Source organism: Phytohabitans sp. LZ39 (assembly GCF_059359075.1).
On the sequence record NZ_JCADBM010000026.1, the window covers coordinates 1 to 56,220 of the forward strand.

A 56,220-nucleotide genomic window follows, 5' to 3' on the forward strand; every position below is an offset into this window, starting at 1 on the left:
AACGGCCCGGACCACGACGGACATCGCGGTAGCCCAATCTCCGTCCTAACAGGAATTCAAAGCCAGTCCACCCCGACTCCGAAAGGTCTCTAGTGGGGTGGCCACAAACCTTCACCCGGGCGGCGAAGCCGGCCACCGTTTGTGGCCACCGCACTGGGAGCGTCGTCAGAAGAGCGCGCGCGAGCAGAGCAGGCAGACGACCACCACGAGCACGGCCGCGGCGATCATGCCGATCCCGTACGTCAGCGTGCGCGCGCTTCGCTCCTCCTCGTCGATCCCGACGCTGTCCTGCCGGGGGAGCTCGCGGGGCGCGGCCGGCTGCATGACGATCGGCGGACGCCACCCCCTCGGCGGCGGTGCGCTGGGCGGTGGGCCCGGGTATGCCGGTGGAGCCGGCTCGGTGGGAGGCGGCGCGGGCGGGGGCGGGGTGCTGCCGTCCGCTGGCCGCCGCCAGAACTCGTCGTCGGCCGGGCCGCCGTTGCGGGTCGTCACGCTGACCGACGCTATCAACGCCAACCGGTCCCCCGCGGTTAACCATGCCTCGGTACGCTGCTTGGCGTGAACGGGGCGGAAGACCTGCGCGAAGATCCGGACCGCCTGGTCGACCTCGATGAGGACGATCTCCCGGTGCTGCCGGACCAGACTCGCGACGACACCGATCGTGGCTGGGGCGAGTGGTCGCATTCCAACGACGACCGCCTGCTGGAGGATCGACCCCCGCACTGGGAGTAGTCACTTCGGCCGCACGATCACGCCGAAGCGGGTGCCGTCGGGTAGGCCGACGATCGCGCGTGCCCGCTCCGGGCTGAGGGCCAGCAGCACCGCGCCGTCGGCGCCCACCACGCCCAGCACGAGCGCGTCCCGTGCCTGAAGCGCGGGCTGTCGGGGCGACGCCGTGGCCGCACCGGCGCCGCTCGCGGCGAGGAGGTCGACCCGGTCGCCTGGGTGGACGAGCGCCAGCACAGCGGGCTCGGCCAGCCGCACCGGCACGCCCACCGCACCCGGTGGCACGGCCAGGCGACCGCTCGGGTCGACGGAAGGCGCCGAGGCGACGGCCGCCGGCGGTGGTGGAGGGCAGGCGGCGGGGTCGCGGGCGTAGAGCGCGGCGACCGCGGTCAGCAGCAGCGCGGCGATCAGCCCGGCGCGCAGCATGGTGCGGCCGCGCGGCATCCGGGGTCGGCGTACGGGGTCGAGGGTGGGCTCCCGCATGCCGAGGACGGTAGGTGGCCGCCGGTGAGGTCTGCTCGGTGCGCCCGGGCGCCTGTGGATAACCGGCCCGGGTGTGGATAACGCCCCGACGGCCGGTAGATCTGCTAGGAGGTCGTCGCCGCGGCCGGCTTGGTCGAGCTGGACGTGGACGACGACGATGACGTCGTCGACGAGGACGAGGACGTCGTGGAGGAGGACGTGGTCGACTTCTCCGGCGACGAGGTCGAGGACGACGACTTCTCCGAGGAGGACGACGAGTCGGTGGAGGACTTGTCGGCCGATGAGCGGGAGTCGGTGCGGTAGAAGCCCGAGCCCTTGAACACGATGCCGACGGAGTTGAACAGCTTGCGCAGGCGGCCCTCGCACGCCGGGCACTCGGTCAACGGCTGGTCGGTGAAGGACTGCACCGCCTCGAGCTGGTGGCCGCACGCGGTGCAGGCGTACTGGTAGGTGGGCAACGGATCCTCCGCAGACTGGCACTCCACTAATCCGAGTGCTAATCATGCGCCAAGAACGTCCACGCGTCCACTTCAAGCGGGCAACATCACCAGGCCGTGACCTGGCGTGATCACCGCGCCCACCCGCCGGTCGTGCGGCTCGTCGGGCACCTCCTCGACCACCTCGCCGTCGTGCAGCAGGGCCACGACCAGGGTCTCCGGTGGCACCCGGGCGAGCGCGCGGTCGTACGAGCCGCCGCCCCGGCCCAGCCTCGCGCCCCGCACGTCGACCGCCACGGCCGGCACCACCACCATCTCGGCGGTGGCGATCGAGTCCGGCCCCAGCCGGCGGCCGCTGGGCTCGCGCAGCCCGTGCGGGCCGGGCGTGAGCGAGTACGGACCGTGGTAGACGGCCCAGTCGAGGTCGAGGTCGGGCAGCACGACCGGGAGCAGCACGCGCCCCTCCGGGCTCAGCATGCCGGCGAGCGCGTCCGGCAGCCCGGGGCCGCCCGGCTCCGCCCCGACGGGGACGTAGCCGGCGACGCAGGCGGGCCCCTGGCGGCGTACCAGAGTGGCAAGCTCGGCCACGACGCGGGCCGACGCGTCCTCCAGCGACGGTGCCGGCAACGACCGGCGGCGGTTGAGCAGCGCGGCCCGTAGGGTCGCTTTTCGCGGAAGATCCGATAAATCCGGCACGCAACACTCCTGCCATAACCCGGCCGCGTTATTCCCCTTGTGTCAGCATCGCACCGAGAGGGAGGAAACCGAGAGGGGGATCGGTGACGCTGCGTGGGCGGCTTACCACCGCTTTCCTCGCCGTCGTGCTCGGTCCTGTGCTGCTCGGAGCCTTCTTCGTGGGCGCCACCGTGGCGGCGGTGAGCCGCGACCGGTCGGTCGATCGGCTGGACGTCGCCGCGACCACCGTCCGGTCCTCGGTCGGCGCCCTCTGCCAGCAGCTGCACGCGGTGGCCGACGCCGTCGCCCTCCCGTCCACGCCAGAGCTGCGCCTCGCGGTGGCCGACCAGGTGATCGCCCGCGGGCTCGCCGCGGTGGTGCAGGTCGACGGCGTCACCACGCCCGGCGGCCCGGCGCGGCCGTGGGCCGACTGCTCCGGGGCGGCACCGGAGGGGTTCCAGGCGCTCGCCGTGCGGGTCGAGATGCGCGACGCCGCCGGCGCCGTCCTCGGCTGGGTCGAGGCCGCGCAGGCCGTCGACGCGGCCTTCGTGCGCCGGCTCGCCGACGCGGCGGGCGCGGCGGTCACGACGCGGGCCGGTCCGACCTACACCACCGAGTCGCCCCGCCACCGCGACGCGGTGGTCCAGGCAGCCCTGGGGGTACGTGGAGAGTCCGTCGCCGAGTCGGCACCCGGCCGCTACGTGCGGCGCCTCGACCCCTCGCCCGGCCAGCCGCTGCCGCTCGCGCTCTCGGTGCCGCGCAGCGAGCCGGACGGGATCTACGCCGTGCTCGTGGCCGCCGTGGTGCTGGCCGGGCTGCTCGCGGTGCTCGCCGCCTGGTGGCTGGCCCGCTCGACCACCCGTCCGCTGGCCGAGCTCGGGCGTGCCGCCGACCGGGTGGCCGGCGGCGACCTGGCCGCCCGCGTTCCGGTGCGGGCCCGCGACGAGGTGGGGCGGCTGGCCGCGGCGTTCAACCGGATGACCCGCGAGACCCAGTCGTACGTGCGGGCGCTCACCGCCAGCCGTGACCAGCTCCGCAACCACCTCGCCGTGCTGGGTGACACGCTCTCCAGCACCCACGACCTGCACCGCATCCTCCAGGTGATCCTCCAGACCGCACTCGCCGCGACCGGCGCGCGGGCCGGCGTGGTGCTGCTGCTCGACCCGGCGACTGGGGTACTCGTCGCGCAGTGCGCGGAAGGGCTGGAGGATCCCGATCCCCGGGTGCCGGTGGGTCGAGGTCTCCTCGGGACGGTGGCCGCCACTGGCGAACCGCTGCGCGGGCGGGTCGACCGGGACGGGCCGCCGATGCTGGACGACGAGCCCCGCTGCCGTACGTACGTGGCCGTGCCCTTCGCCAGCCCCACCCACGGCGCGGACCTCGAGCCGCCCGCGCTCGGCGTGCTCGCCCTGTACGACCGGCTGGGCATGGACGAGTTCGACGACGCGGACCTCGTCACGCTCCGCACGTTCGCGGGGCAGGCGGCGGTGGCCGTGGACAACGTGCGGGTACACGAGGAGGCGCAGCGGCTCTCGCTCACCGACCCGCTCACCGGGCTCTGGAACTACCGCTATCTGAAGGAATCGGTGCGCCGTGAGGTCGAGCGGGCCAGCCGCTTCGGCCGCATGCTCGCGGTGCTCGCGCTCGATCTCGACCGGTTCAAGGAGGTCAACGACACCCACGGGCACGCGGCGGGTGACGCGGTGCTCGCCGAGTTCGCCCGGCGGGTGCGAGCCGAGGTGCGCGAGGTCGACCTCGCGTTCCGGCAGGGGGGTGAGGAGTTCGTGGTGCTGCTGCCGGAAACCGACGCGCGGGGTGGCGCGACCGTGGCCCAGCGCCTGGGCGCGGCGGTCCGCGACACGCCGATCACCTGCGGTGACGAGGTCATCGAGGTGTCGGTCTCGATCGGCATCGCCGTCTATCCGGACCACGGCGTGACCGGAGCGCAGGTGCTGGATGCGGCCGACGACGCCCTGTACGCGGCGAAAGCGGCCGGACGCGACACGTACCGGATCGCGGCGGATGGTAAGCGCCCGGAGTCCCGAGAGCTACCCGTGCTGGCCGGCGCGGCCCCGCCCGACGACGATCTACCCCGGGCCGGCGGCGCGTCACCTGGGACTCACCCGCCGCGACAGAGCCGTGGCCGATAGTCTCGCGGCATGTCGGAGCACGCAGCCACCACCCTCCCCTCTGGTCGGCGAGCCGTTAAGGCGGTCATCCCGGCCGCCGGCCTGGCCACCCGTTTCCTGCCCGCCACGAAGGCGGTGCCCAAGGAGCTGTTGCCGGTCGTCGACCGCCCGGTCCTCCAGTACATCGTGGAGGAGGCCGCGGCCGCCGGGATCAGCGACGTCCTGCTCATCACCGGGCGCGGAAAGACATCGATGATCGACCACTTCGACCGCCAGCCGTACCTGGAGGCGCGCCTGGAGGAGAAGGGCGACCAGGAGCGGCTCGCGGCGGTGCGCCGGCCCAGCCAGATCGCCGATATCTACGCCTGCCGCCAGCACGAGCCGCTCGGGCTCGGCCACGCGGTCGGGGTCGGTGAGGCGCACGTCGGCGACGAGGCGTTCGCGGTGCTGCTCGGCGACGAGTTCGTCGACCTGGCCGAGCCGCTGCTGCCGGCGATGCTGGAGCTTCAGGCGCGCACCGGCGGCATCGTGCTGTCCTTCATGGAGGTGGCGCCCGAAGAGACCAAGCGCTACGGCATCGCCTCCGTCGCCGACCCCGAGCCGGAGGTCGCCGACATCGGCGAGGTGGTGCGGGTGACCGGCCTGGTGGAGAAGCCCGCGATGGAAGACGCTCCGAGCAACCTGGCGGTGCTGGGGCGATACATCCTGCCGGGCACCATCTTCGACGCGATCAAGCGCACCAAGCCGGGCAGCGGCGGCGAGATCCAGCTGACCGACGCGATGGCGCTACTGCTCTCCGAAGGGACACCGGTGCACGGCATCGTCTACCGCGGCACCCGCTACGACACCGGCATGCCGCTTGGCTACCTTCAGGCGGTCGTGCAGATCGCGAGCCAGCGCGAGGATCTGGGCCCGGCGTTCACTTCGTGGCTGCGTGATTTTGTGGGGACACGGACATGACAGCCACGGCCGATGCCGAGGCGGCCGCCAACGAGCTGACGCCGCTCGCCGACTACCTGGGCAGCGTGCTGCGCAGGCTGCGGCCGCTGCCACCGCTCGACCTCGACCTCACCCAGGCGTACGGCAACGTGCTCGCCCAGGACGTGGTGGCGGCGCACGCCTACCCGGCCTTCGACCAGGCCGCGGTCGACGGGTACGCGGCCCGGTGGGAGGACGTCGCCGCCGCGTCCGCCTCGCTCGACGGGGCGCCGCGGGCGAGCGGTGTGCGGCTCAACGTCGTGGGTGACCTCGGCGCGGCCAGCTGGCGGCCGGTGCGGCTCACCGCGGGGACCTGCTTCTCGGTCGCCGCGGGCGCGCCGCTGCCGGCCGCCGCCGACGTCGTGGTGCCGGTGGAGTGGACCGACCAGGGCATGGCCGCCGTCGAGATCTTCCAGGCCCCCAAGCGGGGGTACGGGCTGCGCCGCGCCGGCGAGGAGCTTCCCGCCGGCACGGTGCTGGCCCGGGCCGGCACCGAGATCAACCCGGCGCTCGTGGCGGTGTTCGCGGCCACCGGCATCGGCCACGTGGTGGTCCGCTCCAGCCCGCGGGTGGTCGTCGTGGCCACCGGCGACGAGCTCGTCGACGTCGGTCGGGCCAGCCAGCCCGGCCAGGTGGTCGACGCCAACTCGCACGCGCTCACCGCCGCGGCGGTGGAGGCCGGGGCGATGGCCTACCGGGTGGGCATCTGCGACGACGACCCCGAGGGGCTGCGGGGGCTTCTCGAGGACCAGACGCTGCGCGCCGACCTCATCGTGACCACCGGAGGCACCGGCACCGGACCGGGCGACATGATGCGCCGCATCCTCTCCCGCCGCGATGGCGCGGTGACGTTCGAGGAGGTCGCACTGTATCCCGGAACCACCCTGGGATTCGGTACGGTCGGTGGTGAGGAGGTGCCGATCGTGTGTCTACCGGGTGAACCCGCGGCCGCACTGATCGGCTTCGAGGTCCTGGCCCGCCCCGCCATCCAGCTGCTCGCCGGGGCCGAGCCGGTCTTCCGGCCGAGCGTGCGCGCCCACCTGCTGGAGACCGTGCCGTCGCCGGCGGGGCTGCGCGAGTTCCGGCCGGCCCACGTCGCCGAGCGGCGTGGCGGGGGATACACGGTGCAGCCGCTGCCCGGCGGGCCGTACACGATGTCCGGGCTGGCCGACGCCAACGGGCTGCTGGTCCTGGGCGAGAAGGTCACCACCGCGACCGCCGGCTCCACCGTGGATGTGCTGCTGCTGGACCGGCGCAGATGATCTTCGGGGTGTCGCCGGGATGGCCGGTCGTCTTAGTCGACGGGCACGTCTCGCTGCGCCCCTACCGCCGCTCCGACGCCAACACCTGGTCAGAGGTGCGCCGGGCCAACCAGGAGTGGCTCGCACCGTGGGAGTCGTCCCCACCCGGCCCGTGGGCCGAGCTCAACTCGCCGAGCGCCTTCCGGTACGTGCACCGCGACCAGCGCCGCTCGGCCCGGCGCGGCGAGAGCATGCCGTTCGCGGTGTGCCTGCGCGGCCACCTTGTCGGCCACCTCAACCTGGGCAACATCGTGCGCCGCGCGTTCTGCTCGGCGTACGTGGGCTACTGGATCGACTCGCGCGTCGCGGGTCAGGGCGTGATCCCGACCGCGCTGGCGCTGGCGGTCGACCACGCGTTCGGCCCGGGCGGGCTGCACCGTGTCGAGGTCAACATCCGGCCGGAAAACAAACCGTCCCGCCGGGTGGTCGAAAAGCTCGGCTTCCGCGAGGAGGCCTACCACCCGCGGTACATGCACATCGATGGCGCCTGGCGCGACCACATCGGGTACGCGCTGACCAGCGAGGAGGTCGCCGCGGACGGTGGCCTGCTGGCGAGATGGCACCGCCTGCGCGCGACCGCTAATTGATCTTTCAACATCGGGTGCCGGCGCGGCGCGCGTCTATCCTGGTCAGCCCCCTTTAACCTCAGTTAACCGGGACACGGTATGGGGTGATGGGAGGGGTGAGGGTGCCGACCTCGGTGCTCCTCGCCGTCCTCGCCGCCGCCGGGCTACTCGCCCTCGCGCCGGCGCTGGTACGCCGGTACGACGCGACAGAACGCCTGGTGGCGGAGCGGGCGCAGTCGACGGCACGGGTGCTCCAGCGCCAGCGCCGCCGCCGCACCGTGCCTGGGCCCCGCCCGATCCGCGCTTCAAGGGTGGTTTTGTCCCTGCGCCCCGCGGCGCCGGTCTCCGGCATCCCGGTCTCCGCTGCCCCGGTCTCGCCCGCACCCACCGGCCGCCGCGGCCGCCTGCGGTCGGTGCCCGCCCGCCCCCGCCGCCGCCCACCGGTGCGCCGCCACACGCCGGCGATCTACCGCCGCCGCCGGGTGCTCGCGGCGCTGTTTCTGCTCAACCTCGTCGAACTGGTCGGCGTCATCGTCGTCGGACCCGGCTTCTGGATCAGCGTTTCCGTGACCGGGACGCTGCTCGTGGTGTACATGGTGCACCTGCGCAACCGGGCCCTGGAGGAACGCCGCCGTCGCCGCCATGAGGCACGGGAGGCCGCCTGGCTGGCCGCACGGCAGGCGGAGGTACGCCGCGAGCAGGCCCGCCGGGCAGCGCTGCGGCGCGAGCAGCAGCGCCGCCTGGCCGCCCAGCGCGAGGCCGTCCGCCGGGCCGCGATGGGCCTGGACACCGGCGGCCAGGCACCGTCGGTCTCCTACCGCCGGGCGGGTGGCCTGCGCGGCCGCGCGTACGAGGCCGGGCGGCCGGGCGCGGCCCACTCGGCCTGACCGCGCCGCGCCGGGATCTGATTCGCGGTCCGCCTGGGCGACCTGTTAGCCTTGGCGCCGGTCCGCTGCCAGGTTTTGCCGGGGTGCGGGCTGGCTTGCTGGGCTCCGGCTCAGCGGCGGGGCTGTGGCGCAGACCGGTAGCGCACCTCGTTCGCATCGAGGGGGTCAGGGGTTCAAATCCCCTCAGCTCCACCACCTTTCATCAGACGCCCTTACGCGCGCCCTGGGATATGGGGCATGACGGATCCCGATGAGGTGAGCCGGTCGGGCGGCGAAGACATCGAGTCCGTCAACCGGTATCCGTCGCCGGTTACGGTCGAGAAGGTCGCGGGTCGGTGGCGGGTCGAGTTTCGGCGTCCAGCCGCTTGACCAGGGTCGCGGGCGCGATCGTGCGGTAGGCGTCTTCGCAGAGTTCGGCGATCTCGGCCCAGTCGACCTCGCCGTCGAGGCGGGCGCCGAGCCAGCCGCGGTGGCCCACGTACGGCGGGCGGAAGAAGCGCTCGGGGCGTTCGGCGATCAGCTCACCCTGGGCGCCGGGTGGCGCGGCGCACCACAGATGCGGGAAGTCGGCGTCGTGGTGGCCGTGCTCCCACAGCGTGACGAAAGTCTTCTTGTCTCGCACGAACCAGGTCGGCGCGCCGTGGCTAGGTCTTTCGGTCACCTCCGGAAACGCCGTGCAGATCGCTCGCAGCCGCTCTACCACGTCCATACCCGGAGCTTAGGCGGGAGATGTCCTCGAGCCGGCCCAGCAGTGTCACCGGCACCAGCAGCAGCACCAGCGCCACCGCCAGGTAGCCCGCCTGGCCAAGCCGCCACGCGCCGACCGCGTCGCCCACCACGAAGCAGGCCGCGATCGCCGGGTTGTGCCAGAGGTAGATGGTGACGGCGCGGCGGTTGAGCACGGACACCACGCGGTCGAGTGGGCGCCAGTCCAGGCGGGGTGACAGCCGCAGCAGCACGAGCACGAAACCGAGCGAGTAGAGGGCCTGGGCGGGCGGGATGTCGTTGAGGTCGAACTCGCCGGGCGTGAAGATCAAAACCCACGAGACACCAGCCCCGACGCAGGCAAGAGCCACGGCGGCCAGCAGCGGCTTGGCCATGCGGCGCAGCACGCCGTCGCGGTGGGCGAAGCCGGCGACCCAGCACGCGCCGAACGTGGCCAGGTCGCTCATCACGGTCGCCTCACCCGCCACGAACACCAGGCCGAGTGGCAGCAGCGCGGTCCGCAGCGGCCACCGGCGGTACGACCACAGCAGGATCGGCGACAGGATGACGAACCAGAGGTAGGTGACGATGTACCACAGCACCTCGGTCGCGGGCAGCGCCCAGGTGCTGCCCGGCGGCGGGGCGAGCGGCACCAGCCAGAGCAGCAGCTTCGGCCAATGTGGACGATCTGCCCAGCCGGACCACAGCATGGCGGGCACCAGCACCGCCCCGAGCGCCCAGAAGGCGGGCAGCAGCCGGCGCAGCCGGCTCGCCAGCACGCGGTCGGGGGCACCGCCGGAGCGGTCCAGCGAGAGCGCCATCAGCGAGCCCCCGATGCCGAACATCACGCCCATCGCGGGGAACGCGTAGCCGAGCCAGGCGACCGGAAACGCGTGGTAGACGACGACCCGGACGATCGCGGCGGCGCGGAGCGTGTCGAGGTAACGGTCACGCACGGCCGGTGACCCCTGTGCGGTGCATCTTCTGCCAGCGCAGCCGCGCACCGGTCAGCGCGGTCACCACGGACTGGAGCAGCACGAGGTACATCAGCTGGCGGTAGGCGAACTGTTGAAGCGGGAGTACCCACAGCGGACGGTGGCTCTCCCGGTCGAGCCGGAACGCCACCGCCGCGGTGACCACTTGCAGCGCCAGCATGCCTGCCCACGCGAGGGCGGTTTCGGTCCAGCCGAGGAAGAGCAGCCCGTAGACGGCGAGCAGGTCGATGACCGGCGCGAGCAGCGGCAGCGCCACCCCGAAGAGGGCCAGGAAGGGCAGGCCGAAACGCCCGAACGGCCCCTTCTCCAGCAGGGCCCGCCGGTGCTTCCACATCGCCTGCATGGTGCCGTAGCTCCAGCGGTACCGCTGCTTCCACAGCTCGGCCAGCGTCACCGGCGCCTCGGTCCAGGCCCGCGCGCCCTCCTCGTACACCACCTGCCAGCCGGCGCGGAGCAGGGCCATCGTGACGTCGGTGTCCTCGGCGAGGGTGTCGTCGCTCATGCCGCCGACGCTGATCAGCGCGCGGCGCCGGAAGGCGCCGATCGCGCCGGGAACGGTCGGCATGCACCGCAGCGTCTCGTAGAGGCGGCGGTCCAGGTTGAAGCCGATCACGTACTCGATGTGCTGCCACCGGGCGACGAGGCTGTGCCTGTTGCCCACCTTGACGTTGCCGGCGACCGCGCCCACCGACGGGTCGGCGAAGGGCTGCACGAGGCGGCGCACCGCGTCGGGCTCGAGGATGGTGTCGCCGTCGACCATCACCACGAGCTCGTGTCGTGCGGCGGCCACGCCCGCGTCGAGCGCGCTCGCCTTGCCGCCGTTGGGCTTGCGGATCACGTCCACATTGGGCAGTCCGAGCGCCTCGACGATGCCGGCGGTGCCGTCCGTCGACCCGTCGTCCACCACGATGACCTCGATGCGGGGATGGTCGCCGCCGGCCAGCGACCGCACGGCCGCGGCGATGCCCTCCTTCTCGTTGTACGCGGGCACGATGACCGACACCGGTTCGGTGACCGGCGGGCCCCAGGACCACGTGGGTGAGCGGCGCCGGCGGGCGTGGCGGCCGGCGAGGGCGAGCAGCAGCAGCGTCCGCCCGGCCGCCAGCGCGCCCACCGCGACGAAGACGATCGTGATGCCGGCCAGCACGCCGTCGGCGATTCCCACCGCCCACACGAGGGCGGTGCCGCGCCACCTGTCGGCGGTGGACGCGGCCGGGTTCTGGGCGAGGGTGGGGTGGGCGAGCGCGTGGTTGAGCCCGCCGGTGACGGTGGTGAAGCGGTAGCCGCGGGCGAGCAGCCGGGGGATGAGCCGGTCGAGCGCCGCCACGGTCTGCGCGCGGTCGCCGCCCGCGTCGTGCATCAGCACGATGGCGCCCGAGTCGCCGGGCGGCGTCGCGTCGCGCACGATGGCGTCGACGCCGGGCCGAGCCCAGTCGCGGCTGTCCCGGTCGTTGACCACGACGAGGTAGCCGAGCCGGCCGGCCTCGCGGATCAGCTCCCACTCGCCGTCGTCGATCGCGTCGGGCTGGGAGGAGTACGGGAAGCGGATCAGCGACGTGCGTACGCCGGCGGCACGGGCGATCGCGAGCTGGGTCTGCGAGTACTCGGCGCGCCGCCGCCAGCCGGCCAGTGTGGACAGCCGCGGGTGGGTGAACGTGTGCACGCCCAGCTCGTGGCCGTTCGCGACGAGGCGGCGCACCAGGTCCGGGTGGCGGGCGACCTGCGAGCCGACGACGAAGAAGGTGGCGTCGACGCCGTACCGGTCGAGCACCCGCTGGATCCGTGGCGTCCACCACGGGTCCGGCCCGTCGTCGAACGTGAGCGCGATGGTCTTGGCGGGCAGCCGGTACGAGCGGGGCGGACCGCCGCCGGCGTTGACGATCGGCCCGCCGGCGCTGATCTCCGCCGGCACGGCGTCGCGGGTGCCGCCGTCGGGGCCGCTGGCGTCCGGGGTGAACCGGGCGCTCGCGTACGCCTCCACGGAGAGCACGCTCAGGAAGACCAGCAGGAGGGCGAAGGTGACGGCGCGGCGGGGCTTCATCGCCGCGCGGACCCGCCGGACAGCAGGCCGAGGATCGGGCCGAGCAGGGGCAGCTCCGGCGTGGGCTCCGGCGCCGGCGGGTCGGTCGGCTCGGGCGCCGGCGGGTCGGTCGGTGGCGGGTCGGTCGGCGGCAGCGGTTCCGTGGGTGCGGGCGGGTCGGTGGGTGCCGGCCGCGGGGTGGTGGGTGCGGGCAGCGGGGTCGACTCGATCAGTGGCGGCTTCGGCGCGCGCGGCGGCCGCCGCGGTGGCGGCCCGGCGGGCTCACGCCGCTGCACCCGCATCGGGACGGCTTCGACGTTCGGGCGGTCGCCGGGCGGGAGTGGCACGCCGGCGGTGTGCGGCTCCGGTGGCTGGGTCTGCCGGACCGCTGGGAGCGGCCGGTCGGCGGGCGCCGGGAGCGGGGCTAGCGCGCCCGGACGCGCCGGCTGCCCGATGACACTTGCGCCGACGAGGCAGGTGTAGGTCAGGCAGGCCGCACCGACGGCGTACGCGATGCGGCGCACTCGCCGGCGGCGCCGCCCGCTAGCGTCGACGAACACCGGCGTGGAACCCTCTGGTCGAGTCACCGGGGGAGCGTAAAGAGCGGGTGTCAACTGATCCGCATTCTCGGTCCTCCGATTGGGGACGCCAGAATCGCGGAAAGAATTGTCCGAAATGTTGGCGTGCCGCTCCACTCACGTTTAGTGAAACGCTGTGACCTGCTGTAATGGGCGGCCCAGAATGTGGTTACTGTCCGGATAGCGACGATTGAACGTATAGCGACCGCCGTCTACGTGAGAAACCTCAAGATCTACTTGAGTTGTGAGACCGGCTCGCTTGGGGGCACGTCGCGAAACCTCCTCCTTATTCGTACATACCGGACATGTCGCACGCGAAGATCACGGGTACAGGGATAGTGGTCGATGTCACGGTCGTTGCGTCAGAAATCTGACCAGCCGTGACCCGTTGTGCGGTTGATCCGGGGTGACTAAGCTGACCGGTGCGCGCCCCTATCGCCCGCTTCCCCCGTGGCAGGCGATCGGGGCGCGCCTCTTTGTGTCCAGTCCAGAAAACCCCGCCCTGATCTTGCGCTTGGGTATATCGGACATAGTTGGGCACAAGATCCCTGCTCCGGGGCCCGTTGGGCCTGCTCGTCGCTGTCCCGCCGATATTCCCGGTGTCAACTAACATGAACGTTCGGATCGAGTTTCTTTCACACGAGTTGACATTGTGCCCCCTTGGTCGCGAGGCTTGTCCCGGACCGCCGGCCATAACGGGGGGCGCTCTCGTCGTCTCAAGGGCGCCGAGGGCGCGTGTCGGCGGCGGTCACCGGTGTGGGCCGGGACAGGCTCCTGGTCCACACCGGTCGGCCCGGTCCATCGGAGGTGATCCCCGGTGACGACTCCAGGTGAGCCGCGCACCCTCGCGGACAAGATCAATCAGCTCTTCCGCACGATCCACCCCCGGGATCGCGGGCCGTACAGCAACGAGGAGGTCGCCTCCGCCATCCGCGACGGTGGCGAGAGCATGTCGGCCACCTACCTGTGGATGCTTCGTCGTGGCGAGCGCACCAACCCCACGATGCGCCACCTACAGGCCCTGGCCGGGTTCTTCGGGGTCGCCCCGGCGTACTTCTTCGACGAGGCCGTTACCCGCCGCACCGACCGCGACCTCGAACTGCTTTCCAGCCTGCGCCAGCTGGGCGCCAAGCGGGTGGCGCTGCGCACCGTGCTGGAGAGCGCCGGGCTCTCCGAAGCCAGCCAGCGGCTCGTGCAGCAGGTCGTCGACCGCTGCCTCGAGCTCGAAGGGCTGAGCGACGAAGACAAGCCGGACGGATCGAGCGTCGCGTCCGGGCGGGAGGCGCGATCGTGACCCCGTGGCTGGGCTGGGACGAGGGCAGCGAAGACCGGCGGCGGATGCGCCGCCAGTGCGCCCGGCTCGTGCGCGACATCAGCGTGCCCGTGCCGTTCGACGCGGAGGCGCTGTGTCGCGAGGTGGGTGACCGGATCGGTGAGCCGATCCACCTGCTCCCGGTCGCGATGCCCGCCGACGGGCCCTCCGGGCTGGTGATCAGCGGCAGCCGGGCGCACTACCTCTGCTACGACAGCGGCACCCGCCCGCTCCACCAGCAGCACATCATCGCCCACGAGCTGGGCCACCTGATCGCCGGCCACACGACCGGCCACATCGAAGACTCCGAACCGGGCACGCCCGCCCTGCTGTCCACACTGGATCCGATCGTCGTGCGGCAGGCACTCGCGCGCGACGCCGGCTACGACCGCCGCGAGGAGGCCGAGGCGGAGATCATCGCCGAGCTGCTGCTGCGCCGAGCCCACTCCTGGGCGCCGGAACGCACCTGGCACGTGCCGATGGACGCCGTGGACGTGGTGGCGCGGATCGAGCGCTCACTAGGGTGAGCCGGTGAGCACGCCATCAGACTCAGCGGATACGTGACCGACGAGCCGTAGCATCGGGGAGACCGTATGCACCAGGTGCTTTACCCGGCGCTGGCCGCCGTGGCCTGGATCGGCCTCGCGGTCAAGATCCGCGACCTGCGCCGCGGGCGCAACCCGTCGCGGATCGCCGTGTGCGGCGCGCTGGCCCTGCTCGGCTCCACCTTCACCGTGTCCACGCCGGCGGTGTGGAGCTGGCTCGACCGCGTCACCGGCGTACCCAACCTCGCCGCCCTCTGGGCACACCTGTGCGTGGTGGCGTTTTCCGGCACGGTGCAGCTGCTCGTGCTGTGGTGGGTCAACCCGCCCGAGGTGGCCCGGCGGCGGGCCCGCGCGCGGCTCACCCTCCTCGCGGTGGCGGCGGTGGCGCTCGTGGTGCTGTTCCTCGCCGCCGGGCCGACCGAGCCGCACACCACCGACTTCGTGACCACGTACGCCGAGCGCCCGATCTTCGCCGCGTACCTGCTCGTCTACCTCTCCGCGTTCGCACTCGGCATGGTCGACGTGGTCCGGCTCTGCTGGCCGTACGCGCACGTCGCCGGCCGTTCGTGGCTGCGGCGCGGCCTGCGCACCACCGCGGTCGGCGCCGCGAGCGGGCTGGTCTACGCCGGCGTCCGGGTCGCCGACGTGATCGGCGCGCAGGCGGGCGCGGACATCCGCCGGTGGGAGCCGCTCGCACCGCCCGCGGCGAGCCTCGGCGCGCTCCTGGTCGTCCTCGGGCTCACCATGCCGGCCTGGGGTCCGCGGCTGTCCCAGTTCCGCGGCTGGGTGCGCCGCCGCCGGCAGTACCGGCAGCTCCAGCCACTGTGGTCGGACCTGCACCGGCTGATGCCCCAGATCGCGCTCGACCCGCCCGTCGCCGCCCCGCTGTCCAACCTGGACCGCCGCCTCTACCGCCGGGTGATCGAGCTGTACGACGGCTCGCTGGCTCTCCGTCCGTACCTGGACGAGGCCGCCGCCAGCCGCGCCGGGCGGATAGGCACGCGCTTGGGGCTGCGCTCAGACGACCTGGCGGCGGTGATGGAGGCGGCCCGGCTGCGCGGCGCGGTCCGGGCGTACGCACACGGATCGCCGCGAGCGGCCGAGGAAGGCGACGGCGCCGGCGAGCCGGCGCCCGGCCGCCCGGACGAGGGCACCGACCTGGCACAGGAGGTGGCCCGGCTCGTCCGCGTGTCGCGCGCCTACGCCGGCTCGCCGGTGGTGGCCGCCGCGGTGGCCGGCCGCGACGCACTTCCCGCCGAAGAGACCGAGGTGGCGATGTGAGCGCAGATGTGGGACCCGCTCGGAAGATCGCGCTGCCGGACGGGTCGCCCGTCTGGCTGGTGACCCGCTACGCCGAGGTGCGGGCGGCCCTCGCCGACCCGCGGCTCTCGCTCGACAAGCGGCACGCGACCGGCTGGGCCGGCTTCACGCTGCCGCCCGCGCTCGACGCCAACCTGCTCAACATGGACCCGCCGCAGCACACCCGCATCCGTTCGCTGGTGAGCCAGGCGTTCACGCCACGGCGGGTCGAGGAGATGCGGCCCGGCGTGCAGCGCCTCGCCGACCGGCTGATCGACGCGCTGCCCGCCAGCGGGCCGGTCGACCTGATCGCCACGTACGCCGAGCCGCTCCCGATCGGGGTGGTCGGCGAGATGTTCGACGTGCCGCTCGAAGACCTCGCGCGCCTGCGCGGCTGGACCAACGACATGGTCACCAGCTCGCGGGAGGCGGCCGGCGCGGCGATCGTGTCGATCCACCACTTCCTGTCCGAACTCGTCGCGCACCGCCGCGCCACGCCCGGCCCCGACCTGCTCTCCGCGATGATCGCCGCGCGCGACGAGGGCGACCGGCTCTCCGAGGACGAGCTGACGTCGCTGGCGTTCCTGGTGCTCTTCGCGGGCTACGAAAACACCGTCAACCTGATCGGCAACGCCGTCCTGGCACTGCTGCGCGACCGGGGCCTGGCGGCCACGCTCCGCGCCGACCCGGCACTCCTGCCGTCCGCTGTGGACGAACTCATGCGCCACGAACCCCCGGCGCCCGTGTCGATCCGCCGCTTCCCGACCGAAGACGTGACGATCGGCGAGGTGACGATCCCCAAGGGCGAGACAGTGCTGCTCGGGCTGGCGGCGGCCAACCGTGACCCCGCGCGGTGGCAGGACCCGGACACGGTCGACCTCGGGCGGGCGGAAAACCCGCATCTCTCGCTCGGCCACGGCATCCACTACTGCCTGGGTGCGCCGCTGGCCCGCCTGGAGGCGCGGATCGCCGTCGGCACGCTGCTGCGCCGGCTGCCGGATCTGGCGCTGGCCGTGCCGGTGGAGGAGCTGCGGTGGCGGCCGACGTTTCGCGCCCGAGGCCTGGTCGAGCTGCCGGTGCTTTGACATGCCCCACGTCCGCGTTTGGTCGCCCGTCGTGCCCCCGCGGGACCAGCCGTCAGCCGCCGACTGATTGTCACTGTGCGCGCGTGGCATGGCGGCCCCGGCGCTGGTGGATGACGGCATGGGCTGGGCTTCGCGCGATCGCTGCGCTTGGCTCAGTGCGGCGATCGCTCCGCTGGCCTTCGATATTCATGCCGGTCCGAAGAGTAGATCTAGACGATTTTGGGTTTGGGGACGACCACAAGTCGTCTAGAGACCCTTCGGGCTCGGGGGGATTTCGGCCGCTGAATCCCTTATTTAGACAGAGATTTGAGCTACCGCGACGTCCGTCGTGGTCCGGACCGCTGCTCCCGCGGCCTCACCCGTCCGCCGCTGGTCACGCTCACCCCGCACCAGGCGGTGGTCGACGTTTGTCCACAATGCCTGCTGCCGGATCGGCGATCCGGGAAGTAACCGGGGTTTCGTCGCCGCGAGTAACCGCCGCCGCGGTGTGCGCGATGCGAGAATCTCGAAGTCCCGGCGCTGGGCCTGGTTACGCTGCGTCAGGGTGGCGGGGGTTGGGGTCTGCCACTGCCCGCGAAAGACCCCCCCTCGGGGCTTGTCTCGCGGAGCTGGCAGTGGACGGCCGGGGCTTTCGGCTCGCTCTGCGAGCCGCCGGCCGGGAACGGTGCCCGCGGGAAAGCACCCCAAGAAAACGCTCCGCTGCGCTCCACGTTTCCCCGGGGACCCGCACATACGGCCCGCCGCTGACGCGGACGTGGGAAAATCCGCCTCGACGTAATGCCACGACGGGCGGCGACCCTGACCCCGAAACGCGTCTAGATCTACTCGCTGCCCACTGGGCCTTGGTCATGCATCATGCGGCGTTCTGTGAAAGTCGAGAGTGGAGAGCGGACCTAGATCCAGCGGCCGCCCAGCCACATGCGGGCGGACCAGTCTTCGTATGGGATGGATTGTCCGACGAAGATCGGATAGAAGTACGCGAAGCAGATGGCGACCAGCAGCACGTAGGCGCCGGCGATCACGGCGCCGACCATGCGCCGGTCGACGCCTGAGTCTGGTGGTCGGCCGTCGGTGGTGGCCAGGGATCTGGCGGGTGTCATGATCGCGCCGAGCACGTAGACGACGGCCAGGATCAGGAACGGCTCGGCTGGCAGCGCGTAGAAGGCGAACATCGTGCGGTGCTGTGCGGCGAAGTAGAACCAGGGCAGCAGCGCGGCGGCCACGCAGAGGAGGATCGCGCCGGCGCGCCAGTCGCGGCGGGCGATGCCGAACCAGGCCAGCGCGGCCAGTGCCGGGATGAACGACCACCACAGCAGCGGCGTGCCGAGCAGCAGGATGTGCGAGGCGCAGCTGGAGGCACCGCAGGCGCCGTCGGTGGTCCAGTGGAACGCGATCGGCCGGCCGAGCAGCAGCCACTGCCAGGGCCAGGACTGGTACTGGTGCTTGTCGTCGAGTCCGCTGTGGAACTTGTAGGCCTCTACGTGGTAGTGCCACAGGTTGTGCAGCGCGCCGATGATGGGTGGCTCGGAGCGGCCGTTGTCGGCGAGCCAGTGGCGGAAGTATCCGTCGTCGGTGAGGAACCATCCGGACCAGCTAGCCGTGTAGGTCAGCACCATCACCACCGCGCCGAGCAGCAGCCAGCCGGTCTCACCGATGAACGCGTCGCGCCAGGGCCTGCGCACGCCGGCCGAGCGGCGGGCGCCCACCTCCCACAGCACGATCATCAGCACGAAGACGGGCACGAACCAGATCGCGCTCCACTTGACCGCGCAGGCGCAGCCGAGCAGGGCGAACGTGGCGATGCGCCACCACGGGACGCGGATGGGCAGGCGGCCGGCGCGGCCGGGTGCGGTGGGGTCGAGGCCGCCTTCCAGGGCGCGTAGCCATCTGGCGCGCCGGGAGTCGCGGTCCATCACCAGCGTGCCGAACGCGGCCAGGATGAAGAACATCAGGAAGATGTCGAGCAGGCCGATGCGGGACAGCACGAGGTGGAAACCGTCGAGCGCCATCAGCAGGCCGGCCGCGCAGCCGAGCACCGTGGAGTGGAACATGCGGCGGGCGATGCGCACCATGAGCAGGACGGAGAGGGTGCCGATGACCGCGGCGGAGATCCGCCAGCCCCACTCGTTGTATCCGAAGGTCTGCTCGCCGATCGCGATCATCCACTTGCCGAGTGGCGGGTGGACGACGTAGGCCGGGCCGTTGTTCTTGTCGTCCCACTCCACGCCGTGTTGCAACATGTCCCAGGCGTCGGTGGGGTAGTAGACCTCGTCGAAGATCAGGCCCTTGGGCCTGTTGAGGTTGACCAGGCGGAGGATGCCCGCGATGAGCACGATGACGCCGGTGGCCAACCACGAGTACGGGTCCAGCCGCGCGTCGAACGGCAGCAGCCGCCGCCGCACGATCTCGGCGACGCCGGAACGCTCCGGCTCGCTCTCGGGCCTGTCGTCGCCATGGGCAACGACACCGGTCGTCTCGGCCGCCTCGGGTGCGGCCTCCGGTGCCGTTGGGCTGGCTGTCTGTGCTGTCGCCGCCGGGGTCACCCCGCGATCGTAGGCTGCCGGAGTGTGATCTGGCGCGCACTGCCCATCTGTTGGTGTCATGAACTTCGATGAAAGGCCGTTAGCTGTGGGTGAAACGTCCGGTAGTGGCAGGTTGGTGCTCGTTGGCGCGCCGCTCGGCAACGTCGCCGACGCTTCTGTCCGCCTGCGCGACACCCTAACCACCGCCGACGTGGTGGCGGCCGAGGACACTCGCAGACTCACCCGGCTGGCGCGTGACCTGGAGATCAACGTCGCCGGCCGGATCGTCTCCTACTTCGAGGGCAACGAGGAACGCCGCACTCCGGACCTGGTCAACGCGCTCCGCGAGGGGTCCTTCGTCGCGCTGATCACCGACGGGGGCATGCCGAGCGTGTCCGACCCCGGCTACCGGCTGGTGCGGGCCGCGCTCGACGCCGGGATACCGGTGACCGCCGTGCCCGGCCCCAGCGCGGTGACCACCGCACTGGCCGTGTCCGGGCTGCCCGCCGACCGCTTCTGCTTCGAGGGCTTCCTGCCCCGCGCCGCCGGTGCCCGCCGCGCCCGGCTGCGCGAGCTCGCCGGCGAGCCGCGCACGATGGTCTTCTTCGAGTCGCCCCACCGGGTGGCCGCCTGCCTGGGTGACCTGGCGGAGGCGTTCGGCGCGGAGCGGCCCGCGGCGGTGTGCCGGGAGCTGACCAAGACCTACGAGGAGGTGCTCCGCCGCCCGCTCGGCGAGCTCGCGGCCTGGGCCGCGGCGGGCCAGCCCCGCGGCGAGATCACCCTGGTCGTCGGCGGAGCCACGCCGGCCGACCGCGCCGCACCGCCCGCGAGCGAGGTCCGGGCCGCGGTCGCCCGCCTGGAGGCCGCGGGTACCACCCGGAGGGATGCCATCACGGCGGTGGCCGAGGAGTACGGGCTGCGCCGCCGCGAGGTCTACGAGGTGGTGCACGCCCCTCACTTGGCGTAGTACATGCCGTCGGCCTCGCGCACCTGCGCCTTCGGCGGCGCCTTGATCGGCAGCTTCGTGCCGTGGCCGCTGAACGTGGTGGTCATCGACAGCTTCGGCCCCTTGCTGGGCTCCAGCTCCACCGTGATCGACGTGACCCACCCCTTGGCGTCGGTGGTGGCCGTGAAGTCGGCGATGCGGATGCCGAGCGACACCACGCCAGGCGCGCCCAGCGGCAGAAACGGGCGGGGCCCACTCTCGGGGTTGAAGTGCCCTTGGTACTTGCCCGGCGCGGTGCGCCGCATCGAACCGATCAGCGAGCCGAACTCCGTGAGGCCGGTCGGATCGCTCATGTCGAAGTAGACGAGGCTGTCCTTCTTCACCCGGCTGAGGTCGAGGTGGACCCAGTACTTGTCACCTACGTTGCGCATGTAGTCGTGCTTGCCGACGACGATCCGGTGGGTGTGCGACGGGTACTTCCCGCCACTGGTCTTGATCTTCGCCTCGAAGAGCCGCGCCTTGGAGTCGAAGGCGCCGGACGCCTGCACACGTTCCCCATCGGGCAGGTCGCCGCCCGCGGTGTAACGATGGCTCGCCCCCTGAGTCCGTCGCAGCGCCTCGAGAAACTCGTCCCGGCCCTCGGGGAGCGCCGCGGCGGAGGTGGTGCTGCTCTCCAGCGGCCGCGGCTCGGGGTGGTCGGTGCCGATGCATCCGGCAGTGCCGAGCACGACGCCGACGAGGCCCAAACCGAGCAGGGCGGTGCCGCGTGTGGCCATGAGATCCCCCGGTGGTCGCTGGCCCTTCGGGCCGGGCGGGGGCACGCTAACGGATCGGCGGGCTTGAACGCCACCACCCTTTTCGGTCCGGAGCCGCGACCCGACAACCAGGGTGAAGTCCGCAGGGGTCGCTAGCGCGGTGGCCACAAACGTTGGCCGGCCTCGCCGGCCCGGGTGAGCGGTGGCCGAAGGCCGCCGCTCACCCGGTGAAGGTTTGTGGCCACCGCACTAGAAGGTCGCGGCCAGGAAGGCGACCGCGACGAGGAGCGGGGCGGCGAGGCCGGCGAGGGCGGCGCGGCGGCGGGAGCGGCTGTCTTCGAGCCGCAGCGCGCCGGTGGCCCACACGATGCCGAGGCCGCAGAGCACGACCAGGCCCATGCCGAGGCCCCAGCGCAGGTGCAGGACGCCGCTGGCCGCGTCGACGTAGGCGCGGCCGCTGTCCGAGCCGACCATCTTGGCGGTCACGGTGGTGCCGGCGCCGTCCTGCTCGCCGACGCCGAGCAGGCGCACGCGCTCGGCCGTGAAGGCGCCGCCCGCGGCCGTGAACTCGCCCAGGCAGCGCTGCGACACGCCGTTGCCGGTGCACTCGGTGACCGTCGCGGTGCCCTTGTCGCCGTGGCCGACGGCCAGCCAGAGCGGCTCCGCGCTGACCCACGCGAAGAACGTCGCCAGCAGCGCGAACACCAGCAGCGCGATCAAGCCGGTCGCCGGCCGGCGGGGCGGCTTGGGTGGCCGGCCGGGGCGGCCGTGCGTGGGCGGGCGGCGGGAGCCGCGGGGCATCTCCTGGACGGGCATCCAGAACGGGCGCTCGTCGGGCTCCGACACGGCCGCGATCCGGACGGTCTCCCGGGCCGCTTCGGTCTCCCGTTCGGCCCGCTCGGCCTGCACGGCGATGGGCTGCGTGATCGTGGCCTGCGCCGACGGGGCTTCGAACTCTTCGTCAGCGGGCTTTTCTTGTGCGGCGGGCTCCGGTTCGGGTGTTTCGGGCTCGGCCGGTGGCGCGACCGCTTCCGCCGGCTCGTCGAGTGGCTCCGGTGCGGGCGGCTCCTCGACGGCCTCCGCGTCTGGCGCCGCTTCGACGGCCTGTGTCTCGACGGCCTGTGTCTCGACGGCGCCCGCCTCGGTGGCCGGCGCCTCGACGGCCTGTGTCTCGGTGGCCGGCGCCTCGACGGCGTGCGCCTCGACGGCCCGCGCCTCGGCAACCTCCGCCTCGAATGTCTCCGCCTCGACGGCCTCCGCATCGGAAGTGGCCGGCGCGGGCCGCTCCTCGGCAACCGCCGGCGCCGGCTCCCCGTCCGCGGTGGGCGGCTGGGCCGCGACCGGCTCCTGGGCCGCGGTGGGCGGCTGGGCCGCGACCGGCTCCTGAGCCGCGGTGGGCGGCTGGGCCGCGACCGGCTCCTGGGCCGCGGTGGGCGGCTGGGCCGCGACCAGGGCGGGCAGCGTCTCAGGCAGCGAGTGGCCGCCGGCCGCCGGATCCGCCGGGACGGGCTCGGCCGGCAGTGGCGCCGCCAGGGTGACCGTCGGGGCGGGCGGGATCGGCTCGATCGGGCGCAACGCGGCGAACCGTGCCGCCGCGGCCGCCGGGTCGCCGCGCCACCAGGCGCCGTCGGGCCCGTCCGACGCCCACGGACTTGAACCCGCCGAAGTGTCGGGCAGGTGCGTTTCGCCTGGTTGTGGCGCTGATCCGGTCACAACCTTCATTGGACAACGCCGAGCGGCACCGAGCGCGTAGCGTTCCGCGCGTGTCGGCGAATCTCGAGTAACTAGGCTTGGGCGCTATGAGTCACGTTCTCGCGGCTGTCGCCTGGCCGTATGCCAACGGTCCGCGCCACATCGGTCATGTCTCCGGCTTCGGGGTGCCCTCCGACGTGTTCAGCCGCTACATGCGGATGGCGGGCCACGACGTGCTCATGGTCTCGGGCACCGACGAGCACGGCACGCCCATCCAGGTGCAGGCCGACAAGGAGGGCGTGACCCCGCGCGAGCTGGCCGACCGGTACAACCGGGTGATCGTGGAAGACCTGCACGGGCTCGGCCTGTCCTACGACCTCTTCACCCGTACCACCACCGGCAACCACTACGCCGTGGTGCAGGAGCTGTTCGAAGGGCTGCACCGCAACGGATACATCGTCCCCAAGGTCACGATGGGCGCGATCTCCCCGTCGACCGGGCGCACGCTGCCCGACCGGTACATCGAGGGCACCTGCCCCATCTGCGGGTACGACAGTGCGCGTGGCGACCAGTGCGACAACTGTGGCAACCAGCTCGACCCGATCGACCTCATCAACCCGCGCTCCAAGATCAATGGTGAGACGCCGCGGTTCGTGGAGACCGAGCACTTCTTCCTGGACCTGCCCGCGTTCGCCCAGGCGCTCGGCAAGTGGCTCGACTCGCGCGAGGGCTGGCGCCCCAACGTGCTGCGCTTCTCCAAAAACCTCCTGGACGACCTCCAGCCCCGCGCGATCACGCGCGACCTGGAGTGGGGTGTGCCGATCCCGCTGGAGGGCTGGCGCGACCGCACCGACAAGCGCATCTACGTGTGGTTCGACGCGGTGATCGGCTACCTGTCCGCCTCGATCGAGTGGGCCCGCCGCTCCGGCGACCCGGAGGCGTGGCGCAAGTGGTGGTCCGAAGAGCCGGTCCGCGCCTACTACTTCATGGGCAAGGACAACATCGTCTTCCACTCGGTGATCTGGCCGGCGCTCCTGCTGGGCTACTCCGGTGAGGGCGACCGCGGCGGCGAGCCCGGCCGGCTGGGCCGCCTCAACCTGCCGACCGAGGTGGTCTCCAGCGAGTTCCTGACGATGGAGGGGCGCAAGTTCTCCTCGTCCCGCCAGGTGGTCATCTACGTGCGCGACTTCCTGGAGCGGTACGACGCGGACGCCCTCCGCTACTTCATCGCCGTGGCCGGCCCGGAGAGCCAGGACACCGACTTCACCTGGGCCGAGTTCCTGCGGCGCAACAACGACGAGCTGGTGGCCGGCTGGGGCAACCTCGTCAACCGTTCGATCTCGATGGCCGCCAAGAACTTCGGCGCCATCCCACCCGCGGGCGAGTTGACGGCCGAAGACCAGGCGCTGCTGGAGACCTCCCGAAAGGCGTTCGCAGGCGTCGGGAGCCTGCTCGAAAAGCACCGCCAGAAGCAGGCGATCGGCGAGGCGATGCGGGTCGTGGGCGAGGCCAACAAGTACCTGTCCGACCAGGCGCCCTGGAAGATGAAGGACGACCCGGAGCGGATGGGCACCGTGCTACACGTGGCGCTTCAGGCGGTGAGCGACTGCAACACGCTGCTCACGCCGTTCCTGCCGCACAGCGCGCAGAAGGTGCACGAGCTGCTCGGCGGCGCCGGCGTACACGCGCCGATGCCCTCGATCGTCCAGGTCGAGGATCTCGACGGCGGCCCGTCGTACCCGATCCTGACCGGCGACTACACGGCTGGCGCGCGGTGGGAGTCGGTGCCGATCGAGGCCGGTCGCGCGCTCGCCCCGCCCAAGCCGGTCTTCCGCAAGCTCGACCCCTCGATCGTCGACGAGGAGCTCGCTCGCCTAGATCCGGGGGAGTAAGGGGCTTTTCAGGGTGTCGCGGCGTAGCGCGTACCCGGGAGACTGGCAGGCGTGAAGATGCCGGCCGCCACCCTGACCGGTGTCGTCGCGTTGGCGTTCGCCGACGCATCCATCGTCGCGCTGGCCCTCCCCGCGATCTACGCGCGCTTCGACACGACGATCGTCGGCGTCTCCTGGGTGCTGACCGGCTACGCGGTCGCGGTGACGGCCGCGGCGGTGGCGCTGGTGATCGTGCGCCGGTGGCTGCCGACCAGGCCCCTCACGATGGCCGGCCTCGCCCTCTTCGCGGCCGGCTCGGCGTGGTGCGGCCTCACCGGTTCGCTGGGTGGCCTCTTCGCTGGCCGCGTGGTGCAGGGCATCGGCGCGGCCGCGCTGCTGTCCGGGGCGCTCGAGCTGCTCAGCGCGCATGTGGGGCGGGATCGTGGCCGGCGCCTGTGGAGCGGTGCCGCCACCGCGGGCCTGGCCGTGGGCCCGGCGCTCGGCGGCGCGCTCACGGAGGCGTTCGACTGGCGGGTGATCTTCCTCGCTCAGGTGCCGGTGGCGCTGCTGGCGCTCGGCGTGCTCGCGCTGTCACCCACGCCGGCGCTGGAGCCTGAGCCCGACGTGCCGGCCACCAACCCGCTGTGGGCGACCGCCGGCTACGTCACGCTCTTCGCCGGGCTCGTCGGCGCGCTCTTCCTCGGCGTGCTGCTGCTCGTCGAGATCTGGCGGTTCAGCCCGCTCGCGGCGGCGTTCGTGATGATGGCGCTGCCGGCCGGCACGATCATCGCCAGCCGCCTGACCGCGAGCGCCGGCCCCGCGGTCCGCGTCGTGGGTGGCACTCTCGCGCTCTGCACCGGCCTGCTGGGCCTGGCGTTCCTGCCCGCGGCGGGCCTGGCCTGGGCGGCCGTGGCGCTCTTCCTGTGCGGCGCCGGTTTCGGCGTGGTCGCGCGGGTGCTCTCGGCGGCCGCGGTGCCCGCCTCGGCCCCGATCGTGCGGTCGGGCGGCTCGGTGGTGGCGGCCAAGCACGCCGGCCTGGTGCTCGGCCTCGTCGTGATCGCGCCGCTGCTGGCCGGCTCGCTCACCGACGGCGCCCAGCAGGCCGTGGTCACCGGCACCGGCGTGCTGCTCGACGCCCGCATGCCGGTGCAGGAGAAGCTGCGGCTCGCGCTCTCGGTGCGCGACACGTTCGTCGGGGCGCCGCGCGGGGCCGTGCCCGACCTGGCCGCCGCCGTCGACACCACCGACCGCGCGGAGGCGACCACCGCCGTGGTCGAGGAGGTCGACCACCGCCTCAGCGCCGTGCTCACCCGGGCGTTCCGCCCGGCTTTCCTTGCCGCCGCGGCGCTCGCCCTCCTGACCGTCCTCGCGGCCTTCGCGGTGCGCCGGCCATCCATGGCGTACCCGCGGTGGCGTGCCGGCCCGACCGCGGTGCTCGCTGTTCTCGTGCTGGCCGGGCCCGCCCTGGTCGCCGCGGAAGTGGCCGCCGGCGCCCGCGACCACGGGCGCTACCAGGAGACCGACCCGTGCGCGGCCCCGCCCGATCCCTACCCCGGCGACGGCGTCGACGCGCTGGTGCAGCGGGTGGCATACAGCGCGCTGCACGGCGCGGCGTGCGAGCTCGGCATGTCGCGCGAGCGCTTCCTGCTCGCACTGGCCGGCCAGCCCGGCTTCGCCGACGTCGACTGGGACCCGCCGACCGTCGACCGCACGGTGCGGGCCGCGGTCAACAAGGCACTCGACGACGCCGAGCAGCGCGGCGACGTGCCCGCGTGGACGGTCAGCCTGGTGCGCGCCGCGGTGCGCTCGATGCCCCTGGAAGAAATCCTGCGCATCGTCGGCCTCAGGTAGCCGCTCACCCTCAGGGCACTTCAACCAAGGTTTGAGCTACCGCACTGTCCCGACCGCTGCTTCCCCGTTTTGTCGGGGCTTGACCGCGTTGGCGGCGCGGTCGGGTGGTTGGCGCAGCGTTGATCCTTGATCGCTATCAAGCCGCCCCGTCTGCCAACGGATCGTGGTACGGAGCTGCCACTAGAGAGCTTCGCGGTCGGGGTTGGCGCGCCTGGCCACAATGCATGGTCAAATTCGAGGCAGATTTCCCAGGTCCGCGTCAGCTACGGACCGTATGCTCCCGCGGGCACCGTTCCCGGCCGGCGGCTCGCCAGGGCGAGCCGAATTCCCCGGCCGTCCACTGCCGAGTCCGCGGGACAAGCCCCCGGGTGAGTTCGCGGACAGCCGTATGCCTCTACTCCCCGACATCCTGACGTAGCGTTACCAGTGTCGGGGTAGGGCTTTCAGATCTTGGAGAGTTATGGCTGAAATAGCGCCCTAACTCTCCAAGATCTGGCATCGGACGCGGTTTTACGCCCGCTGTGGCCGTTACTGACGGTGATGGCGCGTCTGTCCGTGAGCAGCGGCATGGACCGCGACGGCATTGCCGATCCCCTCACGCCGATCAAGGAGGAAGCGTGCCGCACCGTGGTGTGCTTCCGCGACCTTGACAATCGCGCGAGGCCGGGGTCGTCCCGGTTGTGAACCGCGGAGGGTGAGGCCGCGGGAGCAGCGGTCTGGGCCACGACGGACGTCGCGGCAGCTCAAAGGGTCTTGGTCTTTAGAGGGCGTACTCGATGTTGACGATGCGGTGGTCGGTGATCTCGGCCGCCGGCGCCCACGCCTCGTAGACGCCGCGCTCGTAGCACTGGGCGCCGAGCGCCGCCACGTTGTCGGGGTCGGGGCGGCACAGGCGTAGCCGGGTCCAGCCCGACTCCTGCCGGAGCACCAGGCAATCGGCACCGCGCCAGCGGGCGTAGGCCGCGCGGCGGGCCAGGGCCTCCACCGGGTAGCGCGCGGCCCGGGTCATCGCCAGCACCCGGAACTCGCCGGGCGGGTCGGCCACCGCCTCGTACTCCTGGCCGCGGTAGCGCCCCACCAGGCGGGTGGACTTGGTCTTTTCGTCGCTCGGCACGTACTCCTGCTCGGGCGCGATGTCGGGCACGCTGTGGAGCAGGTGGCGCCACTGCGGGCCGACCATGCGCAGCCAGCCTCGCTGCTCCGGCTGATACGTGTACAGCGCGACCTCGGTGCCATCCGGCGTATACGCCAGCAGCGTGGCATTGGACGGCAGCGGCAGGTCGGCGAAGTCGGTGGTGACGAACTCGGGGATCACGAACCGCCCACTCGGTGTGAACCCGGTGCCCAGCACCGGCGCGCCCATGCGGTCGTGCGAGGGCATGCCGGCCAGGCCGCCCTGATTGTCGCCGAGGGGGATCTCGAAGTCATACGGGTCGACGGCCCGCCACCGGATCGCGAACACCACGTCCGGGTCGTCACGCGCGGACTCGCTGTCGGTGCGCAGCAGCGCCAGATTGGCCGGCGTACGCAGGTGGGCGACGTCGTGCTCGCGGTAGCAGAACCCGTGCGGCAGCCACCCCCGCAGGTAACCGGAGAGCTGGCGGGCCGAGAGCACCTTGAACATGCGGGTGCCGCGGCGGATCGCGGCCGTGCGCCGGATGCCGCTGACGGTCGGGTCGTGCGCGAACGCCGGAGACTGGCTGAGCGCGTGGATGTCGTGCCACCCGCGGGCCCTATTGAGCGGGACCATGAGCGGCGCCTCAAGCCCCTCGGGCGCGGCCGCGCGCACGCCGTCGACCGAGGTCACCTCGGTGACGTGCACGAACCTGTGCCACGGGTAGGCGGCGCCGGGACGAGGGTTGCGCTCGAAGCCGTCGGCCGGGTCGCTGCTGAACAGCTCGTAGGCCGCGCCGTGCGCCAGCTCCTCGGCCGTGTAGATCACGCCCTCGTATGTGACGTGCAAACCCGCGCCCGCCATGTGCGGCTGTGTGGGCGAAGGGGTCACTGTCACCCCGCCGACAATAGGCCGCAGCCCGTGCCGGTGGGTGAACGCAGGGTTACGCCTACCTGTGACACCCGGCACGACACGCCCGTGGGATGCTGGGCGCGATGAGGAGTTCGCGACGCCAGCGCCAAGGGGAGTTTCCGCCGCCACCGGAGCCACTGGCGGTCCCCGTGATCGACAGCCACACCCACCTGGACATCACCGTGGCCGAGGAGGGTGCGCCGGGTGGCGTGGCCGAGCTCGTCGGGCTCGCCGCGGCGGCGGGTGTCGACCGGCTGGTGCAGGTGGGCGTCGACGTGGACTCGTCGCGCTGGGGTGTCGAGGTCGCCGACCAGCACCCGGCGATCGTCGCGACCGTGGCGCTGCACCCCAACGAGGCGCCACGCCTGAGTGATCTCGACGAAGCGTTGCGCGTGATCGAAGACCTGGCCGGCCACGAGCGCGTACGCGGTGTCGGCGAGACCGGCATGGACACGTTTCGCACCGGTGACGAGGGGCGGGCCGCGCAGGAGGCGAGCTTTCGGGCGCACATCGCGATCGCCAAGCGGCACGGCAAGGCGCTGGTGATCCACGACCGCGACGCGCACGCCGACATACTCCGCGTCCTGGACGACGAGGGCGCCCCGGAGGCGGTGGTGCTGCACTGCTTCTCCGGCGACGCCGACTTCGCCGCCGAGTGCGTGCGCCGCGGGTACGTGCTGAGCTTCGCCGGCACGGTCACGTTCGCCAGCGCGGTGGCCCTGCGCGACGCGGCCCGGGTCACGCCGATCAAGCAGATGCTCGTCGAAACCGACGCGCCCTACCTGACGCCGATGCCGTTCCGGGGCCGGCCGAACGCCTCGTACCTGATCCCGCTCACCGTCCGCCACCTGGCCGACGCGACCGGGGCCGACCTCGACGAGCTCTGCGCCGCGATCTCCGCGACCGGCGACCGCGTCTTCGGGCCGTGGTAGCCGACCTGCTCGGCCCGGCGGAGATCCGGGCGCTCGCCGCGCGGCTGGGGGTCGCGCCCACCAAGCGCCTCGGGCAAAACTTCGTGCACGACCCCAACACGGTGCGCCGCATCGTGACCGCCGCCGCCCTCGACTCCGATGACGTGGTGGTCGAGGTGGGGCCCGGTCTCGGCTCGCTCACCCTCGGCCTGCTGCCCGCCGCCCGCCACGTCCACGCGGTGGAGATCGACCCGGTGTTGGCCGGCGCGCTCGCCGAGACCGCCGGCCACCCCGCCAACCTCACCGTGCACCACGCCGACGCGCTGCGGATCACCGCGGCCGACCTCCACCCGGCGCCGACCGCGCTGGTCGCCAACCTGCCGTACAACGTGGCCGTCCCCGTGGTCCTCCACCTGCTCGCCGAGCTGCCCACCCTGCGGCACGGGCTGGTCATGGTGCAGAAGGAGGTCGCCGACCGGCTCGTGGCCGGGCCCGGCTCGAAGGTCTACGGCGTGCCGTCGGTCAAGCTCGCCTGGTACGCGGGCGCCCGCAACGCCGGCCGGGTGCCGCCGAGCGTCTTCTGGCCCGTACCCAACGTCGACTCCGGGCTCGTCGCCTTCACCAAGCGTGAGCAGCCGGCCGCCCCGCGCGAGCGGGTGTTCGCGGTCGTCGATGCCGCATTCGCCCAGCGGCGCAAGACCCTCCGGGCCGCGCTGGCCGGCTGGGCGGGCGGCCCCGACCGCGCGGCGGCCGTGCTGGAGGCGGCCGGCGTCGATCCGGGCGCGCGCGGCGAGTCGCTGACGGTGGACGAGTTCGTCGCCATAGCGCTTGCCGCGCCCGTACCGAGCCGGGCCGCCGAGTAGTCTGACGGACGTGCGAGCGCGAGTGCAGGACATCGCTCCGTGACCGAGGCTTGGCGGCCGGACGAGGAGCTGGACCGGCCGCGCCTCGCGGCGTCCGGGCCGGTGAAGGTGCGCGTCCCCGCGAAGATCAACCTGCACCTCGGCGTCGGGCCCGCGCGGCCGGACGGATACCACGAGCTCAGCACCGTCTACCACGCGATCTCGCTGTACGACGAGCTGACCGCACGCCGCGGCGACACGCTTACGCTCACCATGGAAGGTGAGGGGGCCGGCGAGCTGGCCCTCGACGAGAGCAACCTGGTGATCCGCGCGGCCCGCGCCCTCGCCGCCCACGCCAAGGTGCCCGCACACGCCCGCCTCCACCTGCGCAAGCAGATCCCGCTCGCGGCCGGCCTCGCCGGTGGCAGCGCCGACGCGGCCGCCGCGCTCGTCGCCTGCGACGCGCTGTGGGGGCTCGGCCTCTCCCGCGACGAGCTGGCCGCGGTCGCCGCCGGCGTCGGCTCCGACGTGCCCTTCCTCGTATACGGGGGCACCGCCCTCGGCACCGGCCGGGGCGAAGCGGTCAGCCCGGTGCTCGCCCGGCCCAGCTCGTGGCACTGGGTGATCGCGATCGCCGACGGCGGCCTCTCCACACCAGACGTCTACCGCGAGCTCGACCGCCTGCGGGAGGCCGGGCAGGCGCCGCGCCTCCCCGGCCACGCCAGCAACCCGCTGCTCGGCAGCGCCGACCAGCTGCTCGCCGCCCTGCGGCAGCGCGACCCGGCCGTGCTCGGCGCGGCGCTCGACAACGACCTCCAGGCCGCCGCCCTCTCCCTGCGGCCCGGCCTCGCCGACGTGCTCAAGGCCGGCCACGCCGCCGGCGCGCTCGCCGGCCTCGTCTCCGGCTCCGGTCCCACCTGCGTGTTCCTCGCCGCCGACGGCCAGCACGCCACCCAGATCGCCGAAGACCTGACCGCGGCCGAGGTGTGCCGCGCAGCCCGCACCGCGCACGGCCCGGTCGCCGGAGCCCGCGTCGTCTGATGGCCAACATCGTCAACCTGGACCGGGTGTCCAAGGGGTACGGCGCGGCCGGCCCCCTGCTCACCGACGTCTCCCTCGGGCTCGACGACGCCGACCGGGTAGGCGTCGTAGGCCTCAACGGCGCCGGCAAGTCGACGCTGCTGCGGCTGCTCACCAAGATCGAAGAGCCGGACGCGGGCCGGGTCACCCACCGCCGCGACCTGCGCGTGGCGTGGCTGCCACAGTCGCTCGACCTGGCCGCCGACGCCACCGTCCACGACGTCGTGATCGGCACCGCCTGGCTCGGTGAAGGGTTCGCGGCCGAGCACGAGTGGGCCGGCGACGCGGGCGTCCGTTCCATCCTGGACGGTCTGGGCATGCCCCACCTCGGCCTCGACCAGCCCGTCGGGCCGATGTCCGGCGGCGAGCGGCGGCGCGTCGCGCTGGCCGCGCTGCTGGTCCGCGCCGCCGACCTGCTGATCCTCGACGAGCCCACCAACCACCTCGACGTGGCCGGCGTCGACTGGCTGGCCAACCACCTCACCGGCCGCCGCGGCGCGCTCGTGGTCGTCACCCACGACCGGTGGTTCCTCGACGCGGTCTGCACCGCCACCTGGGAGGTCGCCGACCAGGCCGTGCGCGCGTACGAGGGCGGCTTCGCGGCCTGGACCCTCACCCGCGCCGAGCGCGAACGGGTCGCCGCCGCCACCGAGGCCCGCCGGCAAAACCTCCTCCGCAAAGAGATCGCCTGGCTCCGCCGCGGGCCGCCGGCCCGCACGTCCAAGCCACGCTTCCGGATCGAGGCGGCAAACGCGCTCATCGCCGACGTGCCACCGCCGCGCGACACCGTCTCCCTGCGCAGGCTCGCCACCGCACGGCTCGGCAAGCAGGTGTACGACCTGGCCGACGTCACCCTCCACGCCGGACCCAAGAAGATCCTCGACCAGGTCACGTGGCAGGTCGGGCCGGGCGACCGCATCGCCATCCTGGGCGCCAACGGGGCCGGCAAGACCACGCTCCTGCGGCTGCTCGCGCAGCGGCTCGCACCGACCGAGGGCACGCTGCGGGTGGGCGCCACGGTGCGCACCGCGTTCCTTTCCCAGGAGCTGGCCGAGCTGCCCGGCCACCTGCGCCTGCTGGAGGCGGTCGAAGAGGTCGCCAAGCGGGTCAAGCTCGGCGACCGCGAGCTGTCGGCCGCACAGCTCGCCGAGGTGTTCGGGTTCACCGACCGTCGCGTGTGGACACCCGTGTCCGACCTCTCCGGCGGCGAGCGGCGGCGACTCCAGATGCTCCGCCTCCTCGCCGGCGAGCCCAACGTGCTCCTGCTCGACGAGCCCACCAACGACCTCGACACCGACACCCTCGCCTCGCTCGAAGACCTGCTCGACAGCTGGCCCGGCACGCTGGTGGTGGCCAGCCACGACCGCTACCTGGTCGAGCGGGTCACCGACACGGTGTACGCGCTGATGGGCGACGGCCAGCTCCGCCACCTCGTCGGCGGCGTCGAGGAGTACCTGGCGTCCGTCACCCAGGAGGCCACGCCGCCAGCACGGGCGGAACGAGGACCCCGGCCGTCCGCAGGTGACACGCGCGCCGCCCGCAAGGAGCTGGCCCGGCTGGAGCGCACCGTCGCCAAGCTCGAACAGCGGGAAGCGGCGCTGCACGACGAGATGGCCCGCCACGCCACCGACTACGCCCGGATCGCCGAGCTCGACGCGCAGCTCAAGGCCGCACAGGCGGAGCGCGCCGAGACGGAAGAGGCCTGGCTCGCGCTCGCCGACCAGGTGCCAGATCACTGATCGTGGGGCTGCCCGAGGCCGGATGAGACCGATGGTCCAGAATCACGGGCCATGGCGAGCCACTTTCCCGTGAACCACCCGCTGCGCCCCACCTACCGGGCGCTCGGCGGGCTGGCCGGCCTCTATCTGATCGTCTTCGGCGTCCTCGGGCTGATCGAAACGAGCGGCGACGAGTTCTTCGCCCAGAACGACGCCGAGGCCCTCTGGCAGGGCACCAACCTCGGCCACTCGGTCATCTCGATCGCCGTCGGGCTGATCATCCTGATCGGCGTTGCCGTCGGCCGCAACATCGACGTGGCGATCCACAAGGCGGCCGGGTACGGACTCGGCGGGCTCAGCCTCGCCGGCCTCGCCGTGATGCGCACCGACGCCAACTACCTCAACTTCACGATGCCCACCGTCATCGTCACGATGGTGCTGGCGCTCGTGCTGCTGCTCGCCGGCATGTACGGCAAGCTCGGCACCGACGAGCAGGCCCGGGCATCGCGCGACGCCAGGCTCCTGCTCGAGTAGCCGTTTGCGGCTGCGGAGAGGCCGCCACCGGGTGACAATCCTGGTATGGCGCACATCCCGGTCAATCATCCAATGCGACCGCTGTACCGCACGCTCTCCGGCCTGATCGGCCTGTACATCCTGGTCTTCGGCATCATCGGCCTGATCCAGACCGCGGGTGACCCGCTCTTCGACCGGGGCGACGTGTGGGTGCTCGGCCTGCGCACCAACCTGGCCTTCGCCATCCTGTCGGTCGTCTACGGCGCCGTGCTGCTCGCCGCCGCGGTCATCGGCGGCAACGTCGAACACATGGTCAACCTCGGTGCCGGCCTGGTGTTCATCCTGGTCGGGCTGACCATGATGACGCTGATGGAGACCGACGCCAACATCCTCAACTTCTCGATGGTCAACAGCATCGTGTCGTTCATCTTCGGGCTGCTGGTGCTCACCGCCGGCCTGTACGACAAGGTCGGCTCGTCCGAAGACGTCGAAGCCGAGGAGGCCTACCGGCGCAACGCCGCACCCGCCACTACTTCGCCCGCCGAGTGAGGAGCGCCGGCTTCGCCTCCAGGTGCGACAGGCCGTTCCACGCGAGGTTGACCAGGTGCGCCGCCACCGTGTCCTTACGCGGCTTGCGCACCTCCAGCCACCAGCGGCCGGTCAGCGCCACCATGCCCACCAGCGCCTGCGAGTAGAGCTCGGCCAGCTTCGGGTCGTACCCGCGCGTCTTGAACTCGGCGCCCAGGATGTGCTCCACCTGGTGCGCGATGTCGTTGAGCACACTGCTGAAATTGCCACCGGACGACAACAGCGGCGACTCGCGCACCAGCACCCGAAAGCCGTCGGTCTCCGACTCGATGTAGTCGAGCAGCGCCAGCGCCGCCTGCTCCAGCAGCTCGCGGGGATGGCCGGCGGTCAGCGCGTTGGTGATCCGGTCGAGCAGCGAACGGACCTCGCGGTCGACCACCACCGCGTAGAGGCCCTCCTTGCCGCCGAAGTGCTCGTACACGACGGGTTTGGAGACCTTCGCGCGCGACGCGACCTCCTCGATGGAGGTCGCGTCGAACCCGCGCTCCGCGAAAAGCTCGCGTCCGATCGAGATGAGCTGCTCGCGGCGCTGCGCCGCGGGCATCCGCACCCGGCTGCCGGTCTTGGCCGGCGCCACCCCGTTGGTGCTCGGGCTGTCAGTCACGAGGTCGGTTTTACCAGCTTCGCCGCGATGCGCTCCGGCTTCGGCCAGCGGACGTCATACGCCGCGCCGAGCTTCTCGAAGATCCAGATGGCGCGCGCCGAGATGTCGATCTGGCCGCGCAGCACGCCGTGGCGGGCGCACGTCGGGTCGGCGTGGTGCAGGTTGTGCCAGCTCTCGCCGAACGACAGGATCGCCAGCGGCCAGAAGTTGGCCGCCTTGTCACCCTGGCGCACCTCGAAGGGGCGCTCACCGTAGACGTGGCAGATCGAGTTGATCGACCAGGTGATGTGGTGGAGCAGGCCGACGCGCACGAGACCGGCCCAGAAGAACGCGGTCAGCGCGCCCTGCCACGACCAGGTCACCAGCCCGCCCGCGACCGCCGGTGCGAGCATCGAGATCGTCACCAGCAGGGGAAACAGCCGGTCGACCTTGTTGATGTCCTTGTCGGCCACCAGGTCCGGCGCGAAGCGGTCACGGTTGGACAGCTCGCGGTGGAAGAGCCAACCCATGTGGGCGAACCACAGACCCTTGGTCAGCGCCCAGAAGCCCGTGCCGAAGCGCCACGGCGAGTGCGGGTCACCCTCCACGTCCGAGAACATGTGGTGCCGGCGGTGATCCGCCACCCACTGCGTGATGTTGCCCTCGACCGCGAACGAGCCGGCCACGGCCAGCGACACCCGCAGCCACCGCTTCGCCTTGAACGACCCGTGGGTGAAGTAGCGGTGGAAGCCCACGGTGATGCCGAGGCCGGAGACCGAGTACAGCACGAGGAAGATCGCGACGTCGGTCCAGCCGAGCCAGCCGCCCCATGCGATCGGCACGGCGGCGAAGACGGCGAGGAACGGGAGCACCACGAAGGCCCAGAGGCCGATCAGGATGCCGGTGGACTGCTTGCCGTCGGTGAGCGGCTTCGGATTCTTGACGGTGGTGTCGTCGAGGGTGGCTGTGGACATGTCACCTCGCTGCGCTGAAGTGGGGCTTTGGGCGTCCGGGGGTTCAAAGCTACGCCTACGTCACCGTAACTTACGCAACCGTAGTCTGACAGTGGTCTACCCCTTTTCCTTCCTGTGAATCCTCTGGAGCCGGACCCAATCGCACGTTGACGTGGCATAGCGATTTACACGCCGAGCGACGCTGACCCCACCGCCCGCACACGTCTCCTAGCGTGCCCGTCATGACGCATCCCCTGGCCGCCGAAGCGCGGCGCCTACGCACCGAAGAAGCACTCTCGTCCCGCCAGATCCGCGAGCGGCTCGGCATCGGCAAAGAGCTGCTCCAAGATCTACTCCGCGGCGTTCCGCCGCCCGAGTGGACCCGCCGGCCGAACGCCAAAGACGAGTTGCGCGCCCGAGCGATCGAGCTGCGCGGCCAAGGCATGTCGGTCAACGCCATCGCCGACGAGCTCGAGGTGTCGAAGTCGACCGCCTACCTGTGGGTCCGGCACATCCCCTACGACAAGGATCCTGAGGCGGAGCGTGCCCGGCGGCGCGCCCACTCCAAGGTCATGACCGACGCCCGATGGGGCGAGTACCGGGTCGCTCGCGACGAGCTGGAGGCCGACATCCGGGACAAGGCGGCCAAGTGGGTCGGCCGGCTGAAGGACCGCGAGCTGTTGATCGCCGGCGCGGTCGCGTACTGGTGTGAGGGTTCCAAGAGCAAACCCTGGCGTGAGCAGCATGAATTGAACTTCACCAACAGCGATCCCGGACTGGTCGAGATCTTCCTCCGATTCGTCGAGATGCTTGGCGTCGAGCGCCGGCAGCTTACGTACCGGGTACACATCCACGAGTCCGCCGACGCGCTCGCCGCGTGTCGTTGGTGGGCGGATCGCATCGGCGTCGCGGTAGGCGACATGAAGCGCCCCACGCTCAAGCGGCACAAGCCATCCACAAATCGGCGCAACCAGGGCGACGACTACCATGGCTGCCTCGTGATCAATGTGCCTCGTAGCCGACAGCTCTACGTCCACGTCGGAGGTCTGATGGCCGGCGTGTTCGCGGCGTTGTCGGCGGAGTAAGGTTCTCCTTGCGATCTGACGACGAGGTCCGTTAGGTCCGATTTGGTCGGGCGTGGTGTAATTGGCAGCACTGCGGCCTTTGGTGCCGTATGTTCAGGTTCGAGTCCTGGCGCCCGAGCTAGCCCTGGAATGTCCGGATCGTAACGCCCGCCCCTTCCGGTAGGGCCGGCAGGGTGCGCGACTACCATGAGGCCGCAACCCACAGCCACCCCTGAGGGAGCTACCTCGTGACGTCCTCCCAGTCCCGTACCGTCGTCGTCCTTGCCGCCGGTGAGGGTAAGCGGATGAAGTCGGCGCTCCCGAAGGTGCTGCACCCGCTGCTCGGTCGCACCCTCGTCGGACACGTGCTGGCTGCCGCCGCCGGTCTTGAGGCACAGCGCACGCTCGTCGTCGTCGGTCACGGTGCCGAGGAGGTCAAGGCGCACCTCGCCGACGTGGCCCCCGCCGCCGAGCCGGTGTTGCAGGCCGTGCAGCACGGCACGGGCCACGCGGTGCGTATCGCGCTGGAGGCCGCGGGCGACGCCGGCGGCACGGTGGTCGTGCTCAACGGCGACGTGCCGCTGCTGCGTCAGGAGACGGTGCGCGAGCTCGTCGAGGCGCACGAGGCGGCGGGCCTGGCCGCGACCGTGCTGGCCGCCGAGGTGGCCGACCCGACCGGCCTGGGACGCATCGTGCGTGACGAGTCCGGCCGCCTGGAGCGGATCGTCGAGGAGCGCGACGCGACCGCCGAGCAACGCGCCGTTCGCGAGATCAACGCGGGCATCTACGCGTTCGACGGCGCTCTGCTGCGTGAGGCGTTGAGCAAGCTGTCGACCGACAACGAGCAGGGCGAGGAGTACCTGACGGACGTCTTCGGTCTGCTCGCGACCGACGGCCAGGCGGTGGGCGTTCACGTGGCGTCGGAGGTCACGGAGACGCTCGGCTGCAACGACCGCGCGGAGCTTGCGGCGCTGCGGGCGCTGCTGCGTGACCGGGTCAACAGGGCGTGGATGCGGGCTGGTGTGACGATCCTCGACCCGGCGACGACGTGGGTTGACGTGACCGTGACGCTGGAGCGTGACGTGGTCGTCGACCAAAACACCCAGCTGCGCGGCGCCACCTCGGTCGCGGCGGGCGCGGTGGTGGGCCCGGACACGACGCTGATCGACACGACGGTTGGGGCGGGCGCGTCGGTCGTCCGCGTGCACTCGGTCGGCGCGGAGGTGGGTCCGGAGGTTGGTGTCGGGCCGTACGCGTACCTGCGTCCGGGTACGAGGCTGGCCCGCAAGTCCAAGGTGGGCACGTTCGTCGAGGTGAAGAACTCCGAGATCGGCGAGGGCACGAAGGTGCCGCATTTGTCGTACGTGGGTGACGCGACGATCGGCGAGCAGACCAACATCGGTGCGGCGTCGGTGTTCGCCAACTACGACGGCACCCGTAAGAACCGCACGGTGATCGGCAGCCACGTGAAGGGTGGTGTCGACACGATGTACGTGGCGCCGGTCGAGGTGGGCGACGGCGCGTACACGGGCGCCGGCACGGTGGTCCGCGAGGATGTGCCGCCGGGTGCGCTGGCGGTGTCGGGTGGCCCGCAGCGTACGTTCGAGGGGTGGACGGAGCGTAAGCGCCCGGGCACCCCGGCCGCGGAGGCGGCGAGAAAAGCGCGAAGTGAGACAACGCACGGCGGGGGCGATGCCGGGCAGGATGGGTTGACCTCGGGAGATACTGCAACCGAGTGACTCGTTAGCCCCACCGACCCACGGGAGCGGATTGCCGATGGGCAGCATCGTCGCGGAAAACCGCAAGAGCCTGATGCTCTTCTCAGGCCGCGGTTTTCCGGAGCTTGCCGACGAGATCGGTGCGGCTTTGGGCGTCGCACCGACACCCACCGATGCGTACGACTTCGCGAACGGCGAGATTTTCGTGCGCTACAAGGAGTCCGTGCGCGGCTCGGACGCGTTCGTGGTGCAGTCGATCGGTCAGGGTGTCAACAAGTGGGTCATGGAGACCTTGATCATGGTCGACGCGCTGAAGCGGGGCTCGGCCAAGCGCATCACGGTGGTGCTGCCGTTCTACCCGTACTCGCGGCAGGACAAGAAGCACCGCGGGCGGGAGCCGATCTCCGCGCGGCTGGTGGCCGATCTGCTCAAGACGGCGGGTGCCAACCGGATCCTCACGGTCGACCTGCACACCGCGCAGATCCAGGGTTTCTTCGACGGGCCGGTCGACCACTTGTTCGCGATGGACACGCTGGCCGGCTATGTGGAGCGCAAGTACGCCGGCCGGCCGCTGTCGGTGGTGGCGCCGGACTCGGGTCGGGTGCGGGTGGCCGAGCGGTGGACCGACCGGTTGGGCGGGTGCCCGCTGGCGTTCATCCACAAGACGCGCGATCCGATGAAGCCCAATCAGGTGGTCGCCAACCGTGTGGTGGGTGAGGTCGAGGGGCGGGTCTGCCTGATCGTCGACGACATGATCGATACGGGTGGCACGATCACGCGGGCGGCCGACATCCTGTACGACTCGGGTGCCGCCGACGTGGTGGTGGCGTCGACGCACGCGCTGCTTTCCGACCCGGCGACGGAGAAGCTCAAGAACAGCAGGATCAGCGAGCTGGTTGTGACGAATACGCTGGCGCTGCCGGCGGAGAAGCACCTTGACAAGATCACCGTGCTGTCGATCGCGCCGTTGCTGGCTCGCGCGATCCGTGAGGTTTTCGATGACGGTTCCGTTACGACCCTGTTTGGCGGATTGAGCTAGAGGGAGCCACCCCGGCGGATCACGGCGTCCGGCTCCGCTAGACTGGAGCGGTTGCCACGGCGAGGGTGTCCTGCGGGCTGCTGCTGACACAGCGCATTCCGCGGCGCACCGTGATCGACGCGGTGCTCCGGGCCCTGCCCCGCGCGCCCCTCGCCCGGCACCGCCGCCGACCTCATGCAGCAAAGACGAAACATCAGGAGTACTCCCGTGTCCGAGGTAAAGATCAGCGCCGAGCCCCGCACCGAGTTCGGCAAGGGCGGTGCCCGTCGCACCCGTCGGGCCGGCAAGGTGCCCGCCGTCCTTTACGGCCATGGCGAGAAGCCGGTGCACATCGCGCTTCCCGCTCGTGAGTTCGCCGCCGCGATCCGCCACGGCGGTCTCAACCAGGTCTTCGCGATCGACGTCGTCGGAGGCAGCACCACGCTGGCCCTGGCGAAGGCGATCCAGCGTGACCCGATCAAGGACACCTTCGAGCACGTCGACCTGCTGATCGTCAAGCGTGGCGAAAAGGTGACCGTCGACGTTCCGGTGCAGCTGATCGGTGAGGCGGCCCGGGGCACCCTGGTCGTGACCGAGAGCAACACGCTTTCGATCGTCGCTGAGGCGCTGCACCTGCCCGACCACCTGGAGGTCTCGATCGAGGGTCTCGAGGGTGGCTCGCGGGTGACCGCCGCCGACGTCACGCTGCCGCGTGGCTCCGAGCTGGCCGCCGACCCCGAGACGGTCATCGCCGTGGTCTCCGTGGCGCCGAGCGCCGAGGAGCTGGAGGGCGAGACCGCCGAGGTGGCGGAGGAAGCCGCTCCGGAGGGCGCCACCGACGAGCAGCCGGCCGAGGCCGCCGCGTCGGCCTGATTCGACAGGCGATGAAAGGGGGCCCGGCGGGCCCCCTTTTGCGTAAAGGGCAGCGTGATGGACGAGACCTATCTCGTGGTCGGGCTCGGCAACCCTGGCCGGGAGTACACGGGCAACCGGCACAACGCCGGCTTCTTGGTGGCCGACTTGCTCGGCGCGCGGATCGGCGCGCGTTTCGGCCGGCACAAGCGTGCGGTGGCCGAGGTCGCGGAGGGGCGGCTGGTGCCGGGTGGGCCGCGGGTGGTGCTGGCGAAGCCGTTGACGTACATGAACCTGTCCGGCGGGCCGGTGGCGGCGCTGTCCCAGTTCTACAAGATCCCCATCGGCAACATCATCGCCGTGCACGACGAGCTCGATCTCGGGTACGGGACGGTGCGCGCGAAGATCGGCGGCGGCGAGGGCGGCCACAACGGGCTGCGGTCGATGTCGAAGTCCTTGGGCAGCAAGGATTACGTGCGGGTGCGGTTCGGCATCGGGCGGCCACCGGGGCGGCAGGATCCGGCCGATTTTGTGCTGTCCGACTTCAACGCGGCCGAGCGCAAGGAGCTCGAGTTCCTTGTCGATCGGGCGGCTGACGTCGTCGAGACGGTTGTCACCCGCGGTGTGGAAGTTGCGCAGAACGCCTATAACGGGGCGTGACGCCCAGACCGGTCAACCCGTTGGTCACGACAGACGCGATCATCGGGGGGCACGGTGCGGCAGCTGTGGGATGTCGAAGACGACCTTGATCTCTTCCCGACGCCGCTGCCGGTCCGCCCGTCGCGGCGGTCGCCGGGCCGCCACGTCGCCCTGTCCCGGCGCGCCGCCTGGGAGTCGCGGTACGTGCGGCGGCTGCTCCTCGGCGACCTGCTCGTCGGCGTGGCCGCGGGCGCGCTGGCGTTCGAGGTGCGTTTCGGCCAGACGGTGACCTCGTACAACCGGGTGTACCTGCTGCTCTCCCTGCTGCTGCCGGCGCTGCTGGTCGGCGTGCTCGCGCTGCACCGCACGTACGAGGGCCGGTTTCTCTACGTGGGCACCGACGAGTACCAGCGGGTCATCCGCGCCGGCCTCAGCCTGATCGCGGCGGCCGCGATCGTGTCGTACGCCCTCGACCTGCCCACCGCCCGCTTCTACGTGCTGGTGGCGCTGCCGGTCGCGACGGCGAGCGCCCTGGCGGTGCGCTTCGCGGCCCGCAAGCACCTGCACCGGGCCCGCGAGCGGGGCGAGTGCCTGCGCCGCGTGATCGTCGTGGGGCACGAGTTGGCGGTCGTGCACATCACCCGGCAGCTGCGCCGCGAGCGGTACCACGGCTTGGAGGTCGTCGGCGCGTGCCTGCCCGCGGGCGGTGACGGAAACGTGGGGCTGCCGGTGTACGGCACGTTCGACGACGCGGCCGACGCGGTCGACGCGGCCGCCGCCGACACGGTGATCGTGCTTTCCTGCCCGGAGCTGGACGGGGACGCGCTGCGCCGGCTCGCGTGGCGGCTGGAACGCGACGAGGTCGACCTGATCGTGGCGAGCGCGCTCGTCGACGTGGCCGGTGACCGCACCACGATCCGCCCCGTCGACGGGCTGCCGATGCTGCACGTCGAGCATCCGCGGCTGGAGGGCGGCGCCCGGGTGGTCAAGGAGGTCGTCGACCGGGTGGGCGCCGCGGTGCTACTCGCGTTGCTGTCGCCGCTGTTACTGACTCTCGCCGTCCGGATCCGTCGAGACTCACCTGGGCCGGTATTCTTCCGTCAGGTCAGGGTGGGCCGGGACGGGCAGCCGTTCGTGATGTACAAGTTCCGCAGCATGCACCTCGACGCGGAGGCGCGGCTGGCGGAGATCCGGCACCTCAACGAGCACGACGGCGTGCTCTTCAAGGTGCGAGACGACCCGCGGGTGACGCCCGTCGGTCGGTGGTTGCGCCGGCTCTCGCTCGACGAGCTGCCGCAGCTGTTCAATGTGCTACGCGGCCAGATGTCGTTGGTGGGCCCGCGCCCACCGCTGCCGGAGGAGGTGGCGGCCTACGCGGACGACGTCCGGCGCCGGCTCGCGGTCAAGCCCGGCATGACCGGGTTGTGGCAGGTTTCCGGTCGGTCGGACCTGCCGTGGGAGGAGGCGGTCCGGTTGGACCTGCGGTACGTGGAGAACTGGTCCCTGTCGTTCGACCTGGTCATCATGGCGCGCACCGTGTCCGCCGTGGCCCGGTCCGCGGGAGCGTACTGATGGCGCCCCCGGTGGTCGACGGCGCGTTCGCCCGGTGGCTCGCCGCCCGCGCCGGTGAGCTGCTGCTCGAGGTGCGGGCCGAGCGCGGGCACCAGGACTCGGCCGCGCTCAAGGCGGCCGGCGACAAGCTGTCGCACGACCTGATCCGCACCGAGCTGGCGCGGTGGCGTCCGGCCGACGCGGTGCTGTCCGAGGAAGACGACCACGCCCGCAAGGCGTGGGTCGAGGGTGACGGCCCGCGGCCGCCCGCCCGCCTCGAGGCCGACCGCGTGTGGATCATCGATCCGCTCGACGGCACCCGCGAGTTCGCCGAGGAGGGCCGGGCCGACTGGGCGGTGCACGTCGCGCTCTGGTCCCGCCACGCGACCGGCCAGCTGCGGCTCGCGGCCGGTGCGGTGGCGCTGCCGGCGCAGCACCGGGTGCTGGCCACGGACTACCCGCCGGCGTATCCACCGATGACGGCCAGCGGTGGCCCCGCGCGCCTGGCGGCGAGCCGCAGCCGGCCGCCGGCGTTCCTCACCGCGGTCGCGGAGGAGGTGCGCGCCGAGCTCGTGCCGATGGGCTCCGCCGGCGCCAAGATCGCGGCAGTCATCAGCGGCGAGGTCGACGGGTACGTGCACGCGGGCGGCCAGTACGAGTGGGACTCCGCCGCGCCGGTCGCTGTGGCGGCGGCCACCGGGCTGCACGCTTCCCGGATCGACGGGTCCGCGCTGAAATACAATCAGGCCGATCCCCGGCTGCCGGATCTCCTGGTCTGCCGGAAGGATCTCGCCCCCAAGCTGCTGGCGGCGCTGCGGCGGCAGCTGAAGGTAGAGTGATCCGGGGTTAACCGATCGGAAAGGTCTGGAAGAGTGAGCCAGACGCAGACTTACCGGGTTTCGCACCTGGCCGCTCTCGAAGCCGAGAGCATCTTCATCATGCGCGAGGTCGTCGCCGAGCTGGAGCGGCCGGTGCTGCTCTTCTCCGGCGGCAAAGACTCGATCGTGATGCTGCGCCTGGCGGAAAAGGCCTTCGCGCCGGCCCGCATCCCGTTCCCGGTGATGCACGTCGACACCGGTCACAACTTCCCCGAGGTCCTCACCTACCGCGACTCCCGGGTGGAGGAGCTGGGGCTGCACCTTGTCGTCGCGAGCGTGCCCGAGGCGCTGGAGGCGGGCCTGGTGCGCGAGTCGGCCGACGGCATGCGTAACCGCATCCAGACCCCCGTGCTGCTCGCGGCCGTGGAAAAGTACCGGTTCGACGCGCTCTTCGGCGGCGCCCGCCGCGACGAGGAGAAGGCCCGGGCCAAGGAGCGGGTGTTCAGCTTCCGCGACGACTTCGGCCAGTGGGATCCGAAAAACCAGCGCCCCGAGCTGTGGTCGCTCTACAACGGGCGCCACCACGCGGGCGAGTCGATCCGCGTCTTCCCGCTCTCCAACTGGACCGAGCTCGACGTGTGGCACTACATCGCCGCCGAGGGCCTCGCGCTGCCGGAGATCTACTACGCGCACGAGCGCGAGGTCGTCGAGCGCGACGGCATGCTGTACGCGGTAAACGAGTTCCTCGCGGCCCGCGCCGGCGAGACCCCGTTCGTCGAGACGGTGCGCTACCGCACGGTCGGCGACGCGTCGTGCACCGCGGCCGTCCGTTCCGTCGCCGACACCGTGGAGAAGGTGATCGAGGAGGTCGCCGCCACCCGCATCACCGAGCGCGGCGCCACCCGCGGCGACGACCGGGTCAGCGAGGCGGCGATGGAAGACCGCAAGCGGGAGGGCTACTTCTGATGACCGCCTCCGTCCTGGAGACCCGCGCGATGGACCTGCTCCGCTTCGCCACCGCCGGGAGTGTCGACGACGGCAAGTCCACCCTGATCGGGCGCCTGCTCTACGACACCAAGTCGCTCTTCACCGACCAGCTGGAGGCCGTCGAGGCGGTCAGCCTGGCCCGCGGCGACGAGTACACCAACCTCGCGCTGCTCACCGACGGCCTGCGCGCCGAGCGGGAGCAGGGCATCACGATCGACGTGGCCTACCGCTACTTCGCCACGCCCCGGCGCAAGTTCATCATCGCGGACACCCCCGGCCACATCCAGTACACGCGCAACATGGTCACCGGCGCCTCCACCGCCGACCTGGCGCTGATCCTGGTCGACGCCCGCAAGGGCCTGGTGGAGCAGTCCCGGCGGCACGCGTTCCTCTGCTCGCTGCTGCGGGTGCCGCACGTGGTCCTGTGCGTCAACAAGATGGACCTCGTCGACTGGTCGCAGGAGGTCTACGAGCGGATCGCGGACGAGTTCACGAGCTTCGCCGCCAAGCTCGAGGCGCCGGATCTCACGGTCATCCCGATCTCCGCCCTGCACGGCGACAACATTGTCAGCCGCTCCGACAAGAGCCCCTGGTACGAGGGCCCGTCGCTGCTGCACCACCTGGAGCACGTGCACATCGCCTCCGACCGCAACCTCGTCGACGTGCGCTTTCCCGTGCAGTACGTGATCCGCCCCCAGTCCACCACCGTCACCGACTACCGCGGCTACGCCGGCCAGGTGGCGTCGGGCGTGCTCAAGCCGGGCGACGAGGTGATGGTGCTGCCCTCCGGCTTCACGAGCCGGATCGCCGCGATCGACACCGCCGACGGCCCGGTAGCCGAGGCCTACCCGCCGATGTCGGTCACGGTGCGCCTGGAAGACGAGATCGACATCTCCCGCGGCGACATGATCTGCCGCCCGCACAACGCACCCGCGGTCGCGCAGGACATCGAGGCGATGGTCTGCTGGATGGACGAGACCCGCCCGCTGACCGTCGGCGGCAAGTACGCGCTCAAGCACACCACCCGCGCCGCCCGCGCGGTGGTCCGCGGCCTCCAGTACCGGCTCGACGTCAACTCGCTGCACCGTGACGAAAGCGCCACCCAGCTCACGCTCAACGAGATCGGCCGCATCCGCCTGCGCACGACCGTCCCCCTGCTCGCCGACGAGTACCGCCGCAACCGCACCACCGGCGGCTTCATCCTCATCGACGAGACCACCAACAGGACCGTCGCCGCCGGCATGATCATCGAGACCGCTTAGAAGATTTGGGCTACCGCGACGTCCGCGGTGGTCCAGACCGTCGCTCCCGCGGCCTCACCCGTCCGCCGCTGGTCGCGCTCACCCCCAGCTGTGGTTGATCAGGGAGTTTGTGTAGCGGCACGCCGACGGACACGCCCGCCAACTCCCTGATCAACACGCGGGGGACCGGGGCCGGGCGTGGGTGGGGCCAACCGCTACAGGCGGGTGGCGCCGGGGCCGGGGACGGCGACGAAGGGCTCGGGCGGCGTGAAACCCCGGTCGGCGAACGCGGAGGCGACCGTGGCCGCGACCTTGTCTGTCGCGTCGGCGTCGACCAGCGCCAGCACGCAGCCGCCGAAGCCGCCGCCGGTCATGCGGGCGCCGTAGGCGCCGCCGGACAGGGCGCCCTCTACGGCCGTGTCGACCTCGGGGACGGTGATCTCGAAGTCGTCGCGCATGGAGGCGTGTGAGGCGGTCATCAGCGGGCCGATCTCGCGCACCCGGCCCTGGCGCAGCAGCTCCACCGTGTCGAGTACGCGCTGGTCTTCGGTCACCACATGGCGTGCCCGGCGGCGCTGGACGGGGTCGGCCAAGCCCGACACCATCGACAGCGTCGCGTCGCGCAGGGCCTGCACGTCGAGGGCGCGGGCGGCCTCCTCGCAGGTGGCGCGGCGGGCGGCGTACTCGCTGGTGACGTGGCGGTGTGGCGCCTTGGTGTCGACGATCAGCACGGCGAGGCCGGCAGCCGCCACGTCGAACGGGATGTGCTCGACCTCCAGGGACCGGCAGTCGAGAAACAGCGCGTGCCCGGCCCGGCACCGGATCGAGGCGGACTGGTCCATGATGCCGGTGGGTATCCCGGCGTACTCGTTTTCGGCGCGCTGGGCCAGCCGTGGACGCTGGTCGACCGGCAGATCGAGGCCGCCCAGGTCGACGAGCGCGGTGAGCACCGCGGACTCCAGCGCCGCCGACGACGACAGGCCGGCGCCGAGCGGCACGTCCGAGGTGATGGCCATGCGGGCGCCGGGCACCTGGTGGCCGGCCTCGCGCAGCGCCCACACGACGCCCGCGACGTAAGCTCCCCAGCCTGACACGTGCTCGGACAGGTCGAACGTGATCCGCTCGTCGGCCTGCTCCGACCACACCGTCCACTCCGGAGTGTCCACACGGGACGCGGCGACGACCGTGCGCTGGGGCAGCGCGAACGGGAGCGCCCACACGCCGTCGGGCTCGGCCCCGTAGACGGTGAGGAACTGCTTCATGACACGTGCTCGCGGTAGAACGCCCACGCGTCGGAGACCATGTCGTGCAGCGTGGTCCTGGTCGGCGTCCAGCCGAGCTCCTGGCGGGCCAGGTCGGACGAGGCGACGAGCGAGGCCGGGTCGCCGGAGCGGCGGGGCGCGATCTCGACCGGTAGCGGGTGGCCGGTGACCTCGCGGACCACGTCGACCACTTGGCGGTTGGAGAAGCCGCTGCCGCTGCCGAGGTTGTAGATCTTGTGCTCGCTGGGCTTGGCCGACTCGAGCGCGAGCAGGTGGGCGCGGGCCAGGTCTTCGACGTGGATGTAGTCGCGCACGCAGGTGCCGTCGTCGGTGGGGTAGTCGTCGCCGAAGAGTTGGAGCTTGTCGCGCTTGCCGGCGGCGACCTGGAGCGCGATCGGGATGAGGTGGGTCTCCGGGTCGTGCCGCTCGCCGATCGACACACCGGGGCGCAGGTAGGCACCGGCGACGTTGAAGTAGCGCAGCGACACCGCGGCCAGCTCGTGCGCGAACGACTCGGACGTCAGCGCCAGGTCGAACGCCAGCTTGGTCGCCCCGTACGTGCTGGTGGGGTGCTTGACCGCCGACTCGCGGATGGGCAGCTCGGTCGGGTTGCCATACACCGCGGCGGTGGAGGAGAAGACGAACCGCCGCACCCCGGCCGCGCGCACCGCGTCGAGCAGGGCGAGGGAGGCGATGACGTTGTCGTCCCAGTAGAGCTCGGGCTTGGCCATCGACTCGCCGGCGGCGATCAGCCCGGCGAAGTGGAGCACCCCGTCGAACCCGGCCTCCGGCGTGAGCACCTGGGCCGCGTCGTGGATCGACGCCCGCACGAACGTGGCGTCCGGCGCCACCGCGACCGCGTGGCCGGTGCGCAGGTCGTCGAGGACGACCACCTCGTGGCCGGCGTCGAGGAGCATCCGGCTGACGACGCTGCCGACGTATCCGGCGCCGCCGGTGACGAGCAGTTTCACGTGGTGCCCTCTCTCATCGGTCTAAGGTACCGAGGCAAGTATTCCACCAGGTTCGAGCAAAAGTAAACATGTTCGAACAGTGGCCGGGACGCGCATGCGCTGGCGCCTGTCTACCATTTCCCTATGCGAGACACGGCATTTCCCCATGCAGGACACGGGCGGCGGTAACGCCGTGCCCCGACGGCATACCACGGCGTCGGGGCGTTCCCGACGAGAGCCCGGTCCGGTCAGGCGCGCCGCCGCCCGGATCGTGATCCGGCTGGCCGACGTGGTCGCCGGGCTGCTCGGCGCCGACCGCACCGCGGGACGCGAGCGGATCAGCGAGGCCGAGCTGCGTGACCTGATCGCGGCCAACACGCTGCTCGATCCGGTGGAGCGCCGGATCATCGACGAGGTGCTCACCGCCGGCGCCAGCCTTGTCCGCGAGGTGATGATGCCGCGCACCGACGTGACCTTTCTCGACGCTGGGCTCACGCTCGCCGAGGCGGCCCAGATGGTACGGGCGGAGACACACACCCGATACCCCGTAATCGACGGCACACACGACGACGTCGTGGGCTTCGTGCACCTGCGCGACCTGCTGATCCGGCCGCCGGGCGACGGCCGCGCGACGATCCGCGAGCTGACCCGCGAGGTCAAGCGGCTGCCCGGGAGCAAGCGGGTGCTCGCCGCGCTCTCCGAGATGCGCCGCGAGCGGCACCACCTGGCGGTGGTCGTCGACGAGTACGGCGGCACGGCCGGCATCGTCACCCTCGAAGACCTCATCGAGGAGCTGGTCGGCGAGATCCACGACGAGTACGACGCGGCACCCGACCCGGCCCCCGCCGGTGCGGAGGTGGACGGCCGGCTCAACCTCGCCGACTTCGCCGAGCGGGCCGGCTTCCCGCTCCCGACCGGGCCCTACGAGACGGTCGGCGGCTTCGTGATGGCGCGGCTGGGCCGGCTCCCGGTGGTCGGCGACGAGGTGACGGCCGTGGTGCCGGAAGACGACGGCGGAGAGCCGGCCGCCTGGCGCCTGCGCGTGCTGGAGCTCGACGGCCGCCGGGTGGCCCGGGTGGGCATCGCCGCGCAGTCGCCGCCCGCGGCGCCCGTCCCGACCACCCGCGCCCCAGTCGAGGTGACGATCAAGGAAAACGCGTAGCGGCTCAGTACACCTGGAGCTTGCGCCAGGTCGAACCGTCGACCGAGAAGGCCGTCCAGCCGGAACCGAAGAGGTCGAACGCCACGTAGCCGGCGGGTATGCGGACGATCCGCCCGACCGCCGGGAGGTTGCCGTCGGCCTGGGTGAACGTGCGTCCGTCGTCGTCGCTGAGGTACCACCGCCGGTCGGCGCCGGTGGCCAGCAGCCGCCCGTCGAGCAGCGGCACCACCTCGCCGGCCAGCTTGTCCGGCGGTGCGACCCGGCCGGCCGTGGTGGGCGTGAACCGCTGGCCGGAGTCGGTCGACAGGTAAATCGCGGAGATCTCCCGCTCGGCGCCGAGCACCGTGACGTACACCCGCTCGCCGAGCACCGCCACCTGCGCCGTCGAACCGGTCGCGCCGAGCGGGTGGACGGTCCACTTCCGCCCGCCGTCGCGGGTCACGGCCACCGCCGGCGCGCCGTTTCGCGTGCCGCCGACCCACCACGCACCGGTCGCCGTGGGTGCGCCCGCGACCCACTTCACGGCCATGCCCTCCGGCTGCTTCACCAGCTCGCCGCGGTATCCGAACATGGAGCTCCAGACCTCGACGGTGTCGCCGCCCAGGCGGAGGAGCTGGCCCGCGCCGACCGCGGTGGCCGCGCCGTTGGGCCGGGTGGTGGCCAGCCAGGTCTCCCCGCCGTTGGTGGAGACGTATCCGGCGACGACGAGCCGCCCGTCCGGGAACGCGGTCAGGTCGAGGTCGGCGTCCGCCGTCGGCGGCAGGGTGGCCCTGGCCCAGGTGAGGCCGCCGTCGACGGTGCGGGCGAGGCTCGGTGCGCAGGGCGTACTGCCGTCTTCGCACCGCACCAGGGCGTACCCGTGGTCGGGGTCGGTGAAGTCGACGTCGGTGACCTGGCCGCGCAGGTCGAGGATGGGGTCGCCGGTCAGGCCGTTGATCGTGATGCCGGCGTCGGTGTAGACGACGCCCGGCGAAGGGCTTGGGTCGGCCACCGGTGGCGGCTTCTGGTCGGTGCTCCACGGCCGCAGCGCCGCGAAGCCGGCCACCGCCACGACCGCCAGCACCGCGCCGACCCGCCGCGCCCGGCGGCGGTGGCGGATGGCGGTCGCCCGCGCGCCGACTCGCTCCAGCGGCGGCTGCTCGATCGCGTCGAGCAGGCCGTCGCGCTCGCGGGCGAGCCTTGTCTCCAGGTCAGGCACGGGCCACCTCCGTCGAGGTGGTGCCGAGGTCGCGGTAGTCGCCGAGCCGCTCGGCGAGGGCGGCGCGGCCGCGGGACAGGCGGGACTTGACCGTGCCCACAGGCACCTCCAGCACCGCCGCCACCTCCTCGACCGGCAGGTCGGCGAAGTAGTGCAGGACGATCACCTCGCGGTATGGGGTGGGGATGCCGGCCAGCGCGTCCCGCAGGTCGGCTCGCTCCGGACCGGGCGCCGGCTCCACCATGCGGGCCACCGGGCGGTCGCGGAGCAGGATCGTGTCGAGCAGCTTGCGGCGCCGCCACCGCCGGCGGACCACGTTGACCGCCACCGTGCGCAACCAGGCCTCCGGGTTGTCCACGTCGGCCAGTGCGTGCGGCCGGGCCAGTGCCCGCGCGAATGCCTCCTGCACCACGTCCTGCGCCTCCGTCAGATCGGTGGTGAACGCGTAGACCTGCGCGACCAAGCGCCGGTAACAGGCGTGGTACAGCTCACCCATCGCCTGCTCCGCCGCAGCCCGCGCGTCCCGTCCCGGCACCGACCACCCGCCTTTGTCTACGATCTCTGCCCGTATGAGCCATGGCCGGCGTCCGCGGTTCCGGCCACTCCTGTCAGAATGGCCGGCATGTCGGTGTCTGACGCAACCCCCCGCCCCCGGGTGCTTTCCGGCATCCAGCCGACCGCCGACTCGTTCCATCTGGGTAACTATCTTGGCGCGGTGCGTAACTGGGTCGCGATGCAGGAGACCCACGACACCTTCTACTGCGTCGTCGACCTGCACGCGATCACGATGGGCCACGACCCCGCCCAGCTCCGCCAGCGCACCCGGCTGTCGGCGGCCCAGCTGCTCGCGGCCGGCCTCGACCCGGAGCGGTGCACGCTCTTCGTGCAGTCGCACGTGCCGGAGCACCCGCAGCTGAGCTGGGTGCTGAGCTGCATCACCGGGTTCGGCGAGGCGAGCCGGATGACCCAGTTCAAGGACAAGTCGGCCAAGCAGGGCGCCGACCGGTCCAGTGTCGGCCTGTTCACCTACCCGATCCTCCAGGCCGCCGACATCCTGCTCTACCAGGCCGACGCGGTGCCGGTGGGCGAAGACCAGCGTCAGCACCTGGAGCTGACCCGCGACCTGGCACAGCGCTTCAACACGCTCTTCGGGAAGACGTTCACGGTGCCGGCGCCGTACATCGTGCGCGACACCGCGAAGATCACCGACCTACAGGAGCCGACCGCCAAGATGTCCAAGTCGGCGTCGTCGCCGGCCGGCATCATCGAGCTGCTCGACGACCCGGCCCGCTCGGCGAAGAAGATCCGCTCGGCGGTCACCGACACCGGTCGCGAGATCGTCTTTGACCAGGCGGCCAAGCCCGGCGTCTCCAACCTGCTGACGATCTACTCGGCGCTCACCGGCCGCACCATCGACGACCTCGTCGCGGCGTACGACGGCAAGGGGTACGGCGACCTCAAGAAGGACCTCGCCGAGGTGGTGGTCGAGTTCGTCAAGCCGATGCAGGAGCGCACCCGGGCCTACCTCGACGACCCCGCCCAGCTCGACAAGCTGCTCGCGATCGGCGCGGAGAAGGCCCGCGCGGTCGCCGCCGAGACCCTCCGCGGGGCGTACGACCGGGTGGGTTTCTTGTCGCCGGGCCGGGGCGCGTAGCCGGGTGGCCGCCGCCGATGATCGGGTCACCCGGATCGGGGTGGCCATCGACATTCCCGAGCCGTGGGGTGGCATCCTCACCCGCCGCCGCGCCGAGGCGGGTGACCCGCAGGCCGCGTACGTGCCCGCGCACCTCACCCTGCTCGGGCCGACCGAGATCGAGCCCGACCGGCTGCCCGCGATCGAGGACCACCTGGCCGCGGTGGCGGCCGCGCATCCGCCGTTTTCGCTGCACCTGCGCGGCACCGGCACGTTCCGGCCGCTGACCGAGGTGGTCTTCGTCGTCGTCGCGGCCGGGATCAGCGAGTGCGAGCTGCTCGCCGCCGCGATCGGCAAGACCGGTGACATCCACCGTGAGCTCCGCTTCCCGTATCACCCGCACGTGACGGTCGCGCAGGACGTGTCGCCCGAGGCGCTCGACGCGGTCTACGAGGACCTCGCCGGCTTCTCCGCACTGTTTCAAGTGGACGCATTCACCCTCTTCTCCCACACGGGTGAGGCGCGCTGGCAGCCACGCCGGGATTTTCGTCTCGGGAGCTGACGCGCGCGATGAGCGCGCATCCGTCAAGATGTCGGCGTGAACATCGTCGCCCGGGTGGAAGCGGGCATCAACGGGCGGCTCGACGCCGCCCGTCGCCGGTCCCGCGCGTTCGACCATCTCTTTCGAGCGCTCGACCGCTACGGCGCGGTGCTGGGGGGCCGCTTGGCGGCGGCGATCGCCTACTACGGGTTCTTCGCGGTCTTCGCGCTGGGCCTCGTCGCGTACTGGGCATTCGGCTTCGTGCTCAACCGGAACGAGGCGCTGCGGCAGGCGGTCGACGACTTCCTCAGCCAGAACCTGCCGTTCCTTCAGCTCCAGCAGATCCAGGAGAGCAGCGGCACGGTCGGCGTCGTCGGCCTGCTGACCCTGACGGTCACCGGAATCGGCTGGGTGGAGGCGATCCGCTCCTCGCAGCGGGCCCTGTACGAGGTGCCGCAGCAGCCCGGCAACCTCGTGGTGCGCCGGATCATCGACATGGCCGTGCTTCTCGTGGTCTTCTTCCTGCTCGCGCTCTCGGTGGCCGCCGCGGACACGGCCGAGGCGCTGGTGGGCTGGCTGCTCAGCCGGGACGACTCCATCGCGCTCACCGTCGTCCGGTGGGTGCTGACCGTGGCGTTCAACCTGGTCTTGGCGACCGCCCTGCTGGTGGTGGTGCCTCGCCTCCGCATGCCGATCCGCCGCCTGCTGCCGTCCGTGCTGGTGGTCGCGGCCGGCATCACGCTGCTCAACACTCTGGGCCGGGAATGGGTGATCCGGATCGACCGCAATCCGGCGTACACCGTGGTGACCGGCGCGGTCGGCCTGCTGCTCTACTTATATCTGCTCAACCAGCTCCTGCTCTTCGGCGCCGCGCTGGCCGCGACCAGCACGCACGGGGAGGTGACCGACCTGGCGGCGGAGACGCCGCCCGACGCCGATTTGTCCGAAAACGAGGATCCACGGCGCCCAGACAGCTCATGATGACTTGAATGGGGGCACTGGTGACGCTGGAGCTGGCCGAGGACTCGCCGGCACGTGATCTGCCGTGGATCGTGACGTTCGGCCCGCTCGGCGACGACGAAGAGTGGGAGCCCGTGGTCTGCGGCCCCTACGAGCGGCCGCACGCGCTCGCGCTGGCCGAGTCGGTGGTGGCCGACGAAGACCTGATGGCGGTCGTGGAGCCGCTGCTGCCGCACGTGAGCGTCGAGGAGATCCAGGGCGAGATCGCGGCGGCCCGGATGGCGGCCGAAGACGACCGTGCCACGGCCGACGACGCCGCCGACTTCGGCGACTACGACGAGTTTGGCCTGGCCGGCGGCGACGCGGCCGGCGAAGACCAGATGGTCGAGGCCTCCCCGCCCCCGCCGCCGGAAGAAGTACGCGCCGGAATGTCACGCATAGCTTCGCGCCTGGCGGGGTAGGACAGGGAGGAGCCCGGTCGTTCGTTGCGCTCCGCGCCGACGGGCGACTGTGGAAATGGGTGGCTCCCAGGGCCACCACGGGCCGCCGGGAGTCGCTTTCCTCCCGTAAGTGGACCGGCCTGCCGTCAAAGGTGGGTCGGTCCACGGCTTCAAGCGGGCACCGGCACGGGCGCGGCGCCCGTCGAGGCGCGGACCACCAGCTCGGGGCGGAAGACGTACTCGGAGCGGTGGGTGGCGTGGCCGTTGATCTCGTCGATCAGGGCGCGCACGGCCGCGACCGCCATGGCGGTCACCGGCTGCCGCACGGTCGTCAGCGGCGGGTCGGTGAACGCGATCAGGGGCGAGTCGTCGTATCCCACCACCGACACGTCGTCCGGGATGGACAGTCCACGCTGGCGGGCGGCCCGGATCGCGCCGAGCGCCATCAGGTCGGAGCCGCACACGATGCCGGTGACGCCGCGATCGAAGAGCCGGCCGGCGGCCGCCTGTCCACCCTCGACGCCGAAGAGGGACAGCGAGATCAGCTCGTCGACCGCCGGGTCGGTGAGCCCGACGAGCTTCTTCATCGCCGCCCGGTACCCGGCGATCTTGCGTTGCACCGGCATGAACCTGCTGGGACCGGAGATCAGCCCGATGCGCCGGTGGCCCAGCGCGACGAGGTGTGCCACGCCGAGCTCGCCGGCCGCGGTGTCGTCGCACGAGACGAACGGCGCGTCGATGCCGGCGACGTACCCGTTGACCAGCACGATCGGCAGCGGCCGGTCGAGCAGCTTGTGGTAGCGCTCGTGGTCGGCGGTGGTGTCGGCGTGCAGGCCGGAGACGAACACGATGCCGGAGACCTGGCGGTCGAGCAGCATCTCCACGTACTCGTCCTCGGTCACGCCGCCCGGCGTCTGCGTGCACAGCACCGGCGTGTAGCCGCCCTGCGCCAGGTTGGACTCGATGATCTGGGCGAACGCCGGGAAGATCGGGTTGTCGAGCTCGGGCACGACGAGGCCCACCAGGCCGGCGCTGCGCTTGCGCAACCGCGCTGGACGCTCGTAACCGAGGACGTCCAGCGCGGTCAGCACCGCCTGGCGGGTTTCGGTCGACACGCCAGGCCGGTCGTTGAGGACGCGGGACACGGTGGCCTCGCTGACCCCGGCCTGCTGGGCGATGTCGAGCAGTCGTGCCGCCATGGCGAATACGCTAGCGCACCAGCAACTTCTTACGTCGCGCGCAAGAGGTTGCTATCCCGTGGTGGCGCGCAGGGCATCCCGCAGCCACGCGTAAAGCGGGGTCTGCGCCGGGATCGGCGGCCAGCCGTTGATGATCGCCATGAGCTGCCAGTACCGCTCCGGCCGGGGGTCGGTCGAGGTCTCCAGCGCGGCGAGCACCTCCCGCCGGTACCCCGGCATGTCGGTCCGCCCCGACGTGGCGGCCATCGCCGCGATCAGGTCGTCGACGATCGGGGCCGCGGCCGCGGAGGCCGGGTCGACGCCGGCCGAGACGGCCGCGCCGGCCTTCTCCGCGACCAGGTCTGCGGTCTGCTGGCCGACCGCCGGGGTCGCCGGCGCGTCGCCGCCGAACGAGCCCTCGCTCATCCGGCGCAGCAGTGCCCGGAAGTCCGGGTCGCTGACCAGCTCGTGCAGATCCAGCCAGGCGTCGACCTGCTCGTCGGTGGGCTCGTCGGGCAGCTCGGGCGCCACCGAGCGCATCCGGCCCTCGAACTCGGGATCGACGGGTATGCCCTCGAAGACGCTGTCGAAGAACTCGGCGATGATGCGGCGGCGCTCCTCGGCCGTGGCGCGTGCGATGCGGTTCATCCGGTCCACCTCCTGTGGCGTGGGCTCATGCTTGGCCAGCGCGCGCAGCACCGCTCGCTGCACGCGCAGCACCCGGATCTGCGCTCCGAGGGCCTCCGCGTGGCGCAAAGCCACGCTGCGCAGGTCGGCCTCCTGGTCGAGCAGCCGCCGGATGGTGGCCAGGTCGAGGCCGAGCTCGCGCAGCGTGCGCACGAAGTCGAGGCGCAGGGCGCTCTCCGCGTCGTACCGCCGGTGTCCGGTCCGGGTCCGCGCGACCTCGGGCACGAGCCCGAGGTCGGAGTAGTACCGGATCGTCTTCACCGACAGGCCGGTGCGTCGAGCGAGCTCTCCGATGTGCATGAGACCGATCGTGAAACCTCCAGCCACTGGAGATTCAACCCTTTAACAGGACCCGGATCGCCTCGGCGTACGTCTTGCGATCCGGGCCGTTGGCGAGGATGCGCTGGAGCGCGAAGCCGGGGACCATGCCGAACAGCGCCGCACCGATCGCGTCCGGGTCGGCGTCGGCGGGCAGTTCGCCGTTTTCCTGCGCGCGGCGGGCCAGCCCGGCGAAGAGCGCGCGGAAGCGGCCGTACTTCTCCGCGACGAACGCCGCCAGCGCCGGGTCGCGCAGCGACTCGGCCCAGACCTGGATGGCGATCCGCAGCGCGCCGCGCGGGCCGGTCTGCGAGTCGGCGAAGCCGAGCGCGCGGTCCATCGCCTCGGCCAGCGGCAGCGGCGGCTCGTGCGCCGTGAGCTCACCGAACACGTCCTCGGCGCCCTCCAGTGCGGCCTCGGCGATCGCGGTG

54 protein-coding genes, 2 tRNA genes and 1 pseudogene (1 of these 57 only partly in view) are annotated in these 56,220 nt (G+C 71.8%); 36 read left to right on the forward strand and 21 right to left on the reverse strand.

Annotation, left to right across the window (positions count from 1 at the left end; genetic code table 11):
* Positions 1-165: 165 nt before the first annotated feature.
* Positions 166-492, reverse strand: coding sequence for a translation initiation factor 2 (locus tag AC5L36_RS36990; RefSeq protein ID WP_441222028.1), 327 nt, complete (start codon positions 490-492; stop codon positions 166-168).
* A gap of 66 nt (positions 493-558) precedes the next feature.
* Between AC5L36_RS36990 and AC5L36_RS36995 the strand changes: the two genes are divergently transcribed.
* On the forward strand, positions 559-732 hold the full coding sequence (locus tag AC5L36_RS36995) for a hypothetical protein (protein WP_441222030.1): 174 nt from the start codon (positions 559-561) through the stop codon (positions 730-732).
* Here the strand turns inward: AC5L36_RS36995 and AC5L36_RS37000 are convergent, their stop codons facing one another.
* Positions 733-1,209: a flagellar biosynthesis protein FlgA gene (locus AC5L36_RS37000; protein WP_441222032.1), complete on the reverse strand. Its 477-nt coding sequence runs from the start codon at positions 1,207-1,209 to the stop codon at positions 733-735.
* 144 nt (positions 1,210-1,353) lie between these two features.
* Between AC5L36_RS37000 and AC5L36_RS37005 the strand changes: the two genes are divergently transcribed.
* Positions 1,354-1,512 carry a hypothetical protein gene (locus AC5L36_RS37005; RefSeq protein WP_441222265.1) on the forward strand — a complete coding sequence of 53 codons (159 nt, stop codon included), beginning with the start codon at positions 1,354-1,356 and terminating at the stop codon, positions 1,510-1,512.
* A 62-nt stretch (positions 1,513-1,574) separates the two neighbouring features.
* On the opposite strand, the pseudogene AC5L36_RS37010 reads toward AC5L36_RS37005, so the two are convergent.
* Positions 1,575-1,694, reverse strand: a pseudogene (locus tag AC5L36_RS37010) (FmdB family zinc ribbon protein); the annotation flags it as partial.
* A gap of 45 nt (positions 1,695-1,739) precedes the next feature.
* Positions 1,740-2,342, reverse strand: coding sequence for a 5-formyltetrahydrofolate cyclo-ligase (locus tag AC5L36_RS37015; protein WP_441222034.1), 603 nt, complete (start codon positions 2,340-2,342; stop codon positions 1,740-1,742).
* A gap of 83 nt (positions 2,343-2,425) precedes the next feature.
* Between AC5L36_RS37015 and AC5L36_RS37020 the strand changes: the two genes are divergently transcribed.
* The 6 genes from AC5L36_RS37020 (at position 2,426) to AC5L36_RS37045 (ending at position 8,377) form a co-directional block, all read left to right on the forward strand.
* A complete protein-coding gene (locus AC5L36_RS37020) occupies positions 2,426-4,471 on the forward strand; it encodes a GGDEF domain-containing protein (protein ID WP_441222036.1) in 2,046 nt (681 codons plus the stop codon).
* Between the two features lie 9 nt (positions 4,472-4,480).
* Positions 4,481-5,410 (forward strand): UTP--glucose-1-phosphate uridylyltransferase, encoded by a 930-nt coding sequence (locus AC5L36_RS37025; RefSeq protein WP_441222038.1) that lies wholly within the window; start codon positions 4,481-4,483, stop codon positions 5,408-5,410.
* Complete coding sequence (locus AC5L36_RS37030; protein ID WP_441222040.1) at positions 5,407-6,690, forward strand: molybdopterin molybdotransferase MoeA; 1,284 nt, start codon at positions 5,407-5,409, stop codon at positions 6,688-6,690. Before AC5L36_RS37025 ends, AC5L36_RS37030 begins: the two co-directional genes overlap by 4 nt.
* Positions 6,687-7,316 (forward strand): GNAT family N-acetyltransferase, encoded by a 630-nt coding sequence (locus tag AC5L36_RS37035; RefSeq protein WP_441222042.1) that lies wholly within the window; start codon positions 6,687-6,689, stop codon positions 7,314-7,316. The genes AC5L36_RS37030 and AC5L36_RS37035 overlap by 4 nt, the downstream gene beginning before the upstream one ends.
* Before the next feature lie 101 nt (positions 7,317-7,417).
* Positions 7,418-8,182, forward strand: coding sequence for a divisome protein SepX/GlpR (sepX, locus tag AC5L36_RS37040; RefSeq protein ID WP_441222258.1), 765 nt, complete (start codon positions 7,418-7,420; stop codon positions 8,180-8,182).
* Positions 8,183-8,300: 118 nt separating this feature from the next.
* Positions 8,301-8,377 (forward strand) — tRNA-Ala (locus AC5L36_RS37045).
* A gap of 115 nt (positions 8,378-8,492) precedes the next feature.
* On the opposite strand, the gene AC5L36_RS37050 is transcribed toward AC5L36_RS37045, so the two are convergent.
* The 4 genes from AC5L36_RS37050 to AC5L36_RS37065 are packed head-to-tail and all read right to left on the reverse strand — an operon-like array spanning position 8,493 to position 12,489.
* Positions 8,493-8,843, reverse strand: a complete 351-nt coding sequence (locus AC5L36_RS37050; protein WP_441222044.1) for an MmcQ/YjbR family DNA-binding protein — start codon at positions 8,841-8,843, stop codon at positions 8,493-8,495.
* Complete coding sequence (locus AC5L36_RS37055; RefSeq protein ID WP_441222046.1) at positions 8,827-9,843, reverse strand: acyltransferase family protein; 1,017 nt, start codon at positions 9,841-9,843, stop codon at positions 8,827-8,829. The genes AC5L36_RS37050 and AC5L36_RS37055 overlap by 17 nt, the downstream gene beginning before the upstream one ends.
* Complete coding sequence (locus tag AC5L36_RS37060; RefSeq protein WP_441222047.1) at positions 9,836-11,923, reverse strand: bifunctional polysaccharide deacetylase/glycosyltransferase family 2 protein; 2,088 nt, start codon at positions 11,921-11,923, stop codon at positions 9,836-9,838. Before AC5L36_RS37060 ends, AC5L36_RS37055 begins: the two co-directional genes overlap by 8 nt.
* Positions 11,920-12,489 carry a hypothetical protein gene (locus tag AC5L36_RS37065; protein ID WP_441222049.1) on the reverse strand — a complete coding sequence of 190 codons (570 nt, stop codon included), beginning with the start codon at positions 12,487-12,489 and terminating at the stop codon, positions 11,920-11,922. The genes AC5L36_RS37060 and AC5L36_RS37065 overlap by 4 nt, the downstream gene beginning before the upstream one ends.
* Positions 12,490-13,297: 808 nt before the next feature.
* On the opposite strand from AC5L36_RS37065, the gene AC5L36_RS37070 reads away from it, so the two are divergent.
* From AC5L36_RS37070 to AC5L36_RS37085, 4 genes are all read left to right on the forward strand, one after another.
* Complete coding sequence (locus AC5L36_RS37070) at positions 13,298-13,774, forward strand: XRE family transcriptional regulator (RefSeq protein ID WP_441222051.1); 477 nt, start codon at positions 13,298-13,300, stop codon at positions 13,772-13,774.
* The gene (locus tag AC5L36_RS37075; protein ID WP_441222053.1) at positions 13,771-14,319 is read left to right on the forward strand and encodes a hypothetical protein; all 549 of its coding nucleotides are present in this window, start codon (positions 13,771-13,773) and stop codon (positions 14,317-14,319) included. Before AC5L36_RS37070 ends, AC5L36_RS37075 begins: the two co-directional genes overlap by 4 nt.
* Before the next feature lie 66 nt (positions 14,320-14,385).
* Positions 14,386-15,618, forward strand: a complete 1,233-nt coding sequence (locus AC5L36_RS37080) for an MAB_1171c family putative transporter (RefSeq protein ID WP_441222054.1) — start codon at positions 14,386-14,388, stop codon at positions 15,616-15,618.
* Positions 15,615-16,721, forward strand: coding sequence for a cytochrome P450 family protein (locus tag AC5L36_RS37085; protein WP_441222056.1), 1,107 nt, complete (start codon positions 15,615-15,617; stop codon positions 16,719-16,721). The genes AC5L36_RS37080 and AC5L36_RS37085 overlap by 4 nt, the downstream gene beginning before the upstream one ends.
* An 893-nt stretch (positions 16,722-17,614) precedes the next feature.
* Here AC5L36_RS37085 and AC5L36_RS37090 read toward each other — a convergent pair.
* Complete coding sequence (locus AC5L36_RS37090) at positions 17,615-19,324, reverse strand: dolichyl-phosphate-mannose--protein mannosyltransferase (protein WP_441222058.1); 1,710 nt, start codon at positions 19,322-19,324, stop codon at positions 17,615-17,617.
* Here AC5L36_RS37090 and rsmI point away from each other — a divergent pair.
* Entirely contained in the window at positions 19,323-20,210 is an 888-nt protein-coding gene (gene rsmI, locus AC5L36_RS37095; RefSeq protein WP_441222059.1) for a 16S rRNA (cytidine(1402)-2'-O)-methyltransferase, read from the forward strand. The genes AC5L36_RS37090 and rsmI overlap by 2 nt on opposite strands.
* Here rsmI and AC5L36_RS37100 read toward each other — a convergent pair.
* A complete protein-coding gene (locus AC5L36_RS37100; RefSeq protein WP_441222061.1) occupies positions 20,198-20,965 on the reverse strand; it encodes a hypothetical protein in 768 nt (255 codons plus the stop codon). The genes rsmI and AC5L36_RS37100 overlap by 13 nt on opposite strands.
* Before the next feature lie 228 nt (positions 20,966-21,193).
* On the reverse strand, positions 21,194-22,657 hold the full coding sequence (locus AC5L36_RS37105; RefSeq protein WP_441222063.1) for a hypothetical protein: 1,464 nt from the start codon (positions 22,655-22,657) through the stop codon (positions 21,194-21,196).
* 86 nt (positions 22,658-22,743) lie between these two features.
* On the opposite strand from AC5L36_RS37105, the gene metG reads away from it, so the two are divergent.
* Both metG and AC5L36_RS37115 read left to right on the forward strand, forming a co-directional pair.
* Positions 22,744-24,528: a methionine--tRNA ligase gene (gene metG / locus AC5L36_RS37110; RefSeq protein WP_441222065.1), complete on the forward strand. Its 1,785-nt coding sequence runs from the start codon at positions 22,744-22,746 to the stop codon at positions 24,526-24,528.
* A gap of 57 nt (positions 24,529-24,585) precedes the next feature.
* The gene (locus AC5L36_RS37115; RefSeq protein WP_441222259.1) at positions 24,586-26,358 is read left to right on the forward strand and encodes an MFS transporter; all 1,773 of its coding nucleotides are present in this window, start codon (positions 24,586-24,588) and stop codon (positions 26,356-26,358) included.
* Positions 26,359-27,118: 760 nt separating this feature from the next.
* Here the strand turns inward: AC5L36_RS37115 and AC5L36_RS37120 are convergent.
* Complete coding sequence (locus AC5L36_RS37120; protein ID WP_441222067.1) at positions 27,119-28,369, reverse strand: hypothetical protein; 1,251 nt, start codon at positions 28,367-28,369, stop codon at positions 27,119-27,121.
* A gap of 86 nt (positions 28,370-28,455) precedes the next feature.
* Between AC5L36_RS37120 and AC5L36_RS37125 the strand changes: the two genes are divergently transcribed.
* The 6 genes from AC5L36_RS37125 to AC5L36_RS37150 are packed head-to-tail and all read left to right on the forward strand — an operon-like array spanning position 28,456 to position 33,997.
* On the forward strand, positions 28,456-29,316 hold the full coding sequence (locus AC5L36_RS37125; protein WP_441222069.1) for a TatD family hydrolase: 861 nt from the start codon (positions 28,456-28,458) through the stop codon (positions 29,314-29,316).
* The gene (rsmA, locus tag AC5L36_RS37130; protein ID WP_441222071.1) at positions 29,310-30,158 is read left to right on the forward strand and encodes a 16S rRNA (adenine(1518)-N(6)/adenine(1519)-N(6))-dimethyltransferase RsmA; all 849 of its coding nucleotides are present in this window, start codon (positions 29,310-29,312) and stop codon (positions 30,156-30,158) included. Before AC5L36_RS37125 ends, rsmA begins: the two co-directional genes overlap by 7 nt.
* Positions 30,159-30,197: 39 nt before the next feature.
* Positions 30,198-31,178, forward strand: coding sequence for a 4-(cytidine 5'-diphospho)-2-C-methyl-D-erythritol kinase (locus AC5L36_RS37135; protein ID WP_441222072.1), 981 nt, complete (start codon positions 30,198-30,200; stop codon positions 31,176-31,178).
* Complete coding sequence (locus tag AC5L36_RS37140; protein WP_441222074.1) at positions 31,178-32,956, forward strand: ABC-F family ATP-binding cassette domain-containing protein; 1,779 nt, start codon at positions 31,178-31,180, stop codon at positions 32,954-32,956. The genes AC5L36_RS37135 and AC5L36_RS37140 overlap by 1 nt, the downstream gene beginning before the upstream one ends.
* 51 nt (positions 32,957-33,007) lie before the next feature.
* Positions 33,008-33,469, forward strand: a complete 462-nt coding sequence (locus AC5L36_RS37145) for a DUF4383 domain-containing protein (RefSeq protein ID WP_441222076.1) — start codon at positions 33,008-33,010, stop codon at positions 33,467-33,469.
* Between the two features lie 45 nt (positions 33,470-33,514).
* Positions 33,515-33,997, forward strand: coding sequence for a DUF4383 domain-containing protein (locus AC5L36_RS37150; protein ID WP_441222078.1), 483 nt, complete (start codon positions 33,515-33,517; stop codon positions 33,995-33,997).
* Here AC5L36_RS37150 and AC5L36_RS37155 read toward each other — a convergent pair.
* The gene (locus tag AC5L36_RS37155; RefSeq protein WP_441222260.1) at positions 33,978-34,580 is read right to left on the reverse strand and encodes a TetR family transcriptional regulator; all 603 of its coding nucleotides are present in this window, start codon (positions 34,578-34,580) and stop codon (positions 33,978-33,980) included. The two genes, AC5L36_RS37150 and AC5L36_RS37155, sit on opposite strands and share 20 nt — an antisense overlap.
* A 56-nt stretch (positions 34,581-34,636) precedes the next feature.
* Positions 34,637-35,593 carry an acyl-CoA desaturase gene (locus AC5L36_RS37160; RefSeq protein WP_441222079.1) on the reverse strand — a complete coding sequence of 319 codons (957 nt, stop codon included), beginning with the start codon at positions 35,591-35,593 and terminating at the stop codon, positions 34,637-34,639.
* Between the two features lie 221 nt (positions 35,594-35,814).
* Between AC5L36_RS37160 and AC5L36_RS37165 the strand changes: the two genes are divergently transcribed.
* From AC5L36_RS37165 to AC5L36_RS37210, 10 genes are all read left to right on the forward strand, one after another.
* Positions 35,815-36,657: a helix-turn-helix domain-containing protein gene (locus AC5L36_RS37165; RefSeq protein ID WP_441222081.1), complete on the forward strand. Its 843-nt coding sequence runs from the start codon at positions 35,815-35,817 to the stop codon at positions 36,655-36,657.
* A gap of 46 nt (positions 36,658-36,703) precedes the next feature.
* Positions 36,704-36,775: transfer RNA gene (locus tag AC5L36_RS37170), tRNA-Gln, on the forward strand.
* Positions 36,776-36,884: 109 nt separating this feature from the next.
* Positions 36,885-38,375: a bifunctional UDP-N-acetylglucosamine diphosphorylase/glucosamine-1-phosphate N-acetyltransferase GlmU gene (gene glmU, locus AC5L36_RS37175; RefSeq protein ID WP_441222083.1), complete on the forward strand. Its 1,491-nt coding sequence runs from the start codon at positions 36,885-36,887 to the stop codon at positions 38,373-38,375.
* Between the two features lie 37 nt (positions 38,376-38,412).
* Positions 38,413-39,393, forward strand: coding sequence for a ribose-phosphate diphosphokinase (locus AC5L36_RS37180; RefSeq protein ID WP_441222085.1), 981 nt, complete (start codon positions 38,413-38,415; stop codon positions 39,391-39,393).
* Positions 39,394-39,600: 207 nt separating this feature from the next.
* Positions 39,601-40,245 (forward strand): 50S ribosomal protein L25/general stress protein Ctc, encoded by a 645-nt coding sequence (locus AC5L36_RS37185; RefSeq protein ID WP_441222087.1) that lies wholly within the window; start codon positions 39,601-39,603, stop codon positions 40,243-40,245.
* 57 nt (positions 40,246-40,302) lie between these two features.
* On the forward strand, positions 40,303-40,884 hold the full coding sequence (gene pth / locus AC5L36_RS37190; RefSeq protein WP_441222089.1) for an aminoacyl-tRNA hydrolase: 582 nt from the start codon (positions 40,303-40,305) through the stop codon (positions 40,882-40,884).
* Between the two features lie 54 nt (positions 40,885-40,938).
* Positions 40,939-42,435 carry a sugar transferase gene (locus tag AC5L36_RS37195; RefSeq protein ID WP_441222091.1) on the forward strand — a complete coding sequence of 499 codons (1,497 nt, stop codon included), beginning with the start codon at positions 40,939-40,941 and terminating at the stop codon, positions 42,433-42,435.
* A complete protein-coding gene (locus AC5L36_RS37200; protein WP_441222093.1) occupies positions 42,435-43,253 on the forward strand; it encodes a 3'(2'),5'-bisphosphate nucleotidase CysQ in 819 nt (272 codons plus the stop codon). The genes AC5L36_RS37195 and AC5L36_RS37200 overlap by 1 nt, the downstream gene beginning before the upstream one ends.
* Before the next feature lie 33 nt (positions 43,254-43,286).
* Positions 43,287-44,198, forward strand: coding sequence for a sulfate adenylyltransferase subunit CysD (gene cysD / locus AC5L36_RS37205; protein WP_441222095.1), 912 nt, complete (start codon positions 43,287-43,289; stop codon positions 44,196-44,198).
* Positions 44,198-45,481 (forward strand): sulfate adenylyltransferase subunit 1, encoded by a 1,284-nt coding sequence (locus AC5L36_RS37210; RefSeq protein WP_441222097.1) that lies wholly within the window; start codon positions 44,198-44,200, stop codon positions 45,479-45,481. The genes cysD and AC5L36_RS37210 overlap by 1 nt, the downstream gene beginning before the upstream one ends.
* Positions 45,482-45,675: 194 nt before the next feature.
* Here the strand turns inward: AC5L36_RS37210 and galK are convergent, their stop codons facing one another.
* Together galK and galE are read right to left on the reverse strand one after the other, a co-directional pair.
* The gene (gene galK, locus AC5L36_RS37215) at positions 45,676-46,722 is read right to left on the reverse strand and encodes a galactokinase (protein WP_494909507.1); all 1,047 of its coding nucleotides are present in this window, start codon (positions 46,720-46,722) and stop codon (positions 45,676-45,678) included.
* Positions 46,719-47,693, reverse strand: coding sequence for a UDP-glucose 4-epimerase GalE (gene galE / locus AC5L36_RS37220; RefSeq protein WP_441222101.1), 975 nt, complete (start codon positions 47,691-47,693; stop codon positions 46,719-46,721). Before galE ends, galK begins: the two co-directional genes overlap by 4 nt.
* Before the next feature lie 145 nt (positions 47,694-47,838).
* Between galE and AC5L36_RS37225 the strand changes: the two genes are divergently transcribed.
* The gene (locus AC5L36_RS37225) at positions 47,839-48,834 is read left to right on the forward strand and encodes a hemolysin family protein (protein ID WP_441222103.1); all 996 of its coding nucleotides are present in this window, start codon (positions 47,839-47,841) and stop codon (positions 48,832-48,834) included.
* 4 nt (positions 48,835-48,838) lie between these two features.
* On the opposite strand, the gene AC5L36_RS37230 is transcribed toward AC5L36_RS37225, so the two are convergent.
* Both AC5L36_RS37230 and AC5L36_RS37235 read right to left on the reverse strand, forming a co-directional pair.
* Positions 48,839-50,032, reverse strand: coding sequence for a WD40/YVTN/BNR-like repeat-containing protein (locus AC5L36_RS37230; protein ID WP_441222105.1), 1,194 nt, complete (start codon positions 50,030-50,032; stop codon positions 48,839-48,841).
* Positions 50,025-50,528, reverse strand: coding sequence for an RNA polymerase sigma factor (locus tag AC5L36_RS37235; protein ID WP_441222107.1), 504 nt, complete (start codon positions 50,526-50,528; stop codon positions 50,025-50,027). The genes AC5L36_RS37230 and AC5L36_RS37235 overlap by 8 nt, the downstream gene beginning before the upstream one ends.
* Before the next feature lie 126 nt (positions 50,529-50,654).
* Between AC5L36_RS37235 and trpS the strand changes: the two genes are divergently transcribed.
* Genes trpS through AC5L36_RS37255 form a run of 4 tightly spaced genes read left to right on the forward strand, consistent with a single transcriptional unit; the run spans position 50,655 to position 53,627 of the window.
* Positions 50,655-51,686, forward strand: a complete 1,032-nt coding sequence (trpS, locus tag AC5L36_RS37240; protein ID WP_441222109.1) for a tryptophan--tRNA ligase — start codon at positions 50,655-50,657, stop codon at positions 51,684-51,686.
* 4 nt (positions 51,687-51,690) lie between these two features.
* Complete coding sequence (locus AC5L36_RS37245) at positions 51,691-52,227, forward strand: 2'-5' RNA ligase family protein (RefSeq protein WP_441222111.1); 537 nt, start codon at positions 51,691-51,693, stop codon at positions 52,225-52,227.
* A gap of 36 nt (positions 52,228-52,263) precedes the next feature.
* Positions 52,264-53,187 (forward strand): YihY/virulence factor BrkB family protein, encoded by a 924-nt coding sequence (locus AC5L36_RS37250; protein WP_441222113.1) that lies wholly within the window; start codon positions 52,264-52,266, stop codon positions 53,185-53,187.
* Positions 53,188-53,195: 8 nt separating this feature from the next.
* Positions 53,196-53,627, forward strand: coding sequence for a hypothetical protein (locus tag AC5L36_RS37255; protein ID WP_441222115.1), 432 nt, complete (start codon positions 53,196-53,198; stop codon positions 53,625-53,627).
* A 149-nt stretch (positions 53,628-53,776) separates the two neighbouring features.
* Here the strand turns inward: AC5L36_RS37255 and AC5L36_RS37260 are convergent, their stop codons facing one another.
* The 3 genes in view from AC5L36_RS37260 to AC5L36_RS37270 are tightly spaced (at most 51 nt apart) and all read right to left on the reverse strand, a layout consistent with a single transcriptional unit that may run on beyond the window.
* A complete protein-coding gene (locus AC5L36_RS37260) occupies positions 53,777-54,805 on the reverse strand; it encodes a LacI family DNA-binding transcriptional regulator (RefSeq protein WP_441222117.1) in 1,029 nt (342 codons plus the stop codon).
* 51 nt (positions 54,806-54,856) lie between these two features.
* Complete coding sequence (locus tag AC5L36_RS37265) at positions 54,857-55,771, reverse strand: MerR family transcriptional regulator (protein ID WP_441222118.1); 915 nt, start codon at positions 55,769-55,771, stop codon at positions 54,857-54,859.
* Positions 55,772-55,805: 34 nt separating this feature from the next.
* Positions 55,806-56,220, reverse strand: the 3' portion of a protein-coding gene (locus AC5L36_RS37270; RefSeq protein WP_441222120.1) for a TetR/AcrR family transcriptional regulator. 176 nt of this gene lie beyond the right edge of the window; 415 of the gene's 591 nt are visible here — the last part of the coding sequence; its start codon lies beyond the right edge, outside the window — the gene reads right to left on this strand; the stop codon is at positions 55,806-55,808.

Coding starts and splice junctions, on each gene's coding strand:
- AC5L36_RS37000 (WP_441222032.1), bottom strand. CDS start 1,209: ATGCGGGAGCCCACCCTCGACCCCGTACGCCGACCCCGGATGCCGCGC.
- AC5L36_RS37025 (WP_441222038.1), top strand. CDS start 4,481: ATGTCGGAGCACGCAGCCACCACCCTCCCCTCTGGTCGGCGAGCCGTT.
- AC5L36_RS37030 (WP_441222040.1), top strand. CDS start 5,407: ATGACAGCCACGGCCGATGCCGAGGCGGCCGCCAACGAGCTGACGCCG.
- AC5L36_RS37035 (WP_441222042.1), top strand. CDS start 6,687: ATGATCTTCGGGGTGTCGCCGGGATGGCCGGTCGTCTTAGTCGACGGG.
- AC5L36_RS37060 (WP_441222047.1), bottom strand. CDS start 11,923: ATGAAGCCCCGCCGCGCCGTCACCTTCGCCCTCCTGCTGGTCTTCCTG.
- AC5L36_RS37080 (WP_441222054.1), top strand. CDS start 14,386: ATGCACCAGGTGCTTTACCCGGCGCTGGCCGCCGTGGCCTGGATCGGC.
- rsmI (WP_441222059.1), top strand. CDS start 19,323: ATGAACTTCGATGAAAGGCCGTTAGCTGTGGGTGAAACGTCCGGTAGT.
- AC5L36_RS37090 (WP_441222058.1), bottom strand. CDS start 19,324: ATGACACCAACAGATGGGCAGTGCGCGCCAGATCACACTCCGGCAGCC.
- AC5L36_RS37100 (WP_441222061.1), bottom strand. CDS start 20,965: ATGGCCACACGCGGCACCGCCCTGCTCGGTTTGGGCCTCGTCGGCGTC.
- metG (WP_441222065.1), top strand. CDS start 22,744: ATGAGTCACGTTCTCGCGGCTGTCGCCTGGCCGTATGCCAACGGTCCG.
- AC5L36_RS37115 (WP_441222259.1), top strand. CDS start 24,586: ATGCCGGCCGCCACCCTGACCGGTGTCGTCGCGTTGGCGTTCGCCGAC.
- AC5L36_RS37125 (WP_441222069.1), top strand. CDS start 28,456: ATGCTGGGCGCGATGAGGAGTTCGCGACGCCAGCGCCAAGGGGAGTTT.
- AC5L36_RS37140 (WP_441222074.1), top strand. CDS start 31,178: ATGGCCAACATCGTCAACCTGGACCGGGTGTCCAAGGGGTACGGCGCG.
- AC5L36_RS37145 (WP_441222076.1), top strand. CDS start 33,008: ATGGCGAGCCACTTTCCCGTGAACCACCCGCTGCGCCCCACCTACCGG.
- AC5L36_RS37150 (WP_441222078.1), top strand. CDS start 33,515: ATGGCGCACATCCCGGTCAATCATCCAATGCGACCGCTGTACCGCACG.
- AC5L36_RS37155 (WP_441222260.1), bottom strand. CDS start 34,580: ATGCCCGCGGCGCAGCGCCGCGAGCAGCTCATCTCGATCGGACGCGAG.
- AC5L36_RS37160 (WP_441222079.1), bottom strand. CDS start 35,593: ATGTCCACAGCCACCCTCGACGACACCACCGTCAAGAATCCGAAGCCG.
- AC5L36_RS37165 (WP_441222081.1), top strand. CDS start 35,815: ATGACGCATCCCCTGGCCGCCGAAGCGCGGCGCCTACGCACCGAAGAA.
- AC5L36_RS37180 (WP_441222085.1), top strand. CDS start 38,413: ATGGGCAGCATCGTCGCGGAAAACCGCAAGAGCCTGATGCTCTTCTCA.
- pth (WP_441222089.1), top strand. CDS start 40,303: ATGGACGAGACCTATCTCGTGGTCGGGCTCGGCAACCCTGGCCGGGAG.
- AC5L36_RS37200 (WP_441222093.1), top strand. CDS start 42,435: ATGGCGCCCCCGGTGGTCGACGGCGCGTTCGCCCGGTGGCTCGCCGCC.
- AC5L36_RS37210 (WP_441222097.1), top strand. CDS start 44,198: ATGACCGCCTCCGTCCTGGAGACCCGCGCGATGGACCTGCTCCGCTTC.
- galK (WP_494909507.1), bottom strand. CDS start 46,722: ATGAAGCAGTTCCTCACCGTCTACGGGGCCGAGCCCGACGGCGTGTGG.
- AC5L36_RS37225 (WP_441222103.1), top strand. CDS start 47,839: ATGCAGGACACGGGCGGCGGTAACGCCGTGCCCCGACGGCATACCACG.
- AC5L36_RS37235 (WP_441222107.1), bottom strand. CDS start 50,528: ATGGGTGAGCTGTACCACGCCTGTTACCGGCGCTTGGTCGCGCAGGTC.
- trpS (WP_441222109.1), top strand. CDS start 50,655: ATGTCGGTGTCTGACGCAACCCCCCGCCCCCGGGTGCTTTCCGGCATC.
- AC5L36_RS37255 (WP_441222115.1), top strand. CDS start 53,196: ATGGGGGCACTGGTGACGCTGGAGCTGGCCGAGGACTCGCCGGCACGT.
- AC5L36_RS37260 (WP_441222117.1), bottom strand. CDS start 54,805: ATGGCGGCACGACTGCTCGACATCGCCCAGCAGGCCGGGGTCAGCGAG.
- AC5L36_RS37265 (WP_441222118.1), bottom strand. CDS start 55,771: ATGCACATCGGAGAGCTCGCTCGACGCACCGGCCTGTCGGTGAAGACG.